A 56,540-nucleotide genomic window follows, 5' to 3' on the forward strand; every position below is an offset into this window, starting at 1 on the left:
TGCAAGGGAAACTGTCCTCGTAAGCTGAGGTCAAAGAAGGGTAAATCCTGAAGTGAATGGACCTGTTCTGGCGATTTTGTAAACAGAGATTGACTATACTTACGCCATTGAGGTAAAAAACAGCGTTTCATTCACCGAATGGATCAGGCACAATGCCCGGCCATCGGGTTTTCTACCTCTTAGCATTTATCGCGGGTAGTTAACGCCGGTGATTCTGGTTAACAAAAGCGGTGCAATATGCAAGTTTTTATCATGCGTCACGGCGACGCGGCACTCGATGCCGCCAGTGACTCAGTACGTCCTTTGACCGTCTGTGGCTGCGACGAATCTCGTCTGATGGCGAACTGGCTTAACGGTCAAAAAGTGGACATCGAACGCGTTCTGGTGAGTCCGTTCCTGCGTGCAGAACAGACGCTGGATGTGGTAGGGGAGTGTATGAACCTGCCGACCAGTGTGGATGTTCTCCCTGAACTCACCCCGTGTGGCGATGTAGGCCTTGTCAGCGCTTATCTTCAGGCGCTGTGCAATGAAGGTGTCGCCTCCGCGCTGGTCATTTCCCACCTGCCACTGGTTGGCTATCTGGTATCTGAGCTGTGCCCGGGCGAAACCCCGCCGATGTTCACGACATCCGCCATTGCCAATGTTTCTCTCGACGAAACGGGCAAAGGTGTCTTCAACTGGCAAATGAGTCCGTGCAACCTGAAGATGGCAAAAGCGATCTGACGTGACGTGCGATATGGCGGGTGCAATGTGCTTCCCGCCATTCTGTCAGGGCAACTCTGGCGGCTGCCACTCTTCCACTTCAATCAACACCAGCAACGCGGCATCTCCGCCGTACTCTTTCGGTGCCTGATGAAAAGCCATTACGTGTGGGTGCTGAGCCAGCCACAGCGGCGTCTGTTGCTTGAGGATATGTTTACCGTGGCCATGCATCACGCAGGCGCAAAAAACATGTTCACGGCGACATGCGGCGATCAACGCCCCCAGCTCCTGTTTCGCCTGCATCTGCGTTAAACCGTGCAGATCGAGAAACAGCTCCGGCGAATAATCTCCGCGGCGTAATTTTTTCAGCTCAAAATGACTGACGTCTTCGCGTACGTACTTCACAGCCCCTTGCGTGTTGAGCAGCGGCTGAAATTCATCTGAAAAATAGTGGCTGTTATCCGCCTGCTCCTGCAGCAGGCGTTTGACCGGTACTTCGCTGATTTTTTTACGCAGCGGGCGATGGACGATGGTGTCCTGCGTGATTTTACGCGTCCCTGTCATCAGCTGACGGAAGAGCGCCTGATCCTCCTCGCTGAGCGATGTTTTCTTTTTCATTCGTCATTCTCATCTCGTATTTCCGACAGTGTACCCGACTAAACGCATTTTTTAACCTCAAGCGCGACGCGTCATTGCTGATTTATCGCCGTCTTCATGGCAAACTAGCCGCCGAAAATTATGCGAGCATGCCCTGGAGGAAAGAGTGGATAAAATATTTGTCGATGAAGCAGTAAACGAGCTGCATACCATACAGGACATGTTGCGCTGGTCGGTTAGCCGCTTCAGCGCCGCCAATATCTGGTACGGTCACGGTACCGATAACCCGTGGGATGAAGCCGTGCAGCTGGTGCTGCCGTCCCTTTACCTGCCGCTGGATATCCCGGAAGACATGCGCACCGCGCGCCTGACCTCCAGCGAAAAACACCGCATCGTTGAGCGCGTGATCCGCCGCGTGAACGAGCGCATTCCGGTCGCCTACCTGACCAACAAAGCCTGGTTCTGCGGCCACGAGTTCTATGTCGATGAACGCGTGCTGGTGCCGCGCTCGCCGATTGGCGAGCTGATCAACAACCACTTTGAAGGCCTGATTGGCCATCAGCCGCAGCACATTCTCGATATGTGTACCGGCAGCGGCTGCATCGCGATTGCCTGCGCGTACGCCTTCCCGGAAGCGGAAGTGGACGCAGTCGATATTTCCACCGACGCGCTGGCCGTGACCGAGCACAACATCGAAGAGCATGGGCTCATCCATCACGTTACGCCAATTCGCTCTGACCTGTTCCGCGATCTGCCGACGCTGCAGTACGATCTGATCGTTACCAACCCGCCGTACGTCGATGCGGAAGACATGTCCGATCTGCCGAACGAATACCGTCACGAGCCGGAGCTCGGTCTGGCGTCGGGCTCTGACGGCCTGAAGCTGACGCGCCGCATTCTGGCCTGCGCGCCGGATTACCTGACCGACGACGGCGTTCTGATTTGTGAAGTGGGCAACAGCATGGTACATCTGATAGAGCAGTACCCGGATGTGCCGTTCACCTGGCTTGAGTTCGACAACGGCGGTGACGGCGTCTTTATGCTGACCAAAGCGCAGCTGCTCGACGCGCGCGAACACTTCAGCATCTATAAAGATTAATCCAGCGGGCTTCGGCCCGTTTCACAACGCTCAAACACAAACAACAACATCGGAGCCGTGATGGCAGGAAACAGTATTGGACAGTTATTCCGCGTGACCACCTTTGGCGAGTCACACGGGCTGGCGCTGGGCTGTATCGTTGATGGCGTACCGCCAGGCATCGAACTGACCGAAGCCGATTTACAGCACGACCTCGACCGTCGTCGCCCGGGCACCTCTCGCTACACCACGCAGCGTCGCGAGCCGGACCAGGTCAAAATTCTCTCCGGCGTCTTTGAAGGCCGCACCACCGGGACCAGCATCGGTCTGCTGATCGAAAACACCGATCAGCGCTCCCAGGACTACGGCGCCATCAAAGACGTCTTCCGTCCGGGCCACGCCGACTACACCTACGAGCAAAAGTATGGCTTCCGCGACTATCGCGGCGGCGGACGTTCTTCCGCGCGTGAAACCGCGATGCGCGTGGCGGCAGGGGCGATTGCTAAAAAATACCTGCAGCAGAAATTTGGCATCGTTATCCGCGGCTGTCTGACCCAGATGGGCGACATTCCGCTGGCGATCAAGGACTGGGACCAGGTCGAGCAAAACCCGTTCTTCTGCGCCGATGCCGACAAGCTTGAGGCGCTGGATGAACTGATGCGTGGCCTGAAAAAAGAGGGCGACTCCATTGGCGCGAAAGTGACCGTGGTGGCAGACGGCGTCCCGGCTGGCTGGGGCGAGCCGGTATTTGACCGTCTCGACGCCGACATTGCCCACGCGCTGATGAGCATCAACGCGGTGAAGGGCGTAGAGATTGGCGACGGCTTTGACGTGGTTCAGCTTCGCGGCAGTCAGAACCGCGACGAAATCACGAAGGCAGGCTTCCAGAGCAACCATGCGGGCGGCATCCTGGGCGGTATCAGCAGCGGGCAGCAGATTGTTGCCAACATCGCGCTGAAGCCAACTTCCAGCATTACCGTGCCGGGCCACACGATTAACCGCGATGGCGAAGAAGTTGAGATGATCACCAAAGGACGTCACGATCCGTGCGTGGGGATCCGCGCGGTGCCGATCGCAGAAGCGATGCTTGCGATCGTGCTGATGGATCACTTCCTGCGCCAGCGCGCGCAGAATGCGGATGTGACGACCACCATTCCACGCTGGTAAACATGAAAAAAACCGCAATTGCTCTGCTGGCGCTGCTTGCCAGTGGAGCCAGTCTGGCCGCGACGCCATGGCAAAAAATCACCCACCCGGTGGCGGGGAGCGCGCAGTCTATTGGTGCCTTTTCCAACGGCTGTATCGTCGGTGCCCAGGAGCTTCCTCTCCAGTCTGATACCTATCAGGTGATGCGCACCGATCAGCGACGTTATTTCGGCCACCCGGATCTGGTGCTGTTCATCCAGCGTCTGGGCAATCAGGTGCATAACCTGGGGCTGGGCACGATGCTGATTGGCGATATGGGAATGCCTGCCGGCGGCCGTTTTAACGGTGGACACGCCAGCCACCAGACCGGACTGGATGTCGATATCTTCCTGCAGCTGCCGAAAGCCCGCTGGACCTCCGCCCAACTGCTGAAACCGCAGGCGCTGGATCTGGTGGCGAGCGACGGTAAGCGCGTTGTGCCATCACTCTGGACGCGGGACGTATCCAGCATGATCAAGCTGGCGGCAGAAGATAATGACGTCACGCGGATTTTCGTTAACCCGGCCATCAAGCAGCAGCTCTGCCTGGATGCCGGAACCGATCGCGACTGGCTGCGCAAAGTGCGCCCGTGGTTCCAGCATCGTGCGCACATGCACGTTCGTCTGCGCTGCCCGGCGAATAGCCTGGAATGTGAAGAGCAGCCGCTACCTCCGCCAGGCGATGGCTGCGGTGCGGAACTGCAAAGCTGGTTTGAGCCGGCAAAACCTGGAACCTCTAAGCCTGAGAAGAAGACACCGCCTCCGTTGCCGCCTTCCTGCCAGGCGCTACTGGATGAGCATGTACTTTAATGGATAATTTCGTCGATCTGTTTATGGTGTCACCGCTGCTGCTGGTGGTGCTGTTCTTTGTGGCCATGCTGGCCGGTTTTATCGACGCGCTCGCGGGCGGCGGCGGGTTGTTAACCGTGCCAGCTCTGCTGGCGGCGGGCATGAGCCCGGCGCAGGCGCTTGCCACCAATAAGCTTCAGGCCTGCGGCGGCTCGCTCTCGGCGTCGCTCTATTTTATCCGCCGTAAGGTGGTGAGTCTGGCCGATCAGAAGCTCAATATCCTGATGACCTTTATCGGCTCCACGTCGGGCGCGCTGCTGGTTCAGCACGTGCAGTCCGATATTTTGCGCCAGATCCTGCCGATTCTGGTCATCTGTATCGGGCTTTACTTCCTGCTGATGCCAAAGCTCGGTGAAGAAGACCGCCAGCGTCGCCTGTACGGCCTGCCGTTTGCCCTGGTTGCCGGGGGCAGTGTGGGTTTTTACGACGGTTTCTTCGGGCCGGGGGCGGGTTCATTTTATGCGCTGGCGTTCGTGACGCTGGCCGGGTTTAACCTCGCCAAATCCACCGCCCATGCCAAAGTGCTCAACGCGACCTCAAACGTCGGCGGCCTGCTGCTGTTTATCATTGGCGGCAAGGTTATCTGGGCAACCGGATTTGTGATGATGGCAGGGCAGTTCCTGGGCGCGCGCGCGGGCTCGCGTCTGGTGTTAAGCAAAGGACAAAAACTTATTCGCCCGATGATCGTCATCGTCTCGGCCGTAATGAGCGCCAAACTTCTTTATGACAGCCATGGACAGGAGATCCTCACCTGGTTGGGGATGCACTAATGAACAGTACGCATAAATACGAACAGCTGATTGAGATTTTCGACGGCTGTTTTGCTGACGATTTTAATACCCGTCTGATTAAAGGCGACGACGAACCGATCTATCTTCCTGCTGATGCGGAGGTTCCGTATAACCGCATCGTCTTTGCCCACGGCTTTTATGCCAGCGGCTTGCACGAGATTTCGCACTGGTGCATTGCGGGTAAAGCGCGGCGCGAGCTGGTGGACTTCGGTTACTGGTACTGCCCGGACGGACGTGATGCCGCCACTCAGGGCCAGTTTGAAGATGTGGAAGTGAAGCCGCAGGCGCTGGAATGGCTATTCTGCGTCGCGGCGGGTTTCCCGTTCAACGTCAGCTGTGACAACCTCGAAGGCGACTTCGAGCCCGACCGTATCGTCTTCCAGCGCCGCGTTCACGCGCAGGTGATGGAATATCTTGAGAAAGGCATCCCCGAACGTCCGGCACGCCTGATCGAGGCCTTACAGAATTATTACCACACGCCGGTTATCACGGCGGAATGCTTCCCTTGGCCGGAAGATCTTTAACAGAGGAAAGAAGATGATCGCAGAATTTGAATCACGCATTCTGGCGTTAATTGATGACATGGTGGAACACGCCAGTGATGATGAGCTGTTCGCCAGCGGTTATCTGCGTGGTCACCTGACGCTCGCGGTAGCCGAGCTGGAAGCGGGGGACGATCACTCTGCCGACGCCGTTCACGCCGAAGTGGCCCGCAGTCTGGAGAAAGCCATTCAGGCCGGAGAGCTCTCGCCGCGCGATCAGTCTCTGGTGTTAGGCATGTGGGACACTTTGTTCCAGCAGGCGAAAGCGAAGTAAGTGTTTCACCTCCCTCTCCCTGTGGGAGAGGGACGGGATGAGGGCACCAGACCGCACCCTACTTAACCTTCTTCCCCTTCAGCAGTTTCCGTACCCATAATCGATTCGGATTCAGCCCCGCAAGCGTAACCCTGTCCAGCGGAATCGGCTCGCCGCTCATTTGCGCAGCTAACACTTCTGCCAGCAGCGGTGCGGAACACAGCCCGCGAGATCCTAATCCACCCAGCATAAACAGCTCCGGATACACCGGCGAGGCCGCCGCCGTTTCCTTGCGTTCAGCAAGATCCTGATAGGCCTCAAGCGTCGCATCATAGACCGGCACATTTCCCGCCATCGGCAGATGATCGCGGGTGGCGCAGCGCACGCCGCAGCGCGCGTCACCCTCGCTGACGTCAACCTCTTTCGCCCACGCCGCATCCGGGAAACAGTCAATCAGACGCTGGCGGTTCTGGGCCTGATCCGCTTCGCTGTAGCGCATATCCGTTTCGCCACGATGATAGCTGGCCCCGATGCAGTGGTGGCCGTTAGACGGATTTTGCGGCGTCAGATAGCCGTCATAGCACAGCACCTGACGCAGTTTGCTCAGTTCAGGCGCGGAAGGAATATGGCTTACCTGGCCGCCGACCGGATAAACCGGCAATGACTCTGTCTGGATAAACTGGCTGATGTTATGCCCGTTTGCCAGCACAACGCTGGCATGACTCGCCTCTTTGCCATCGGCAAAACGCAGATTCCAGCGTTCTGTCCGGCTCAACGATTCAACCTTGTGAGCATAATGCACCGTCAGCCCGCGCGACTGCGCCAGGGCAATGGCTGCCGCGGTCAGTTCAGCCGGGCACAGCCAGCCGCCGAGCGGATACTGAATGCCCCCACACCCGGTTTCCACGCCAGCGGTCTCTGCCACCTCTTGCGCACCTACCGCACGGGCAATCTCGTCAGGCAGACCCAGCGACAGCATCTGCGTGATTTTTTGCTGGCTCTTTTCATCCCAGCCGAGCTGCGTCACGCCGCACCATTCATGGTCAAACGCCACCGGCAGGGCATCGTACAGGCGACGGGCGAAGGTAAACGCCGCCGGGAAAAACCGGAACAGGGCCGGGTCGTGCGCGCTTAAAAGCGGATAGAGCGCACCCTGACGGTTGCCAGACGCGCCGCTTGCTGGCGCATCGTCAGCACAGTAGAGCGTGACCTGCCAGCCGCGGTGAAGAAGCGCGAGAGACAGCAGGGCGCTGGCGATCCCCCCGCCGACTATCGCCACCTCACGGGATGCGCTGGCGCGGCGCGCAAACCAGGGTGCCTGTGCGGGAATATCCAGCGTCTGCTCCATTCTGCCGACCAGCATGTCGCGCTTGCGGCCAAAACCTTTGGTTTTCTGCATGGTAAAGCCCGCCTCCTGCAGTCCGCGGCGGACAAAGCCAGCCGAGGTGAAGGTGGCAAGCGTTGCGCCCGGGCGCGCCAGCCGCGCCATCGCGCTAAACAGATGCTGGCTCCACATGTCCGGGTTTTTGGCGGGAGCAAAACCGTCCAGGAACCAGGCGTCCACCGTCTGGTTCATCGAATCATCGAGCGTATCGGTCAGGTCATTGATGTCGCCAAGCCATAAATCCAGCGTCACGCGTCCGCCGTCCAGAATCAGACGGTGGCAGCCGCCGATGTGGGGCGGCCACTGCGCCTGAAGCTGCTCCGCCCAGGCTGCAAGCTCTGGCCAGCGCTGATGAGCGAGCCGCAGATCGTGCGCGGTGAGCGGGAATTTTTCGAAACTGATGAAATGTAATCTTTGTAGCGTAGCCTCAGGGTGGGCAGCGTGAAACTGGTCAAACGCCTGCCAGAGGGTCAGAAAATTGAGCCCGGTGCCGAATCCGCTTTCCGCTACAACGAACAGGCTCCGCGGATGCTCCGGGAAGCGGGTGCTGAGCTGGTTTCCATCGAGGAAAACATAGCGAGTTTCTTCGAGTCCGTTATCATTAGAAAAATAGACGTCATCAAAATCTCGGGAAACAGGTGTACCCTCAGCGTTGAATTCGAGGTTGGCGGGTTGTATAGCGTTTTGTTTCACGTAAGTTACTCGTCTGACAGGCAGTGGCACGATCTTAACGATGTGAGTCCATCGGTGCAAATTTCCGCAGAAAATGTCTGATCGGACTTGTTCGGCGTACAAGTGTACGCTATTGTGCGACTCGAAACTTACTATAGTGCGACTTACAGAGGTATTGAATGAAACGTGCAGTGATTACTGGCCTGGGCATTGTTTCCAGCATCGGTAATAACCAGCAGGAAGTCCTGGCATCTCTGCGTGAAGGACGCTCCGGGATCACTTTCTCTGAAGAGTTTAAAGATTCAGGTATGCGTAGCCACGTATGGGGTAACGTCAAACTGGACACCACCGGTTTGATTGACCGCAAAGTGGTTCGTTTCATGAACGATGCCTCTATTTATGCTTATCTCTCCATGCAGGAAGCGATCAAAGATTCCGGCCTGAGCGAAGAGGTTTATCAGAACAACCCGCGCGTGGGTCTGATCGCCGGTTCCGGCGGCTCATCAAAAGCGCAGGTATTCGGCGCTGACGCAATGCGTAGCCCGCGTGGTCTGAAAGCAGTAGGTCCGTACGTGGTAACAAAAGCCATGGGTTCTGCGGTTTCCGCGTGCCTGGCGACCCCATTCAAAATCCACGGCGTGAACTACTCCATCAGCTCCGCGTGTGCGACTTCCGCGCACTGCATCGGTAATGCTGTTGAGCAGATCCAACTGGGTAAACAGGACATCGTATTTGCTGGCGGCGGCGAAGAGCTGGGCTGGGAAATGGCCTGTGAATTCGACGCGATGGGCGCACTGTCCACCAAGTACAATGAAACCCCGGATAAAGCCTCCCGTACCTATGATGCGCACCGTGACGGTTTCGTTATCGCTGGCGGCGGCGGTATGGTTGTGGTTGAAGAACTGGAGCATGCTCTGGCACGTGGCGCGCACATCTACGCTGAAATCGTGGGCTACGGTGCAACGTCTGATGGCGCCGACATGGTTGCGCCATCCGGCGAAGGCGCGGTGCGTTGTATGAAGATGGCGATGCACGGCGTTGACACCCCAATCGACTACCTGAACTCCCACGGTACCTCTACTCCGGTAGGCGACGTGAAAGAGCTGGGTGCGATCCGTGAAGTCTTCGGCGACAACAGCCCGGCGATCTCCGCGACTAAAGCCATGACCGGTCACTCTCTGGGTGCGGCTGGCGTGCAGGAAGCGATCTACTCTCTGCTGATGCTGGAAAACGGCTTTATCGCGCCAAGCATCAACATCGATGAGATGGACGAGCAGGCTGCTGGCCTGAACATCGTGACCAAACCAACGGAAGCGACGCTGACCACCGTCATGTCAAACAGCTTCGGCTTCGGTGGCACCAACGCCACGCTGGTTATGCGTAAGCTGAAAGCATAAGTTTTACGTTTGATTCCGGAAGGGAGCCATAAGGCTCCCTTTTTTATGCATTGACAAGCGGCTGATCTCACAGGCAAACTTCACCCCTCAACATTATCCTCACGATAATGCGTAAGCGTTTAACGTCAACCAACGCACCTTAATCCTGATAATCAGGTAGAGGGGGCGTGGCATTTCCCCGCCTTACTCTTCATTTCGGAGTAAAGCATGACTGCAGTAACTCAAACAGAAACAACCCCTTCAGCGAACGTCTCGTTGTTCCGTATCGCTTTTGCGGTATTTCTGACCTATATGACCGTTGGCCTGCCGCTGCCGGTGATCCCGCTGTTCGTTCATCAGGAACTGGGCTATGGCAACACCATGGTCGGCATTGCCGTGGGCATTCAGTTTTTAGCCACGGTATTGACCCGCGGCTACGCCGGACGGCTGGCGGATCAACACGGTGCAAAACGCTCGGCGTTACAGGGAATGTTTGCCTGTGGGCTGGCGGGCGGCGCATGGCTGCTGGCTGCTCTCCTGCCGGTAGACGCCGCCTATAAGTTTGCGCTGCTGGTGCTGGGCCGTTTAATCCTTGGCTTCGGTGAAAGCCAGCTGCTGACCGGCACCCTGACCTGGGGAATGGGGCTGGTGGGGCCCGCACGCTCCGGCAAGGTGATGTCCTGGAACGGTATGGCCATCTATGGCGCGCTGGCCGCAGGCGCACCGCTTGGGCTGCTGATTAATAGCCAGTTTGGGTTTGCGGCGCTGGCCGCCACCACCATGGCTTTACCCCTGCTGGCGTGGGCGTTTAACGGCTCGGTGCGTAAAGTGCCCGCGCACAAAGGCGAGCGTCCTTCCCTGTGGAGCGTGGTCGGTCAAATCTGGCAGCCGGGTCTTGGCCTGGCGCTGCAGGGCGTGGGTTTTGCGGTGATCGGTACCTTCGTCTCGCTCTATTTTATGAGCCGCGGCTGGGCGATGGCCGGTTTTACGCTTACCGCGTTTGGCGGCGCGTTTGTGCTGATGCGCGTGCTTTTTGGCTGGATGCCGGATCGCTTTGGCGGCGTGAAGGTTGCGGTAGCGTCGTTGATGATAGAGACAGTGGGCCTGCTGCTGCTGTGGAATGCTCCCGTGGCATCCGTTGCGCTGCTTGGCGCGGCGCTAACCGGCTGCGGCTGTTCACTGATCTTCCCTGCGCTCGGCGTTGAGGTGGTGAAGCGCGTGGCTCCGCAGGTGCGCGGTACGGCGCTGGGCGGCTATGCGGCGTTTCAGGATATCTCATACGGAGTAACCGGGCCGCTGGCCGGGGTGTTAGCCACCTCGTTTGGTTATCCGTCCGTCTTTCTGGCCGGCGCGGTTTCTGCGGTGGTTGGGATCGTGGTGACGCTGGTGGCGTTTCGCAGATCGTAGATTTATGCCCGGTGGCGCTTCGCTTACCGGGCCTACAACCGAACGAACCGTAGGCCGGGTAATGCGAAGCCGCCACCCGGCAGTGTTAAGCAACCAGCCAGAAAATCGCCAGCGCAATCAGTAGCGCAATAAACATCAACCCCGGACGTGCAGAGAGCGTTCTGAACGTCTCGACGACCGGCGCAAACAGCGGGCTGTAGAGCGGCTGAATGTTTCTCACCTCCGGCACGCCGCCCTCACGCTCGGCGCGGCGAACGAAGATTTGATTGAGCAGATCCTGCACCTGCGCGGTGGTCAGAACCGTTTGCGGCGTGGCCTGCCAGTTTTGCTGGGCGTAATCCCGGATGACTTCAAACTCGTGCGGCTCAAGCGGCTGCTTCAGTGCCGCCTGGACGGTATGCAGGGTAGGGGCATTCTGGGTGCTGAGCGTCTGGCGCGCCTGGAGCCAGGTCACCAGATGAGTAAACTGTTTGGCCGGGATTAACTCACCCGCCTTCACGCCGGACAGCTCCAGCATGGATTGCCAGATAAGCTTCGTCGGTTCGCCGGTGGCCGCAGCCAGCTTCGTCACCATCTGCTTGAGCGTGTTGTGCTCGGCTGGCAGCAGCGGACGCTCGGTTGCCGGGCGCACCTGAGGCTGCGGGATAGACAGCTCGTTGTTCTGCAGCAGGGTCAGCACGGTTTTGAGCTGATCGGGCGTCAGCTGGCCCAGTGCGGTCTGACCATACTGCTGGCGAATAAAATCGCTCACCGCCTGCCGGTTATTGCCCTGGCCCAGCAGCTCGGTCAGCTGAGCGACAATCTGGCGCGTGGTGTGGTTCTGCTGCGCGGTATTAATACGCTGGTTCAGGTTTTGCTCGGCCGCAGGGAAATGGCGCGACTGCAGCGGTGCGTCGTTCCTCACGCCTAAATCATGCTTTACCCCGGCCCAGACTTCCGCGTTTTGCTGTGAAGTCAGCGCAATCAGGCGCGTGATCAGTCGCTCCAGCACGGTGCGCTGTTGCGTGGATAGCGGTTGTTCACCGGCAACGTTTGGCGTGACGGGGCCTTCACCCGGAGGGCGTGGCGGCGTACCTGAAATGGGCTGCATCGTCAAAAATCCTTAAAGTCAAAACTCAGCGTAAACCAGGCATACATATATGCCTGGCGGCCAGATTATGGCACACTTGACAGGTTTTCTTCCTCTCAAACAGGTACTCAGACGTGAAAATCCTCGTTGATGAAAATATGCCTTACGCCCGTGAGCTGTTTAGCCGCCTGGGTAACGTTAAGGCTGTCCCTGGTCGCCCGATCCCGGTCAACGAACTGGATGACGCAGACGCGCTGATGGTGCGCTCGGTGACTAAAGTAAATGAGGCGTTGCTCGCCGGTAAAGCGATTAAGTTTGTCGGAACCGCAACGGCAGGGACCGATCATGTGGATGATAAATGGCTGAAGCAGGCCGGAATCGGTTTTTCCGCCGCGCCGGGCTGTAACGCCATCGCCGTTGTGGAATACGTCTTCTCCTCCCTGCTGATGCTGGCCGAGCGCGACGGGTTTGCGCTTAAGGACCGCACCGTGGGGATTGTCGGCGTGGGTAACGTCGGCGGGCGCCTGCAAAAGCGCCTGGAAGCGTTAGGGATCCGCACGCTGCTGTGCGATCCGCCGCGTAAAGACAACGGCGATGACGGGGATTTCCGCTCGCTGGATGAGCTGGTTGAACAGTGTGACGTACTGACTTTCCACACGCCGCTGTTTAAAGAGGGGCCGTATAAGTCGCTGCATCTTGCTGATGAGGCGCTGATCCGTCGTCTGAAGGCTGGCACTATTCTGATAAATGCCTGCCGTGGTCCGGTAGTCGATAACGCTGCGCTGCTGACATGTCTGAATGAAGGACAAGACCTCAGCGTGGTGCTGGACGTCTGGGAGCCGGAGCCGGATCTCAACGTTGAGCTGCTTAACAAGGTGGACGTAGGCACGGCGCATATCGCCGGTTATACCCTGGAGGGCAAAGCCCGCGGCACCACGCAGGTCTTCGAAGCCTACAGCACTTTTATCGGCAATCCGCAGCAGGTGGCGCTGGATACCTTGCTCCCCGCGCCTGAATTTGGCCGCATTACCCTGCACGGCCCGCTCGATCAGGCAACGCTGAAAAGGCTGGTGCATTTGGTGTATGATGTGCGCCGCGATGATGCGCTGCTGCGTAAAGTGGCGGGGATCCCGGGTGAGTTTGATAAGCTGCGCAAGAACTATGTTGAGCGCCGCGAGTGGTCTTCCCTGTATGTGATGTGCGACGACGCGTCGGCGGCGACGCTGCTGCATAAGCTGGGGTTTAACGCCGTTCATCACCCGGCACGTTAATGTCTTCTTAATGCTCCCTGTCGGATACTCCGACAGGGACGCTTTTTTATTTCTGGAGTAAACCACCATGTCTGAAGGCTGGAACATTGCCATTTTAGGTGCCACGGGTGCCGTGGGTGAAGCCCTGCTCGAAACCCTTGCTGAGCGTCAGTTCCCGGTGGGCGACATCTCTGCGCTGGCGCGTACTGACAGCGCAGGTGAGCATCTGCGTTTTAACGGTAAATCCGTCATGGTCCAGGATGCGGCAGCGTTCGACTGGACGCAGGCGCAGCTGGCGTTTTTCGCCGCGGGCGCTGAAGCGACTGCTGCGTACGTTGAAGAGGCGACAAACGCAGGCTGCCTGGTGATCGACCTGAGCGGTCTGTTCTCGATGGAGCCGGATGTGCCGCTGGTAGTGCCGGACGTAAACCCGTTTGTGCTGGCTGACTACCGTAACCGTAACGTTATTGCGGTACCGAACAGCCTGACCAGCCAGCTGCTGACCGCCCTGAAACCGCTGATCGACGACGGTGGCCTGTCGCGCATTACCGTCACCAGCCTGCTGTCCGCGTCCGCGAACGGCAAAAAGGCCGTTGACGCGCTGGCCGGGCAGAGCGCGAAGTTGCTGAACGGTATCCCGATTGACGAAGATGATTACTTTGGCCGCCAGCTGGCATTCAACATGCTGCCGCTGCTGCCGGATCGCGAAGGTTCTGTACGCGAAGAGCGTCGTATCGTCGATGAAGTGCGTAAAATTCTGCAGGATGATGGCCTGATGATCTCCGCGAACGTCGTACAGTCCCCGGTCTTCTACGGCCACGCGCAGATGGTTGGCTTTGAAGCCCTCCGCCCGCTGGCGGCAGAAGAAGCGCGCGATGCGTTTGGCCGCGGTGAAGACATCGTGCTCTCTGAAGAGAGCGAGTTCCCGACGCAGGTTGGCGATGCCACCGGTAACGCGCATCTTTCCGTTGGCTGCGTGCGTAACGATTACGGCATGCCGGAACAGGTTCAGTTCTGGTCCGTTGCCGACAACGTTCGCTTTGGCGGCGCGCTGATGGCGGTCAAAATCGCTGAGAAACTGGTGCAGGAGTACCTGTACTGATGTCAGACGTGGAACAAAAGCCGGTCCATAGAATTGCCCTCGGAATAGAGTACGATGGCAGTAAATATTATGGCTGGCAGCGTCAGAACGAGGTGCGCAGCGTCCAGGAGAAGCTGGAGAAAGCGCTCTCTCAGGTGGCAAACGAGCCGATTAACGTCCTGTGCGCAGGACGTACGGACGCGGGTGTTCACGGTACGGGGCAGGTGGTTCACTTTGAAACCACCGCCGTGCGTAAGGATGCCGCCTGGACGCTGGGTGTAAATGCGAATTTGCCTGGTGACATTGCGGTGCGTTGGGTAAAAGCTGTGCCGGATGATTTTCACGCGCGCTTCAGCGCCACGGCGCGTCGCTACCGTTATGTCATCTACAACCAGCGCCTGCGTCCGGCGGTGTTAAGCCAGGGCGTGACGCATTTTTATGAACCGCTTGATGCGGAACGTATGCATCGCGCGGCGCAGTGTCTGATTGGTGAAAATGACTTTACGTCGTTTCGTGCGGTGCAGTGTCAGTCCCGCACGCCGTGGCGCAACGTCATGCACATAAACGTCAACCGTTTTGGCGCGTATGTGGTGGTGGATATCAAAGCCAATGCCTTTGTACATCATATGGTTAGGAATATTGTGGGCAGCCTGATGGAAGTGGGTGCCGGACACCAGCCGGAGAGCTGGATTGCAGACCTGCTGGCAGCGAAGGACAGAACGCTTGCGGCAGCCACGGCGAAAGCGGAAGGATTGTATCTGGTCTCAGTAGACTATCCGGATCGATTTGACCTGCCGAAACCGCCAATGGGCCCGCTGTTTTTAGCGGACTAAACAAAGGTGCAATTAGGGCTTAGACAATATGGACGTAATTCGTTTTCTGATTGATTTCATTCTGCATATTGATGTTCACCTGGCGGAGCTGGTCGCGCAGTATGGCGTCTGGGTCTACGCCATTCTGTTCCTCATTCTGTTTTGTGAAACCGGACTGGTCGTTACCCCATTCCTGCCAGGGGATTCACTGCTGTTCGTTGCCGGGGCGCTCTCGGCGTTGCCCACTAACGATCTGAACGTGCATCTTATGGTTGTGCTGATGGTGATTGCCGCCATTGTCGGTGATGCGGTCAACTATACGATTGGACGGGTATTCGGTGAGCGGCTGTTCAGCAATCCTGATTCGAAAATTTTCCGTCGCAGCTATTTAGATAAAACCCATGCGTTCTATGAACGCCATGGTGGAAAAACCATTATCCTTGCGCGTTTTGTGCCTATTGTGCGCACATTTGCACCGTTTGTGGCGGGAATGGGGCATATGTCCTATCGTCATTTTGCGATGTATAACGTCGTGGGCGCGCTGCTGTGGGTGCTGTTGTTTACCTATGCAGGCTACCTGTTTGGCGACTTGCCGGTGGTTCAGGAAAACCTTAAGTTACTGATTGTAGCAATTATTGTGCTTTCCGTACTGCCTGGCGTTATCGAGATTATTCGTCACAAACGCGCGGCGGCAAAGCAAGCGAAGTAAATGTACGCTGGCGGTTCGACCACTTTTTTATCCAAAGTTTCGGGCTGTTATGTTTTAATGTGCAACATTCATGGTCTGTTGGAGGCAAAAATGGCATTATTCGCCTCTTATAGCAAAACTGGCATACGACCAGGTTCAGGCAGAAAGGTTATCAATGAGCTGGATTGAACGAATTAAAAGCAACATTACCCCAACGCGCAAAGCGAGCATTCCTGAAGGGGTATGGACGAAGTGTGATAGCTGCGGTCAGGTTCTGTATCGCGCAGAGCTGGAACGCAACCTTGAGGTGTGTCCGAAGTGTGACCACCATATGCGTATGTCGGCGCGCAACCGTCTGCATAGCCTGCTGGACGAAGGCTCTCTGGTAGAGCTGGGTAGCGAACTCGAGCCAAAAGACGTGCTGAAGTTCCGCGATTCCAAAAAATACAAAGATCGTCTGGCCTCTGCGCAGAAAGAGACCGGCGAGAAAGACGCGCTGATCGTCATGAAGGGCACCCTGCATGAGATGCCGGTTGTTGCCGCTGCGTTTGAGTTCTCCTTTATGGGCGGCTCAATGGGCTCCGTGGTCGGTGCGCGCTTCGTGCGTGCCGTTGAGCAGGCGCTGGAAGACAACTGTCCGCTGATCTGCTTCTCTGCCTCCGGCGGCGCGCGTATGCAGGAAGCGCTGATGTCGCTGATGCAGATGGCGAAAACCTCTGCTGCGCTGGCGAAAATGCAGGAGCGCGGTCTGCCGTACATCTCCGTGCTGACCGACCCAACCATGGGCGGCGTCTCCGCGAGCTTCGCGATGCTGGGTGACCTGAACATCGCTGAGCCAAAAGCGCTGATCGGCTTTGCGGGTCCCCGCGTTATCGAGCAAACCGTTCGTGAAAAACTGCCGCCGGGCTTCCAGCGCAGTGAGTTCCTCATTGAGAAAGGCGCTATCGATATGATCGTCCGCCGTCCGGAAATGCGCCTGAAGCTGGCGAGCATCCTGGCGAAGCTGATGAATCTTCCAGCGCCGAACCCGGATGAGCCGCGCGAAGGCGTGGTGGTACCGGATCAGGAACCCGAGGCCTGATAACTGAAAAGGGCAGGGCCGGTTGGCGCTGCCCTTTTGCTTTCTAATCTGTTAATGACAACCGGGCATTATGGAAAATAAAAGCATTCCCCAAGCCACGTCGCCCCTGGCCGCGTGGCTTTCTTATCTGGAAAACCTGCACAGTAAAACCATCGATATGGGGCTTGAGCGCGTAAGCCAGGTCGCCGCGCGTCTTGATGTGCTCAAACCGGCACCTTTCGTGTTCACCGTCGCGGGTACCAACGGTAAAGGCACGACCTGCCGCACGCTGGAATCTGTCCTGATGGCTGCGGGTTACAGGGTAGGCGTGTACAGCTCTCCACACCTGGTCCGCTACACCGAGCGCGTTCGCGTGCAGAACAGCGAGCTGCCGGAATCGGCGCATACGGCGTCGTTCGCGGAAATTGAAGCCGCACGCGGTGAGATCTCATTAACCTATTTTGAATACGGCACCCTGTCGGCGTTGTGGCTGTTCAAACAGGCGCAGCTGGATGTGGTGATCCTTGAGGTCGGCCTCGGCGGACGTCTTGATGCGACCAATATGGTGGATGCGGACGTGGCGGTGGTCACCAGCATTGCGCTGGACCATATCGACTGGCTGGGACCGGATCGTGAAAGCATTGGCCGCGAGAAGGCAGGAATTTTTCGGGCGAATAAACCCGCCGTGGTCGGCGAGCCGGACATGCCGCACACCATTGCTGACGTGGCAAACGAGAAGGGCGCGCGTCTCCTGCGCCGCGGCGTTGACTGGCAGTATGAGGTTCAGGATAACGGCTGGCGCTTCAGCGATGCCCAGGGCGCGCTGGACAATCTGCCGCTGCCGCAGGTGCCGCAGCCGAACGCAGCCACCGCGCTGGCGGCACTGCGCGCCAGCGGCCTTGTGGTCAGCGAGCAGGCGATCCGCGACGGTATTCAGAGCGCAATTCTGCCCGGGCGTTTCCAGATTGTCAGCGAGTCACCGCGCCTGATTCTGGACGTGGCGCATAACCCGCATGCGGCGGCGTATCTCGCGGGACGTCTCAAATCGTTACCAAAAACCGGGCGCGTGCTGGCGGTTATCGGTATGCTTCATGATAAAGATATCGGCGGGACGCTGGCCTGCATGGAGAGTGTAGTCGATAGCTGGTATTGTGCTCCACTGGAGGGGCCGCGCGGCGCGACGGCTGAGCAGCTGATGGAACATCTCGGCAAAGGCGCAATCTATAGTAGCGTGGCTCAGGCCTGGCATGCCGCGATGGCGGATGCTAAACCAGAAGATACCGTGCTGGTGTGTGGTTCATTCCACACGGTGGCACATGTCATGGAAGTGATGGACGCGGGGAGAACCGGTGGCGAGTAAGTTTCAGAACCGTTTAACAGGAACCATTGTGCTGGTCGCGCTCGGGGTGATTATTCTCCCGGGTCTGCTCGACGGGCAGAAAAAGCATTATCAGGATGAGTTTGCCGCTATTCCGCTAGTCCCTAAACCGGGTGACCGCGATGAGCCGGATATGCTGCCCGCGGCGACGCAGGCGCTGCCTGCTCAGCCGCCGGAAGGGGCGGCGGAAGAGGTGCGTGCAGGCGATGCCGCCGCACCGTCGCTCGATCCGTCACGCCTGGCGGCAGCGAGCAGCAGCGATATCGATCCGGTGCCGGTAGAGCAGCCTAAACCTGTTGAAAAACCGAAGCCGGTTGAGAAGCCGCAGCCGCAGCCGAAACCGCAGCGGGATAAAGCCGCAGAGCAGCTGGCTGCCGCGTCAGAAACCCCGCCGCCGGCAAAACAAGACGCGGCACCGACCGGAAAAGCGTACGTTGTGCAGCTCGGCGCGCTGAAAAATGCCGATAAGGTCAACGAGGTCGTGAGCAAACTGCGCAGTGCGGGATATCGTGTTTACACTTCACCTTCCACGCCGGTGCAGGGTAAAATTACCCGTATCCTCGTGGGGCCAGAAGCGTCCAAAGATAAGCTTAAAGGTTCACTCGGTGAGCTGAAGCAGATCTCCGGCCTGAGCGGTGTGGTGATGGGCTACAGCGCGAACTGAAAAGATCTTACCCCTCCCCGGAGTGGTTTGCTCCCTCTCCCTTGAGGGAGAGGGCTGGGGTGAGGGGGGAGCAGACGTCCACAGAGACGTCAAATGGACCGTGGCGTTGAACATTTTTTCAGCGCCTTTTTTATTTACGCGCGGGAAGGAAATCCCTACGCAAACGTTTTCTTTTTCTGTTAGAATTCGCCCCGAACTGGATGACAGGGCGTTAAATCGTGGGACACATATGGTCTGGATTGATTACGCCATCATTGCGGTGATTGGTTTTTCCTGTCTGGTTAGCCTGATCCGTGGCTTTGTTCGTGAAGCGTTATCGCTGGTAACCTGGGGTTGTGCTTTCTTTGTTGCCAGTCATTACTACACTTACCTGTCTGTCTGGTTCACGGGCTTTGAAGATGAACTGGTCCGAAACGGAATTGCCATCGCGGTGCTGTTTATCGCAACGCTGATTGTCGGCGCTATCGTGAATTACGTGATAGGTCAGCTGGTCGAGAAAACCGGTCTGTCAGGAACGGACAGGGTGCTCGGGATCTGTTTCGGAGCGTTACGAGGCGTGCTGATTGTGGCCGCGATCCTGTTCTTCCTGGATACCTTCACCGGGTTCTCCAAAAGCGAAGACTGGCAGAAATCGCAGCTCATTCCAGAGTTCAGCTTCATCATCAGATGGTTCTTTGACTATCTGCAAAGCTCGTCGAGTTTTTTGCCCAGGGCATAAACCCTGAGATGTGGCTTAACGAGGAAAAGACGAATGTGCGGTATTGTCGGTATCGCCGGTTTCATGCCGGTAAACCAGTCGATTTATGACGCGTTAACGGTGCTTCAGCACCGTGGGCAGGATGCTGCGGGTATCATCACCATTGATGCAAACAACTGCTTCCGTTTACGCAAGGCGAATGGCCTGGTAAACGATGTGTTTGAAGCCCGCCATATGCAGCGTCTGCAAGGTAATATGGGGATCGGTCACGTTCGTTATCCTACTGCTGGCAGTTCCAGCGCCTCTGAGGCACAGCCTTTCTACGTCAACTCACCGTATGGCATCACCCTTGCTCACAACGGCAACCTGACCAACGCGCATGAGCTGCGTAAAAAGCTGTTCGAAGAGAAACGTCGCCACATTAACACCACCTCTGATTCTGAAATCCTGCTCAATGTGTTCGCCAGCGAGCTGGATAACTTCCGTCACTATCCGCTGGAAGCAGACAACATCTTTGCTGCGATTGCCGCGACGAACCGCCAGATCCGCGGCGCGTACGCCTGCGTAGCGATGATTATCGGTCACGGAATGGTTGCCTTCCGCGATCCAAACGGCATTCGTCCACTGGTGCTCGGCAAACGCGATCTCGGCGATGGCCGTACCGAATACATGGTTGCCTCTGAGAGCGTGGCGCTGGATACCCTGGGCTTCGAGTTCCTGCGTGACGTTGCGCCGGGCGAAGCGGTCTATATCACCGAGAAGGGCCAGCTGTTTACCCGCCAGTGTGCCGATAACCCGGTCAGTAACCCGTGCCTGTTTGAATACGTTTACTTCGCCCGCCCGGATTCCTTCATCGACAAGATTTCCGTCTACAGCGCGCGCGTCAACATGGGCACGAAGCTGGGCGAGAAAATTGCCCGCGAATGGGACGATCTCGACATCGACGTGGTTATTCCTATCCCGGAAACCTCCTGCGATATCGCGCTGGAGATCGCCCGCATTCTGGACAAGCCATACCGTCAGGGCTTCGTGAAGAACCGCTACGTTGGCCGCACCTTTATCATGCCGGGCCAGCACCTGCGCCGTAAGTCCGTGCGCCGCAAGCTGAACGCCAACCGCGCGGAATTCCGCGACAAGAACGTTCTGCTGGTGGATGACTCCATCGTTCGCGGCACCACCTCTGAGCAGATTATCGAGATGGCGCGCGAAGCGGGTGCGAAGAAAGTTTACCTGGCCTCTGCCGCGCCAGAGATTCGCTTCCCGAACGTGTACGGCATCGATATGCCAACCGCCAACGAGCTGATCGCTCACGGTCGTGAAGTGGATGAAATTCGCCAGATCATCGGTGCCGACGGCCTGATTTTCCAGGATCTGAACGATCTCATCGACGCGGTGCGTGCCGAGAACCCGGAAATTCAGCAGTTTGAATGCTCCGTGTTCAACGGTATTTACGTGACCAAAGACGTTGACCAGCAGTACCTCGACTATCTTGATTCTCTGCGCAACGACGATGCGAAAGCCGTTCAGATGCAGAACGATCTTGAAAGCTTAGAGATGCACAACGAAGGTTGATGCTCCGGCAGGTGAGGGCGAATGCCCTCACTTGCAACTCCCCGCAAAATCCTGCACAGTCTGCCCTGAAATCAGTAAGGGCGAAAATCATGAAACGACTCATTGTTGGGCTCAGCGGCGCCAGCGGCGCGATTTACGGCGTACGTCTGTTACAGGTTCTGCGTAACGTGGCGGAAGTCGAGACCCATCTGGTGATGAGCCAGGCGGCACGGCAGACCCTCTCTCTGGAAACCGATCTCTCCCTGCGCGATGTTCAGGCACTGGCGGACGTGGTTCACGATGCCCGTGATATCGCCGCCAGCATCTCCTCAGGCTCGTTTAAAACGGCCGGCATGGTTATCCTGCCCTGTTCAATTAAAACGCTCTCCGGCATTGTGAACAGCTATACCGACACTCTGGTGACGCGCGCGGCGGATGTGGTGCTGAAGGAGCGTCGTCCTCTTGTGCTCTGCGTGCGGGAAACGCCGCTGCATCTCGGCCATCTGCGTTTAATGACCCAGGCCTCCGAACTTGGGGCCATCATCATGCCGCCGGTTCCGGCGTTTTATCATCGCCCGACCTCGCTGGATGACGTGATTAATCAGACCGTTAACCGCGTGCTGGATCAGTTTGACATCGACCTGCCCGAAGATCTCTTCACCCGCTGGCAAGGGGCCTGATTCTGTGCACAAACAGAGTGCATGAAAAGAGACGTTGCCCTGTTTCAGGGCAATTATGCAACGGCGATCATATCCTCGACATTTAATTCGTTTTTTCCCTTTTTCTCTTTCCGGTTCGTTCGGCAGACCTGCTATCTTTCACCATTAAGGCAATATCGCAACGTTTTATTAACATATTTAACGTCGAAGTTTTGACCAGACGGCAATGTGGCATAAGACCTGCAAGATGAAGCCTGCAACACAACACACAACACAATACATAATAAAATCACGGTACTTGAGGGTAAATGTATGAAGAAGACGGTTCTGGCTCTGTCTTTGCTCGTGGGGTTAAGTGCGGCAGCAGGTAGCTACGCAGCGCTTCCACAGACGGTTCGTATCGGTACAGACGCAACCTACGCGCCATTCTCTTCCAAGGATGCGAAAGGCGATTTCGTGGGGTTTGATATCGATCTGGGAAATGAAATGTGCAAACGCATTGCGGTGAAATGCACATGGGTGGGCAGCGACTTTGACGCGTTAATCCCGTCGCTGAAAGCCAAGAAAATCGACGCCATTATCTCTTCTCTCTCCATCACCGAAAAACGCCAGCAGGAGATTGCCTTCTCTGACAAGCTCTACGCCGCGGATTCTCGCCTGATTGCGCCGAAAGGCTCCCCGATTAAGCCAACCATTGACTCGCTGAAAGGCAAGCATGTTGGCGTGCTTCAGGGATCGACTCAGGAAGGTTATGCCAATGCCACCTGGCGTGAAAAGGGTGTAGACGTGGTGGCTTACCAGAACCAGGATCTGATTTACTCTGACCTGGCCGCAGGCCGTCTGGATGCGGCATTCCAGGACGAAGTCGCCGCGAGCGAAGGCTTCCTGAAACAGCCTGCGGGTAAAGATTATGCGTTTGCGGGCCCGTCGGTAAAAGACAAAAAATACTTTGGTGACGGCACAGGTATTGGCCTGCGCAAGGATGATACCGAGCTGAAAGCCGCCTTCGACAAAGCCTTTGCAGAGCTGCGTAAAGACGGGACTTACGACAAACTGGCGAAGAAATACTTCGACTTCAACGTATACGGTGAATAATACCTGGCGCTAACGCACCGCAAAGGTGCGTTGCGGGAGCGGTTGACCCAATGCGGTGCATTTGTTGCACCGTATTGGATCGCTTTGTGCATACTTACGCATTTATAATGCAAAAATTCCCGCCTGAAGGGCATTAGTCTTTGCCTGACAGAGGGGATTGATGGCACATTAGCACCACCCCGTCGTCGTAAAAATCCCGTATGAAGACAGTTTGTTGAGGACAAATATGAAAAAACTCGTGTTGTCACTATCTCTGGTGCTGGCCTTTTCCAGCGCCACCGCGGCATTCGCAGCCATTCCGCAGAAAATTCGGATTGGTACCGATCCAACCTATGCGCCATTCGAATCGAAGAATTCAAAGGGTGAACTGGTCGGTTTTGACATCGATCTGGCCAATGAGCTGTGCAAACGAATCAAAGCACAGTGTACCTACGTTGAGAACCCGCTGGATGCGCTGATCCCGTCCCTGAAAGCGAAAAAAATCGACGTAATCATGTCCTCGCTCTCCATCACCGAAAAACGCCAGCAGGAGATTGCCTTCACCGACAAACTCTACGCGGCCGATTCTCGTCTGGTGGTGGCTAAAGCTTCTGACATTCAGCCAACGCTGGAGTCGCTGAAAGGCAAACGCGTCGGCGTGCTGCAGGGCACCACGCAGGAAACCTACGGCAACGAACACTGGGCGCCGAAGGGGATTGAAATCGTCTCCTATCAGGGCCAGGAAAATATCTACGCTGACCTGACGGCAGGCCGAATTGATGCGGCATTCCAGGATGAAGTCGCGGCAAGCGAAGGCTTCCTGAAAACGCCGGTGGGTAAAGATTACAAGTTTGGCGGCCCGTCTATTAAGGACGTGAAGTTGTTTGGTGTGGGCACCGGTATGGGCCTGCGCAAAGAAGACAACGAGCTGCGTGAGGCGCTGAACAAAGCGTTTGCTGAAATGCGCGCTGACGGCACCTACGACAAGCTGGCGAAAAAGTACTTTGATTTTAATGTTTACGGCGGCTAATCGCCCCGTCAAATAACGTGCGGCCCCTCCCACGTTGGGAGGGGAAAAGACACGGTTCCACCACTCACGATACGACAGGGCTCGCGGTATGCTGTACGGATTTTCTGGCGTTATTTTACAGGGCGCGCTTGTCACCCTTGAGCTGGCTATCAGCTCCGTGGTGCTGGCGGTGCTGATAGGTCTGGCGGGCGCAGGGGCGAAGCTTTCGGCTAACAAACCGCTGGCGCTCATATTTGAAGGCTACACCACGCTTATTCGCGGCGTTCCCGATCTGGTGCTGATGCTGCTTATCTTTTACGGTCTGCAGATTGCGCTTAACAGCGTAACGGACGCGATGGGCATGGGACAAATTGATATCGACCCGATGGTGGCCGGTATTATTACCCTCGGTTTTATCTACGGTGCCTACTTCACCGAAACCTTCCGCGGTGCCTACATGGCCGTGCCGAAAGGCCACATTGAGGCGGCAACCGCATTTGGTTTTACCTCTTCACAAACGTTTCGTCGGATTATGTTCCCGGCCATGATGCGTTATGCGCTCCCGGGCATCGGCAACAACTGGCAGGTTATCCTCAAAGCGACAGCGCTGGTCTCGCTGCTCGGTCTGGAAGACGTCGTGAAAGCGACTCAGCTGGCGGGCAAGAGCACCTGGGAGCCGTTCTACTTTGCGGTGGTCTGCGGCGTGATTTATCTGGTCTTTACGACCGTCTCCAATGGTGTGCTGCTTCTGCTCGAGCGTCGCTACTCCGTGGGTGTGAAGAGGGCTGACCTGTGATTGAGATTATTCAGGAATACTGGAAATCCCTGCTGTGGACAGATGGCTACCGCTTTACCGGCGTGGCGATTACGCTCTGGCTGCTGATCTCCTCCGTGGTAATGGGCGGTATTCTGGCGGTGTTTCTCGCCATTGGCCGCGTCTCGAACAATAAATTTATCCAGTTCCCGATCTGGCTGTTCACCTACGTCTTTCGCGGTACGCCGCTGTACGTGCAGCTGCTGGTGTTCTACTCGGGAATGTATACGCTTGAGATCGTAAAAGGCACTGAGATGCTGAATGCGTTCTTCCGCAGCGGTCTGAACTGTACGGTGCTGGCGTTGACGCTTAACACCTGCGCCTACACCACGGAGATTTTCGCGGGGGCGATTCGTTCTGTTCCTTACGGTGAAATTGAAGCTGCCCGGGCCTACGGCTTCTCGTCGGTGAAACTCTACCGCTGCATCATTCTGCCATCGGCCCTGCGTATCGCGTTACCGGCCTACAGTAACGAAGTGATTTTGATGCTGCACTCGACTGCGCTCGCCTTTACCGCGACGGTGCCGGACCTGCTCAAAATCGCGCGCGATATTAACTCCGCAACCTATCAGCCGTTTACCGCGTTTGGCATTGCGGCGGTGCTCTATTTAATTATCTCTTATGTTCTGATTAGCCTGTTCCGTAAGGCTGAAAAACGCTGGTTGCAGCATATAAAACCTTCTTCGACGCACTGAGAAAGATGATGGCTGAGAACAAATTAAACGTAATTGATTTGCACAAACGCTACGGCGAACATGAAGTGCTGAAAGGGGTGTCGCTGCAGGCGAATGCGGGCGACGTGATCAGTATCATCGGCTCATCCGGCTCGGGTAAAAGTACCTTCCTGCGCTGCATTAACTTCCTCGAAAAGCCGAGCGAAGGCTCGATTGTGGTGAGCGGGCAGAATATTAACCTGGTCCGTGACAAAGACGGCCAGCTGAAGGTCGCGGATAAAAACCAGCTGCGACTGCTGCGTACGCGCCTGACGATGGTGTTCCAGCACTTCAACCTCTGGAGCCACATGACGGTGCTGGAGAACGTGATGGAAGCGCCGATCCAGGTGCTGGGTCTGAGCAAGCAGGAAGCCCGCGAGCGTGCGGTGAAATACCTGGCGAAAGTGGGTATCGACGAGCGCCAGCAGATGAAATACCCGGTGCATCTCTCCGGCGGTCAGCAGCAGCGTGTCTCTATCGCGCGCGCGCTGGCGATGGAGCCCGAAGTGCTGCTGTTTGACGAACCAACTTCCGCGCTGGACCCTGAACTCGTTGGCGAAGTGCTGCGCATCATGCAGAAGCTGGCCGAAGAGGGCAAAACGATGGTGGTGGTGACGCACGAGATGGGCTTTGCCCGTAACGTCTCGAACCACGTTATCTTCCTGCATCAGGGGAAAATTGAAGAGCAGGGCCACCCGGACGAGGTGCTGGCGAACCCGCAAAGCCCGCGCCTGCAGCAGTTTCTGAAAGGGTCGTTGAAGTAGGTTTTGCCTTTCCCCCTCTCCCTGTGGGAGAGGGCATCATGCCGCACCGCACTCCAGCCGATACACCCAGTCGTCATAGCGCACGCCGTCAATTTCATACGCCTTTTCCAGCACCTGCGTACGCACAAACCCTGCTTTCTCCAGCACGCGCACCGAACCGCCGTTGTCCGCCAGCACGTACGCGTTAATCGCTTTTACGCTGGTCTTGTTAAACGCGTAATCGCACACCGCGCGCAGCGCCTCGCTGGCAATCCCTTTTCCCTGCGCGGCAGGCACAACCGTATAGCCGATATCGGCCTCTTCACGATTCTCAGGGCTGATTTGCAGGCCAATATCGCCCAGCGGCGTATCGTCCTCCAGAGAGCGGATCACGAAGACATGCTCCGCCATCAGCCGCGCGGCAAACACGCGGCGGGTCTCTTTTTCCGGCGCGATGGCGGCCATGTAGCGCATGATGCGGCGATCTTCACGCAGCGAGCGGAAGAAGGCCCAGTCAGTGGGTTCGAAAGGAGTGAGGTGAAGCCGGGGAGTGGTGATCGTTGCCATTGTTACACCATATCTTCGGAACATGGCCTGTCACTGTAACATATTCACCGCACCACATCCCCCAGCGCCTCTTCTAATTCATACCAGCGGAACGCAAACCCGGCCGCTTCCAGCCTTTTTGGCAGCGCCCGCTGTCCGCCTAATACCAGCACAGACGCCTCACCCATCATCAGGCGAATGACCGTGGCAGGCACACGCAATATCGCCGGGCGGTGCAGGGCATGCCCCAGCGCGTGGGCAAACTGTTCGTTACGCACCGGATACGGCGCAACCATGTTAAACGGCCCGCGCAGATCGTTATCCAGCAGCCAGAGAATCCCGTTGACCATATCGTCGATATGGATCCACGCCAGGTACTGACGACCATTGCCGATAGGGCCGCCGAGTCCGAGCCGGAAAGGGGGAAGCATCTTCGCCAGGATACCGCCTTTCGGCGCAAGCACGACGCCGGTCCGCAGCAGGCAGACGCGGGTGCGATCGCTCTGCGCCGCACAGGCGATACGCTCCCATTGTGCACAGAGCTTATGGGTAAACTCGTTATGCGGCGGCTCTTCCTCGGTTACCACCACCTCGCCAAGATCGCCGTAATAGCCTACCGCTGAACCTGAAATCAGCACCGAAGGCGGCGTTTGGCTATTGCGGATCAGCTCGACCAGCTTTTCGGTAATATTCCACCGGCTGCTGCATAACAGCTGTTTTTGCTCTTCCGTCCAGCGCTTATCGGCGATGGGTTCACCGGCGAGGTTAATGACGGCGTCGAAGCCGTCCAGATTTTGCTGCTCGGCCAGATTTTTCCAGATATCGATACCCGCCCCCAGCACCTGGCGCGCTTTCTCCGGGCTGCGCGTGACAACGGTAATGTCGTGATGCAAGGCCTGCAGACGCGCAATGAGGTGACGACCAATCAGGCCCGTGCCGCCGGTCAGCAAAATCTTCATACAACCTCCAGGTTTACGCCTGGCGTCGCCAGCTTAGCGTCATGGAGACGGAATCGGCGTAGCGCAGGGCGTGAAGTTTATCGATCTCAACTTCAGCATAAGTGACCCAGTGATGTTCGCGTGCGATATCGAGCACATCCTGAGTTAATTTTTCCAGCAGAGAGAAGCGGTTATTCTCCACGTACTGAATGATGTTTTTGGTTATTGTGCGGTAGTTCAGCGCGTCGTTGATGTCTTCGCTGGCCCGCGCTTTGTCTGCGGGATAGTGAATTACCACGTTAATGACAATATCCTGACGGTTGGCGATCTCTTCCTCTTTGATACCGATGAAGGTACGCAGGCGTAAATTTTTTATGCGAATAATGGCGTCTGGCTGTGACATTGCAGGTCTTCTCCGTGTCAGTATTTCACGCTCATCATACATGAGAGGCTCGCGGGTACCCAGCCTCATAGAGGGTTAAATCTGCTGGATTTTTTGCATCGCCCGCTCGGTGGCCGGGCGGGTCCGAATGCGCTCAAACCAGTTATTCACCGCCGGGTAAGCGGCCAGGTCAATTCGGTGTTTTTCATGCGTATTCACCCACGGCCAGCAGGCGATATCGGCAATACTGTAATGATCGCCCCCGAGCCACGGCGTTTTCTTCAGCCGACGGTTCAGAACGTCATAGAGCCGTTGAGTCTCAACCTGATAGCGTTCTATCGCGTAAGGAATAGGCTGCGGGGCGTAAGCGGTAAAATGATGATTTTGTCCCAGCATGGGCCCCAGCCCGCTTGCCTGCCAGAAGAGCCATTGCAGGGTATGGTGACGCTCGCGCAGTTCGCCGCTCAGCAGTTTGCCGGTTTTCTCCGCCAGGTAGAGCAAAATTTCACCGGATTCAAACAGGCTCAGCGGCCTGCCCCCGTCGGCCGGCTGGTTATCAATAATGGCCGGGATTTTATTATTCGGCGAGATAGCCAGAAAGAGAGGGCTGAACTGTTCGCCTTTGCTGATATCCACGCGAATGATCCTGTAATCCAGTTCGGCTTCTTCAAGAAAGAGGGTGATCTTATGGCCGTTTGGGGTAGGGGCGTAATAAAGGTCGATCATTCTCAACTCCTGTCCATGCGAATAGTGGTGCCATGACAAATGAGTATAGGTGGTTGTTGTAAATCGTGAGTTTTCATCAAGTGACAGCGAGGCAAAGAGATTATATGTTGAGTAAAAACCCGATCAGCCGATGAGGATGTTATGAACCAGCCCGTAATCACGTTGTGGTCCGATGCGAATTTCTTTTCTCCCTATGTAATGAGCGTATACGTTGCGCTGGCCGAAAAAGGACTCACTTTTACGCTGAAGACCGTTGATCTCGACGGCGGTGAACATCTCAAGCCACATTGGCAGGGTTACGACCTGACCCGACGCGTGCCGGTGCTGGAGATTGACGGTTTTGCCCTGAGCGAATCGTCGGCGATTGATGAATATCTGGAAGATAGGTTCGCGCCGCCCGAGTGGGAGCGGATCTATCCGCACGACCTGCAAAAACGCGCGCGGGCGCGGCAGATCCAGGCGTGGCTGCGAAGCGATCTGGTGCCAATTCGCGTGGAACGCTCAACGGACGTCGTGTTCGCCGGGGTGAAAAAGCCAGCGCTCAGCGCAGAAGGCACCGAAAGCGCGCAAAAACTCATTGAAACCGCCACCTCGCTCCTCGCACACGGCAACCCGAACCTGTTCGGCGAGTGGTGCATTGCCGACGCCGATCTGGCGTTGATGCTAAACCGCCTGATCCTCAACGGCGATGAGGTGCCGCAGCTGCTGGTGGATTATGCCGCGTTTCAGTGGCAGCGCGCCTCCGTGCAGCGCTATGTGGCACTATCTGCCAGGCGCGCGGGCTGATAAGCCCGGACGCTTCAGGTATGATGGGGGCAGTCTGTTTTCCCGAGGAGTGACTGATGAAACTGATGTTTGCGTCGGATATCCATGGATCGCTGCCCGCTACCGAGCGTGTCCTTTCCCTGTTTGCACAAAGTGGCGCGCAGTGGCTGATTATTCTGGGGGATGTGCTCAACCACGGCCCGCGCAACGCGCTGCCGGAGGGCTACGCTCCGGCGCAGGTCGCGGAAAAGCTCAACCCGTACGCCTCGCGAATCATCGCCGTTCGCGGCAACTGCGACAGCGAAGTGGACCAGATGCTGCTGCATTTTCCCCTTACCGCGCCATGGCAGCAGGTGCTGCTGGAACAAAGCCGCCTGTTCCTGACGCACGGGCATCTTTTTAGCCCGGATAATCTCCCGGCGCTCGCGGCTGGCGATGTCCTGGTTTACGGTCATACTCATATTCCGGTTGCTGAAAAGCGCGGTGAGATTTATCACTTCAACCCGGGATCGGTCAGCATACCGAAAGGCGGTTATCCAGCGAGCTATGGCATGCTGGATGGAAATACCCTGCGCGTTATCGCACTTAATGATCAGCAAGTTATTGCGCAGATAGCGATTAATCCGTAAGTTACACCTCAACTGCAAACGCGCCGAAAGAGCGCTTAGAAAAGAAGGTTTCCCGATGGTGGAGCAGAGTCATTTGGCAAGTACAGAGTGGGTTGACATTGTCAGCGAAGAGAATGAAGTGATCGCGCAGGCCAGCCGCGAACAAATGCGTGCGGAGCGTCTGCGCCACCGCGCAACGTACATCGTTGTGCATGACGGTATGGGCAAAATTCTGGTCCAGCGCCGTACGGATACCAAAGATTTTCTCCCAGGTATGCTGGATGCCACCGCAGGTGGGGTTGTCCAGGCAGATGAAGTGCTGCTGGATTCCGCGCGTCGTGAAGCGGAAGAAGAGTTAGGTATCGCCGGCGTGCCGTTTGCCGAGCACGGCCAGTTCTATTTCGAAGACGAAAACTGCCGCGTCTGGGGCGGGCTGTTTAGCTGCGTCTCCCACGGGCCGTTCGCTCTGCAGGAAGAAGAGGTGAGTGAAGTCAGCTGGATGACGCCGGAAGAGATTACCGCGCGCTGCGACGAGTTCACGCCGGATTCGTTAAAAGCGCTGGCGCTGTGGATGACCCGCAACGCCAAAAACGAATCGACCAAATCAGAGAAAGAGGAAGAGGCTGAGTAAGCGTCAGCAACTCTCTCTCAGACACAGACTGGACGCGATGGGCTTTTGATCGCGCCAGTCACCGTCATTCAGACGCTCCAGCAACGCTTTTCCGGCTTCAATTCCAATCTTACGATGCGGCACCGCCATCGTCGTCAGCGGCGGCTGACAGACGCGGCTCACGTCGCTATCACCAAAACCTACCACCGCCAGGTCGTCCGGCACCTTGATTCGCCTGCGCTGGCACTCGTACAGCGCCCCGCAGGCCAGCTCGTCTGAGACGCATACCAGCGCATCCAGCTCCGGCCACGCCAGCAGGAATTCAGGCAGCTGTGCCGCGCCTGTCGAGAAGCTTGGCGGCATCGCCGCGTTAATCACACGGGTCGGCGACATATGGTGGCGAAGCATGGCTTTGTACCAGCCCTGCAAATGCTGCTGGAAAATCCACTGCTCCTGGTTGGCGCACAGCAGGCCAATATTTTGGTAGCCGCGCTTAATCACCATTTCCGTGAGTTCATACATTGCCGCTACGTTATCAATCCCGATATTCATATCAATCGGGTCGGCGCGCATGGCGCCCATCTCCATCACCGGAATGGAGGCGTTTTTCAGCCAGTGGCGAACGGTATCGGTATGTTCAACGCTGAGCAGGATAGCGGCGGCAATATTCGATGCCAGCAGCGTCTCCAGCAACTTCTCCTCCTGCTCCAGGCGATGCTGGGATTCTGCCAGCATGATCTGATACCCGGCAGGCTGTAGCACCTGCTGTAGCCCGGCGAACATCTCCGAGCAGCCAGCTTCGGAGAGGTTAGGCACCACCATGGCTATCGTCCACGACGACGCCGAGGCAAGCGCGCTGGCGGCAAGATTAGGCATATAGCCCAGCTCCTGCACGGCAGCTTCAATTTTTTCTCGTAGTTTATCGGAAACCTGTTCGGGCGTGCGGAGTGCACGGGACACGGTCATCGTGCCCACACCGGCAAGCTGTGCGACATCGGCGAGTGTCACTTTACCAGTACTGCGCCGTTTTCGGGTTAGAGACATACACCTTCCTGCTGACCAGACGCGTTCTTCATTTCCTTCGCTTCACGTGACAGGCAGTATACGCCTTAAATCCCTTTTTTTGCTGTGATTTAGCGCCGTGATTGCAATTTGATAGCGCTATCACATTTCTGCATGTTAACCATTGGTAGCGCTATCTTTGTGATCCCGATCGCAGTCATCCAGCGATGTGTTGAATAAAGTTTGCTCATCTTTAGCGTGTAGCGGGAGTGAAAAGTGCTCAAAAAATGGATATATGATACAACCATCACGCTGCAGGATAGCGTGGAAAACTGGCCGCAGGCGCTTGAGCTGTGCGCGAAGCCGCTTCTGGATTTGCAGGTGATTGCGCCTGAATACGTCACGGCCATCATCGAGCAGCACCACGCGTTAGGACCCTATTATGTGCTGGCACCAGGGCTGGCGATGCCGCATGCGCGGCCGGAGGAAGGCGCCAAAGGACTGGGGTTGTCTTTATTAAAACTAAAACAGGGCGTCTCGTTTGGTGCCGGTGAGTTTGACCCTGTCGATGTGATTATTATGCTCGCGGCACCGGATAAACATAGTCATATCGAAATGATATCCGCACTCGCAGAATTATTTTCCAGCGACGAGGATATGGAGAAACTGCATCAGGCGAATACCCTGGAGGAAATTAAAACGATTATTGACCGCTTCTGATTTAATTCTTTAATCCGATTATTCACAACATTACGCGACAGCGTGATGGGGCGTGCTCTACTCAAAATAAGGGGACAACAATGAAAATCATGGCTATTTGCGGCTCCGGCCTGGGCAGCAGCTTTATGGTCGAAATGAATATTAAAAAGGTGCTCAAAAAGCTGGAGATTGAGGCTGAGGTTGAACATTCCGATCTCTCCTCGGCCACGCCGGGCGCGGCCGATCTGTTCGTGATGGCAAAAGACATTGCGGCCAGCGCCAGCGTGCCGGAAAGCCAGCTGGTGGTGATTAACAACATCATCGACATCAACGAACTTGAAGCGCAGCTGCGCGCCTGGTTCGAAAGACAATAACCCTGATAAGGCGAGGTGGATATGTTTATCCTTGAAACGCTGAATTTCGTTGTTGATATTTTAAAAGTCCCTTCGGTGCTGGTCGGTTTAATTGCGCTTATTGGTCTGGTTGCGCAGAAAAAAGCCTTTTCGGATGTGGTGAAAGGGACCATTAAAACCATTCTCGGCTTTATTGTGCTGGGCGGCGGTGCCACGGTGCTGGTGGGGTCATTAAATCCGTTAGGCGGGATGTTTGAGCACGCCTTTACGATTCAGGGTATTATTCCAAACAATGAAGCGATTGTGTCAATTGCGCTGGAGAAATACGGCGCAGCGACCGCGCTGATTATGGCCTTCGGCATGGTGGCGAATATTATCGTCGCACGCTTTACCCGCCTGAAGTACATCTTCCTGACCGGGCACCACACGTTTTACATGGCGTGCATGATTGGCGTGATCCTGACGGTGGCGGGCTTTGAGGGCGTGGGTCTGGTCTTTACCGGCTCGCTGATCCTCGGCCTGATCATGGCCTTCTTCCCGGCGATTGCGCAGCGCTACATGAAGCGCATTACCGGCAACGATGAAATTGCCTTCGGCCACTTCGGCACGCTGGGCTACGTGCTATCCGGCTGGATTGGCAGCAAGGTCGGCAAAGGCTCCCGCTCAACCGAAGAGATGAACCTCCCGAAGAACCTGAGCTTCCTGCGCGACAGCTCGATCTCCATCTCCCTGACCATGATGATTATCTACCTCATCCTGGCGGTGAGCGCCGGGCGTGAGTACGTGGAGGCTACCTTCAGCGGCGGTCAGAATTACCTGGTCTACGCCATCATCATGGCGATCACCTTTGCGGCGGGCGTGTTCATCATCCTGCAGGGTGTGCGCCTGATTCTGGCGGAAATCGTTCCGGCCTTTACCGGCTTCTCGGAAAAACTGGTGCCGAACGCGCGTCCTGCGCTGGACTGCCCGGTGGTGTATCCCTATGCGCCGAACGCGGTGCTGATTGGCTTCCTGTTCAGCTTCCTCGGCGGGATTGTAGGGTTGTTCATCTGCGGTCAGTTTAGCTGGGTGCTGATCCTCCCGGGCGTCGTGCCGCACTTCTTCACCGGCGCAACGGCGGGCGTGTTTGGTAACGCCACCGGCGGACGCCGCGGGGCAATGATTGGCGCCTTTGCTAACGGCCTGCTGATCACCTTCCTGCCGGTCCTGCTGCTGCCGGTGCTGGGCGCCATTGGCTTTGCCAACACCACCTTCTCGGACGCCGACTTCGGCGCGGTCGGGATTGTGCTCGGCAACCTGGCGCGCTTCCTGTCGCCGCTTGCCATCACCGGACTGGTTGTGGCGTTGTTCGCGCTGCTGGTGGCGTACAACGTCTTCGCGAAAAACAAACCTGCGGGCGGTAACGCGCAGGAAAACACCGGAGCCAAATCATGAATGAGAAAGAGATAACCGAACTCGCGCGTCAGATCCGTCTTGAGACGCTGAAATCCCTGACGCAGCTGGGCTTTGGGCACTATGGCGGCAGTATGTCGGTGGTCGAAACCCTGGCCGTGCTGTACGGCGCGGTGATGAAAATCGACCCGGCGGATCCGGACTGGCCGGAACGAGACTATTTTGTTCTGTCGAAAGGCCATGCGGGACCGGCGCTCTACAGCACGCTGGCGATCAAGGGTTACTTCCCGGTGGAAGAACTGAGCACCCTGAACCAGAACGGCACGCGCCTGCCAAGCCACCCGGACCGCCTTAAAACGCGGGGCGTGGACGCCACCACCGGTTCGCTGGGGCAGGGGATCTCCATTGCCGGCGGTATGGCGCTTTCGCACAGGCTGGCGGGGCGACCGAACCGCGTCTTCTGCATCGTCGGTGACGGCGAGCTGAACGAGGGGCAGTGCTGGGAAGCCTTCCAGTTTATTGCCCACCATCGCCTGAACAACCTGACGGTGTTCGTGGACTGGAACAAACAGCAGCTCGACGGCGAGCTGGACGAGATCATCAGCGCGTTCGACCTGGAGGGGAAATTCCGCGCCTTTGGCTTTGACGTGGCGACGGTGAAGGGCGACGACATCCCGGGCCTGCTGGCGGTGACGTCGCGGGTCCCGGCTGCCGACGCGCGTCCGTTAGTCGTCATCCTCGACAGCATCAAAGGGCAGGGGGTGCCGTACCTGGAACAGATCAGCAACTCGCACCACCTGCGGTTGACCGCGGAGAGCAAAGCGGCCCTCAACGAGACGATTCGCCAACTGGAGGCTTCACATGATTAAGGTTGCACCGGCAGGAGAGAAAGACGCCGTTGAGATGCGTAAGGTCTACGCGGGCTTTGTGGCAAAGCAGATTGAGGCGGGAAGCGAGATTATCGCCCTGGAAGCGGATCTGATGAGCTCGATGGCGATGGACGGCGTGGCGCGCGATTATCCGCAGCACGTGATTAACTGCGGCATTATGGAGGCCAACGTCATCGGCACGGCGGCGGGGCTGTCGCTTACCGGGCGTAAACCGTTCGTTCATACCTTCACCGCGTTTGCCAGCCGTCGCTGCTTTGACCAGCTGTTTATGTCCCTGGACTATCAGCGCAACAACGTGAAGGTAATTGCCTCGGATGCGGGCGTGACGGCCTGCCATAACGGCGGAACGCATATGTCGTTTGAGGATATGGGCATCGTACGCGGTCTGGCGTATTCGGTGGTGCTGGAGGTGACCGACGCGGTGATGTTCGAGGACGTGCTGCGCCAGCTTATCGACCTCGAAGGTTTCTACTGGGTACGCACCATCCGCAAGCAGGCGCCGAGCGTGTATGAGCCTGGCTCAACCTTCACCATTGGTAAAGGCAACGTGCTGCGCGAAGGAACCGATATAACCCTGATTGCCAACGGCATCATGGTGGCGGAAGCGCTGGAAGCGGCGCGCCAGCTTGAGCAGGAGGGGGTAAGCGCGGCGGTCATCGACATGTTTACCCTGAAGCCTATCGACCGGATGCTGGTGAAAAACTACGCCGAGAAAACCGGTCGCATCGTCACCTGTGAAAACCACAGTATTCACAACGGCCTCGGGTCTGCGGTGGCGGAGGTGCTGGTGGAAACCAGCCCGGTACCGATGCGGCGGGTGGGCGTCAAGGAGCGTTACGGCCAGGTGGGGACGCAGGATTTCCTGCAGAAGGAGTATGGCCTGACGGCACATGACATTGTATCGGCGGCGCGAGAGCTGCTGTAAATAAAAAAGGCGACCCGTTAAGTGGTCGCCTTTTTGTTGCCCGGTAAGCGCTAGCGCCACCGGGCTTTTTAACATTACTGCTGCTGTGAAGACTGGATCGCGGTCAGAGCGATGGTATAGACGATATCGTCTACCAGCGCGCCACGAGACAGGTCGTTCACAGGTTTGCGCATACCCTGCAGCATTGGCCCGATGGAGATCAGGTCTGCTGAACGCTGCACCGCTTTATAGGTGGTGTTACCGGTGTTCAGATCCGGGAAGATGAACACGGTAGCGCGACCTGCAACCGGCGAGTTCGGCGCTTTGGATTTCGCAACGTCGGCCATCACGGCGGCGTCGTACTGCAGCGGACCGTCGATCATCAGGTCAGGACGTTTTTCCTGCGCCAGACGGGTCGCTTCACGTACTTTCTCAACGTCGCTACCAGCACCAGAGGTACCGGTGGAGTAGGAGAGCATCGCTACGCGCGGTTCGATACCGAAGGCAATCGCGGAATCTGCGGACTGGATAGCGATTTCTGCCAGCTGCTCTGCGGTTGGATCCGGGTTGATCGCGCAGTCGCCGTAAACGTAAACCTGTTCAGGCAGCAGCATGAAGAACACGGAAGAAACCAGAGAGCTGCCCGGTGCAGTTTTGATTAGCTGCAGCGGTGGGCGGATGGTGTTCGCCGTGGTGTGAACCGCACCGGAAACCAGACCGTCAACTTCGTCCTGCTCCAGCATCAGCGTACCCAGCACCACGTTATCTTCCAGCTGTTCGCGCGCAACGGCTTCGGTCATGCCTTTGCTCTTACGCAGCTCAACCAGACGAGCAACGTAGCTTTCGCGAACCACTTCAGGGTCAACGATTTCGATGCCTGCGCCCAGCTCAACGCCCTGAGAAGCCGCAACGCGGGTGATCTCATCCGGGTTACCCAGCAGAACGCAGGTCGCGATGCCGCGCTCTGCACAGATAGCAGCTGCTTTAACAGTACGTGGTTCGTCGCCTTCTGGCAGAACAACGCGTTTGCCCGCTTTACGCGCCAGCTCGGTCAGCTGGTAACGGAATGCTGGAGGAGACAGGCGGCGGCTGCGCTCGGAGGTCGCAGTCAGGGATTCGATCCAGTCTGCGTTGATGTAGCCCGCAACGTATTCCTGTACTTTCTCGATACGCTCGTGGTCATCAACCGGCACTTCAAGGTTGAAGCTCTGCAGGCTCAGGGAGGTCTGCCAGGTGTTAGTGTTCACCATGAAGACCGGCAGGCCGGTCGCAAACGCGCGTTCGCACAGCTTGCTGACGCGTGGGTCCATCTCGTAGGCACCGGTCAGCAGGATCGCACCGATTTCCACGCCGTTCATCGCGGCCAGGCAGGCGGCAACCAGCACGTCAGGACGATCTGCGGAGGTTACCAGCAGGGAACCTGCGCGGAAGTGTTCCAGCATGTGCGGAATGCTGCGTGCACAGAAGGTTACGGACTTCACGCGGCGGGTGTTGATGTCGCCTTCGTTAACGATGGTGGCGTTCAGGTGACGCGCCATATCGATTGCACGGGTTGCAATCAGATCGAAGCTCCATGGCACCGCGCCCAGAACCGGAAGCGGGCTGGATTCCTGCAGCTTAGCCGGGTCAACTTTGATGACTTTCGCTTTGGAAGAGTCGTCGAAGATCTCGGACAGGTCAGGGCGAGTACGGCCCTGCTCATCCACCGGTGCGTTCAGTTTGTTCACGATCACGCCGGTGATGTTGGTGTTTTTCGCGCCGCCGAAGCTGCTGCGCGTCAGTTCGATACGCTCGTTCAGCTGCTCTGGGGTGTCGGTGCCCTGAGACATCACGAAAACGATCTCTGCGTTCAGGGTTTTCGCGATTTCAAAGTTCAGAGACTGGGCAAACTGGTGTTTGCGCGTCGGGACCAGACCTTCAACCAGCACCACTTCCGCGTCTTGCGCGTTAGCATGGTAGTTGGCGATGATCTCTTCCATCAGCACGTCTTTCTGGTTGCTGGACAGCAGAGATTCAACGTGGCTCATCTTCAGCGGTTCAGCCGCTGGCAGATTGGAGTTCTTGCGAACGATGGTGGTGGTCTGGTCTGGCGCATCGCCACCGGCACGTGGCTGGGCGATTGGCTTAAAGACGCTCAGACGAACGCCTTTGCGTTCCATAGCACGGATAACGCCAAGGCTGACGCTGGTCAGGCCGACGCTGGTTCCGGTAGGGATCAGCATAATAGTACGGGACACGGTTTATCCTCTTTCGTTACCGCCGCAATTGGGCGGGTTACAAAACAGCACCGCCAGCATTGCTGGCGGTGTGGAATCAGGCAGTCAGGCGGTGCGCGTCTTGCGCAATGACCAGTTCTTCGTTAGTTGGGATAACGAGAGCAGGGCGGGTGCCTTCTTTGTTGATGAAGCCAGACTTGCCGAAGCGGGCAGCCAGGTTACGCTCGTGATCAACGTCGAAGCCCAGAACGCCCAGTTTGCCCAGGGACAGTTCACGAACCATTGCCGCGTTCTCACCGATACCACCGGTGAAGATAACCGCGTCCAGACGGCCTTCCATCAGCGCAGTGTAAGAGCCGATGTACTTCGCCAGACGGTGGCAGTAAACGTCCATTGCACGTTTAGCGTCTTCTTTCTCTGCGTAGTTGTCTTCAACGTAACGGCAGTCGCTGGTGACTTCGGTCAGACCCAGCAGGCCAGACTCTTTAGTCAGCATTTTGTTGATCTGGTCAACGCTCATGCCCAGGGTGTCGTGCAGGTGGAAGATGATCGCCGGGTCGATGTCACCGGAACGGGTACCCATCACCAGACCTTCCAGCGGGGTCAGCCCCATGGAAGTATCAACACATTTACCGTTGCGGATAGCGGAAACAGAACCACCGTTGCCCAGGTGGCAGGTGATGATGTTCAGTTCTTCAACCGGCTTGTTCAGGACTTTTGCGGCTTCCTGAGTCACATAGAAGTGGCTGGTGCCGTGCGCGCCGTAGCGACGTACGCCGTGTTCTTTGTACAGGCTGTATGGCAGGGCATAGAGGTAAGACTCTTCCGGCATGGTCTGATGGAACGCGGTGTCGAATACGGCCACGTTTTTGTCTTTCAGATTCGGGAAGGATTTCAGCGCTTCAGCGATACCGATCAGGTGAGCCGGGTTGTGCAGCGGTGCGAAGGACGCAGAGTCCTTGATACCCTGGATCACAGATTCGTCGATGACGACGGAGCTGGTGTATTTTTCGCCGCCGTGGACGATACGGTGACCAATCGCAGTCAGCTGAGCAGACAGTTCTGGTTTTTGTGCCAGAATAGTGTTAACGATAAAGTTCAGCGCTTCACTGTGAGCGGCGCCTGCACCTAAAGCCGCTTCTTGTTTGCTGCCGTCCATCTTCCACTTGATACGTGCTTCAGGCAGATGGAAACATTCGGCCAAACCAGAGAGGTATTCATCACCGTTGAGCGCATCGATGATGGCGAATTTCAGTGAGGAGCTACCGCAGTTCAGAACCAGTACTAACTTACTCGACATGGAAGTACCTATTATTGATACGTGGCTAAAAAAACGTCAGTGAGTCTATCAGCGTAACGCATGATGACTCAGACATTTATGATTAACATCATGCCAAACGAACATTGTGGCATGATGGAAGAAATAACTATGATTTTATGCCATTTTGCACAATTTTCAGCCAATGGCATAATATGCAATAATTTGACGAGTTAATGATTCTCGTCTATGGCCCTATCAGGCTGGCACAGGATACCCGATACGGGGTAGTGATGACAAAATATTTTGAACGTTGTCATAGCTTGTTGTGGTTTTGCACGAAAATTTTAATTTTTATATGTGAAGTTGAGGTACAGCCATGTCGACACCAGAGAACCCGTCCGTAAATTTCTTTAGTCTGTTTCGTCGGGGACAGCATTATGCAAAGACGTGGCCGATGGAAAAGCGCCTTGCGCCGATGTTCATTGAGAATCGCACTATCCGCGCCACGCGCTATGCGATTCGCTTTATGCCGCCAGTCGCTGTCTTTACGCTGTGCTGGCAGATTGCGTTGGGCGGCCAGCTTGGCCCAGCCGTCGCGACGGCGCTCTTCGCATTAAGCCTGCCGATGCAGGGCCTGTGGTGGTTAGGTAAACGCTCCATCACGCCACTTCCCCCATCTATTTTACACTGGTTTTATGAAGTGCGCGGAAAACTGGAGGAGGCCGGGCAGGCGCTCGCCCCGGTTGAAGGCAAGCCGGACTACCAGGCGCTGGCGGACACGTTAAAGCGTGCTTTTAAGCAACTGGATAAAACATTCCTCGATGATTTGTGATTGATCATCGAAACGACGACGAAAAGAAGGCACAGTAACAATCAGTTACCGTGTCTTTTTTTTAAGTGCAATGCGCTACAGGAGTCGAAAGATGGAAATGACCCATGCTCAACGTCTGATTTTGTCTAACCAGTACAAGATGATGACTATGCTTGATCCCGATAACGCTGCGCGCTACAGCCGCCTGCAAACCATCGTCGAACGCGGTTTTGGTTTGCAAATGCGCGAACTGGACCGCGAGTTTGGCGAGCTGAAAGAAGAAACCTGTCGCATCGTGATCGACATTATGGAGATGTATCACGCTCTGCACGTGTCCTGGACGAATCTCAAAGATCAGCAGTCCATTGACGAGCGCCGCGTGACTTTCTTAGGCTTTGATGCCGCAACGGAAGCGCGTTATCTGAGCTATGTTCGCTTTATGGTGAATACAGAAGGGCGCTATACCCACTTTGACGCGGGCACCCACGGCTTCAACGCGCAGACCCCAATGTGGGAAAAATATCAGCGTATGCTGAGCGCGTGGCACGCCTGCCCGCGTCAGTACCATTTAAGCAGCAACGAAATTCAACAAATCATTAATGCCTGACGGAGGTGCGTGTGCAGTGTAGAGGTTTTCTGTTTGATCTGGACGGTACGCTGGTGGATTCGCTGCCGGTTGTGGAGCGTTCATGGTGCCATTGGGCTGACCGACATGGCATCGACCATCTGGACGTGCTGAATTTTATCCATGGCAAACAGGCCATCACCTCGCTACGGCACTTCCTGGCCGGACGCTCTGAGGACGAAATTCAGGCGGAGTTCAAATACCTGGAACACATTGAAGCCACGGATACGGACGGCATCACAGCCTTACCGGGCGCGCGCGAATTGCTTGAGCATCTTAACGAAGCGCAGATCCCGTGGGCTATCGTCACCTCAGGCTCCATTCCCGTCGCCCACGCCCGACATAAGGCGGCAGGTTTACCGAAGCCGGAAGTGTTTATCACTGCGGAGCGCGTAAAGCGCGGTAAACCGGAGCCCGACGCGTTTTTACTGGGCGCTGAACTGCTGGGCCTCGCGCCCGCAGAGTGCGTGGTGGTGGAAGATGCGGCCGCTGGCGTACTGGCCGGGCTGAACGCCGGAAGCCACGTTATCGCCGTTAACGTTCCTGCGGGATCTCCCCGCCTGGAGGAGGCAGACTTTGTGCTGGATTCACTGACGGCGCTGGCTGTTTCGAAAGCCTCTGACGGGGTTGTAACCGTCTCGCTAAAAATGTAATCACATGATATAGCCCCACATTGCTGGGGCTTTTTTATGGCAAAATTCCTCATCTCCCACTGACAAGGACATGTTGTGAACGGTGAACTGATTTGGGTCCTGAGCCTGCTTTTAATCGCCATCCTTCTTTTTGCAACGGGCAAGGTACGCATGGACGCCGTCGCCTTGTTTGTCATCGTCGCGTTTGTGCTGAGCGGTACGCTCACGCTGCCGGAAGCCTTCTCCGGGTTTAGCGATCCCAACGTTATCCTGATTGCCGCCCTGTTTATTATCGGTGATGGGCTGGTGCGTACCGGCGTGGCAACCATCATGGGGTCGTGGCTGGTCAAGGTGGCGGGCAGCAGCGAAACCAAAATGCTGATCTACCTTATGGTGACCGTCGCCGGGCTGGGGGCGTTTATGAGCTCAACGGGCGTGGTCGCCATCTTTATCCCGGTGGTGCTGAGCGTCTCCATGCGGATGCAGATCTCGCCGTCGCGTCTGATGATGCCCCTGAGTTTTGCCGGTTTGATCAGCGGCATGATGACGCTGGTGGCAACGCCGCCGAACCTGGTCGTCAACAGCGAGCTGATCCGGGAAGGATTCCAGGGCTTCAGTTTTTTCAGCGTCACCCCGCTCGGGCTGGTCATTCTGGTGTTGGGCGTGGTCTATATGCTGCTGACCCGGTTTGCCCTGAAAGCTGAAAAACAGGACAAAAATAAAGAAGGGTGGAAGCGACGCACCTTCCGCGATCTGATTAAAGAGTACCGTCTCACCGGGCGCGCGCGCCGTCTGGCTATTCGTCCCGGTTCGCCAATGGTGGGACAGCGCCTGGACGACCTGAAGCTGCGTGAGCGCTATGGCGCAAACGTGATCGGCGTAGAGCGCTGGCGTCGTTTTCGTCGGGTGATTGTCAACGTTAACGGGATGTCGGAATTCCGCGCGCGGGACGTCCTGCTGATTGATATGTCCACCGCTGACGTGGATCTGCGCGAGTTTTGCAGCGAACAGCTGCTGGAACCGATGGTGCTGCGCGGGGAGTATTTCTCCGATCAGGCGCTGGATGTCGGCATGGCCGAAGTATCGCTGATCCCGGAATCGGAACTGCTGGGCAAAACCGTGCGGGAAATGGGATTCCGAACCCGCTATGGCCTGAATGTCGTGGGGCTGAAGCGCGATGGCGTGGCGATGGAAGGGGCGGTGGTGGATGAGCCGATCCTGCTGGGCGATATCTTCCTGGTTGTCGGTAACTGGAAGCTGATAAGCCAGCTCGGGCAGAAAGGTCGCGATTTTGTGGTACTCAACATGCCTGTCGAGGAGAGCGACGCCTCCCCGGCGCACAGCCAGGCGCCCCACGCGATTTTTTGTCTGGTGCTGATGGTGGCGCTGATGCTGACCGATGAAATCCCCAATCCGGTCGCGGCTATTATCGCCTGCCTGTTGATGGGCAAATTCCGCTGCATTGACGCCGAAAGCGCGTATAAAGCCATTCACTGGCCGAGCATTATCCTCATTGTCGGGATGATGCCTTTTGCCCTGGCGCTGCAAAAAACCGGCGGGGTGGATCTGATCGTTAGAGGCTTAATGGATGTTGGGGGCGGGTATGGGCCGTACATGATGCTGGTCTGTCTGTTTATCATGTGCGCCACCATCGGTCTGTTTATCTCCAACACCGCGACGGCGGTACTGATGGCGCCGATTGCGCTGGCGATGGCCAAATCCATGGGCGTGTCGCCGTATCCCTTTGCGATGATGGTCGCAATGGCGGCCTCCGCGGCATTTATGACGCCAGTCTCTTCACCGGTGAATACGCTGGTGTTGGGGCCCGGGAATTATAAATTCAGTGATTTCGTGAAGCTGGGCGTGCCGTTCACCGTGCTGGTGATGGTGGTGTGCGTGGTATTGATACCGGTCCTTTTCCCGTTCTGATAATTTTGTCGGGTGGCGGCAGCGCCTTACCCGGCTAACAACCTGTAGGCCCTGCAAGCGCAGCGCTGCGGGGCAAACAGATTACAACGGTGAATCCTGGCTGATCTCATCCAGCGACAGATGGAAGCTCGGCACAAACACCTGCATAAAATAGTCCATCTCTTCGCTGCGGCGGGATTCCAGCGTTTTTTCCAGACGCGTTTTCGCCAGTAAAAATTCGTTATTCCCTGCAGACAGCTCTTCCAGGCACTTCAGGTAGGCGCAGAGCGCGTCGGCCTGTTTGACCAGCGACTTTTCATCTTCCGTGTACCGGTGCTCATCGATGAGCGGCTCAAAGATGTCGCGCAACTCGTCCGGCACCATGTCAATCAGCTTCTGCTGGGCAATCTTTTCGATGGCCTTGTATTCCTGCGCAATTTGCGAGTTGAAATATTTCACCGGCGTGGGCAGGTCGCCGGTCAGCACTTCTGACGCATCGTGGTACATCGCCAGCAGGGCAATGCGCTCTGGATTGACCTGGCCGTTAAATTTGCGGTTTTTAATGGCGGCCAGCGCATGAGCAACCATGGCAACCTGTAGGCTGTGCTCTGACACGTTCTCTGTGCGCACGTTGCGCATCAGCGGCCAGCGGTTGATGAGTTTCAGGCGGGAGAGGTGGGCGAAGAAATGACTCTGACTCATAGGTTACCTTTTGTCTTCACTGCGACAGGCGTTCATTGTGCGGGGAGGGGAGGGAAGATGCAAATCAGGCTACCGAAGTAGCCTGATTTTAAGATTACTGATGATATCCGGAGAGGAAGCGCCCGAAGCGGCTGATGGCCATTTCGAGGTCATCTTCGCGCGGCAGCGTCACGATGCGCACGTGATCCGGCCACGGCCAGTTAAACGCCGTACCCTGAACCAGCAGCACTTTTTCCTGCAGCAGGAAATCGAGCACCATTTTCTGGTCGTCGTGAATATTAAAGCGCTTCGCGTCAATTTTCGGGAACATATAGAGCGCGCCATTCGGCTTCACGCAGGAGACGCCCGGGATATCGTTGATCAGCTCCCACGCGCGGTTGCGCTGTTCGTACAGGCGACCACCGGGAACGATGAACTCGCTAATGCTCTGATAGCCACCCAGCGCCGTCTGGATCGCGTGCTGCGCCGGAACGTTGGCGCATAAACGCATGGAGGCCAGCATCTCCAGCCCTTCAATATATCCTTTGGCGTGCTTTTTCGGACCGTTCAGTACCATCCAGCCCTGGCGGAAACCGGCCACGCGGTAGGTTTTAGACAGGCCGTTAAAGGTGACGGTCAGCAGATCCGGGGCCAGCGCAGCGATTGAGTGGTGCTGCGCCGCGTCGTACAGGATCTTGTCGTAAATTTCGTCGGCAAAGATGATCAGGTTGTGCTGGCGGGCGAGCTCGACGATCTCCATCAGCAGCTCTTTTGAGTACACTGCGCCCGTCGGGTTGTTCGGGTTAATGATCACGATGCCGCGCGTGCGGGGCGTGATTTTTGCGCGAATATCATCGAGGTCCGGGAACCAGTCGGAGGACTCGTCGCACAGATAGTGCACGGCTTTACCGCTCGACAGTGATACGGCAGCCGTCCACAGCGGATAGTCCGGCGCGGGAACCAGCATTTCGTCCCCGCTGTTCAGCAGCGCCTGCATCGCCTGCACGATCAGTTCGGAAACGCCGTTGCCGATATAGATATCTTCAACGGTAACATCACGCATACCGCGTGCCTGGTAGTGCTGCATGATGGCTTTACGTGCGGAGTAAAGTCCTTTTGAATCGCAATAGCCTTGTGCAGTAGGAAGGTTGCGGATCACATCAACCAGAATTTCATCCGGCGCTTCAAAACCAAATGGCGCAGGGTTACCAATGTTGAGTTTCAGAACCTTATTGCCTTCCTCTTCAAGGCGTTTTGCCTCTTTCAGAACCGGGCCGCGGATGTCATAACAGACGTTATCTAGCTTGCTGGATTTTTCGATAGGGGACATGAACCTTTAACCTTTTCGCTATTATTGCCGCTCCCTGCCGTGGAAGTCAGCACGGAATAATGTACTCCCCCCTCGCTTCGTTTTGAAGGGTGTGCAGTAGAAGATTTTGTGCCGGGAGCAAAATTTTGATAAATCTTTCCCGCTGTGCGTTAGCTTTTTTACTGTCTTAAAGTTGTGCGCATGGAGCGATGATAGGTTAAATGTGCTATTCATTTGTCAAAATTCTGTATATTGTGCTGGTGAAAATAAGTGGTGAACCTGACAGCAGAAGCAATCATCCTGAGTGACTTTTCGTAAAACCTGAATGCTTGAGACATGTTCCTGTAAAAGCGTAATGTGGCTAAAAGTTACTCATGTGAAATTAATGTTAAGTGCCATTAATGAATGGTCTTAATCTAAATTAAAATTTATTTATTATTAACCTATAAAATGCAACTTTAGTTAATTTTAATAAAATTAGTTTAGAAGCTTAACATTCTTCTTTAATCCTCAATATTGCAATAAGACTTATAAATAAAGTGGATTTGGGTTAAGATGTCTTTCAGGAAAGCAGAGAACAGATGCAAGAATTTTGTATATCTGGCACTGACTTTTCGAATTAATTGATTGTTATTGTTGGAGTTATCTCTGGCTGGAATGTGTCGCACATCTCCTGCTACGTTGACAGCGCTGCGATAAAGATGGCAGAAAAGGTGTTATACCTTTAATGTAATTTACATAAACCTGCGAACATCTAAATATCCTGAACGTTTAAGAGAATAAAAATAACGTCATGAAACGTGCTTTCTGACTGTTGATATAAAGCAGCACAATAACTATCTGTCAGGCAGTCTGCCGGGCCGGGATGCGAGGGAAAACCTTCAGAGGGAATTGCTTAACTGTTACACACAGCTTCAACCCGGGCAGCTCCGCACGAGCAACCTGAAAGTGAATAGATATGATAAATGCAAATCGTCCGATAATGAATCTCGACCTCGATCTGCTGAGAACGTTTGTTGCGGTCGCCGATCTCAACACTTTTGCAGCTGCTGCTGCCGCCGTTTGCCGAACTCAGTCCGCCGTTAGCCAGCAAATGCAGCGGCTGGAGCAGCTGGTCGGTAAAGAGCTTTTTGCACGTCACGGGCGTAATAAGCTCTTAACGGAACACGGTATTCAGCTACTGGGTTATGCCAGGAAAATTCTTCGCTTTAATGATGAAGCATGTATGTCATTAATGTTTAGCAACCTTCAAGGAGTGCTAACGTTAGGCGCATCTGATGAGTCAGCGGATACTATATTGCCGTTTCTTCTCAATCGTATTAGTTCGGTTTATCCGAAGCTTGCGCTTGACGTTAGCGTAAAGCGTAATGCCTTTATGGTTGAGATGTTAAATGAGCATAAAGTCGACCTGGTGGTGACGACGCATCGTCCCGGGCAGTTTGATTGCCTGACGCTGCGCACATCGCCTACGCACTGGTATTGCGCAGCCGAATACGTGCTGCAAAAAGGGGAGCCGGTTCCGCTGGTATTACTGGATGACCCGAGCCCGTTCCGCGATATGGTGCTCACGGCGCTGAATGAGGCCAACATTCCGTGGCGTCTGGCGTATGTGGCTTCCACGCTGCCAGCGGTTCGTGCCGCCGTGAAGGCCGGTCTGGGCGTAACGGCCCGTCCGGTAGAGATGATGAGCCCCGATCTGCGCGTTCTGGGGAAATCCGATGGTCTTCCTGCGCTGCCGGATACGGAGTATCTGCTCTGCCACAATTCGTCCAGCCATAACGAGTTGGCAAAAGTGGTGTTCGAGGCGATGGAAAACTACCATAACCCCTGGCAGTTCGAGCGCATTACCTCCGAAGGGGGGGATGATTCCCTGATCGTCGAAGGGGATTTTGAGTGATCGATAGCTCAATATTCTGGTAACAAAATGTAAGTGTAAAAAACAGCCACTCGTGTGATTTTCACATGCAGTGGCTTTTTTTACGCAATAATACCCGCTTATGGCGCAAGGGTTTTCAGGATACTCTCTTATTTATCAATAAGCTGAATACTTTTGCTTAAAACTTGTCCGTTTTCCGTTCTAACTTCGCCCATATCCCTCTCATGTTAAAAAAACAGGAAATATGTTGCCGTTTTCCATGTTGAATTAACAAAAGCGTGTCGCAGATCAAGAAAATACTCCTATTTGGGGGGAGGAATCGTTGGCAAATCCTGTCAAAATAGGAGGGTTATTTTTTTTACTTCCGAAACGGACACGATTCAACAACATACATTTGACGGAAAGTCATGCACCCACCAGGGTTAAAGGGCATCAAATGTTAATGAGAATCGCTCGATGTAATTTAATGTGAAGAAACCTTTGTTAAAGTTGACAATAGGTTATAGAAAGGAGTAAAAAACCCCATCATTTTGCTGTCTACGTCTCATTTCTGACAGTTAGTGTAAGGTTATTTGTTCCTCCCCATGAATCGATGTGATGCCCATCTGCCAGCAAGAGCAGTGTCGTTGGTATCACTTTTGATGAGTAAGCAATGAGTATGTCAACATCCACAGAAGTCATCGCTCATCACTGGGCATTCGCAATCTTTCTTATTGTAGCCATTGGCCTGTGCTGCCTGATGTTAGTCGGCGGCTGGTTCCTGGGCGGTCGCGCCCGTGCAAGGCACAAAAACACACCTTTCGAATCAGGTATTGATTCAGTAGGTTCCGCTCGCTTACGCCTGTCTGCCAAGTTCTATCTGGTAGCCATGTTCTTCGTCATCTTCGACGTGGAAGCGCTTTACCTTTTCGCATGGTCAACGTCCATCCGCGAAAGTGGTTGGGTGGGCTTTGTCGAGGCCGCAATTTTCATTTTAGTGCTACTGGCCGGTCTGGTTTATCTGGTGCGTATTGGCGCGCTTGACTGGACGCCTGCGCGTTCACGTCGTGAACACATCAACCCGGAAAACAGTATCTCTAATCGTCAGCAGTAACAGCGAGGCAATAAGATGGATTATACGCTCACCCGCATAGATCCTAACGGTGAGAATGACCGTTACCCCCTGCAAAAACAGGAGATCGTAACCGACCCCCTGGAGCAAGAAGTCAATAAAAGCGTGTACATGGGCAAGCTCGAACATGCCATGCACGATATGGTCAACTGGGGTCGTAAGAACTCCATCTGGCCTTACAACTTTGGCCTTTCTTGCTGCTACGTTGAAATGGTGACGTCATTCACTGCGGTGCATGACGTTGCGCGTTTTGGGGCTGAGGTACTCCGTGCTTCCCCGCGTCAGGCTGACCTGATGGTGGTTGCCGGTACGTGCTTTACCAAGATGGCACCTGTTATTCAGCGTCTTTATGACCAGATGCTGGAGCCAAAATGGGTTATCTCCATGGGCGCATGTGCAAACTCTGGCGGTATGTACGACATTTATTCCGTCGTGCAGGGCGTAGATAAATTTATCCCAGTGGATGTGTACATCCCGGGTTGTCCGCCACGTCCGGAAGCCTACATGCAGGCGCTGATGCTGCTGCAGGAATCTATCGGTAAAGAACGTCGCCCACTGTCGTGGGTTGTTGGCGATCAGGGTGTGTATCGCGCGAACATGCAGTCTGAGCGCGAGCGTAAACGTGGTGAACGTATTGCCGTCACCAACCTGCGTACGCCTGACGAAATTTAATTTGCGCCTGTAGGCCTGGAGAACACCTTCGCATATCACTACTCAAATAGCGCGAAGCCAGGCTCAACAGTCACCACGGACCATTTGCAATGGTGAACAATATGACCGACTTAACCGCGCAAGAAGCCGCCTGGCAGACCCGGGATCATCTGGATGACCCAGTCATTGGCGAACTGCGCAACCGTTTTGGGCCGGATGCCTTTACTGTTCAGGCTACCCGCACCGGGGTACCCGTTGTTTGGGTGAAGCGTGAGCAATTGCTGGAAGTTGTCGATTTCCTCAAGAAATTGCCAAAACCGTACGTCATGCTGTTTGACTTACACGGCATGGATGAACGTCTGCGTACCCACCGCCAGGGTCTCCCTGCTGCGGATTTTTCCGTTTTCTACCACCTGATCTCAATAGACCGTAATACGGATATCATGCTCAAGGTGGCATTGTCTGAAAACGACATGCATCTGCCGACGATCACCAAACTTTTCCCGAACGCGAACTGGTATGAGCGTGAAACCTGGGAAATGTTCGGCATGACCTTCGACGGCCACCCGCATCTGACGCGCATCATGATGCCGCCGACCTGGACCGGCCACCCGCTGCGTAAAGACTACCCTGCACGTGCAACCGAATTCGATCCGTTTGAGCTGACCAAAGCCAAACAGGATCTGGAAATGGAAGCGCTGACCTTCAAACCGGAAGACTGGGGCATGAAGCGCGGTACCGACAACGAGGACTTCATGTTCCTCAACCTCGGTCCAAACCACCCGTCTGCGCACGGTGCATTCCGTATTATTCTTCAGCTTGATGGCGAAGAGATTGTCGACTGCGTTCCGGACATCGGCTACCACCACCGTGGTGCTGAGAAAATGGGCGAGCGTCAGTCCTGGCACAGCTACATTCCGTATACCGACCGTATCGAGTACCTCGGCGGCTGCGTCAACGAAATGCCATACGTGCTGGCCGTTGAGAAACTGGCGGGTATCGTTACGCCGGATCGCGTTAACGTGATTCGCGTTATGCTGTCAGAACTGTTCCGTATCAACAGCCACCTGCTGTACATCTCCACGTTCATTCAGGACGTCGGCGCGATGACCCCGGTCTTCTTCGCCTTTACCGACCGTCAGAAAATCTACGATCTGGTGGAAGCGATTACCGGTTTCCGTATGCACCCGGCCTGGTTCCGTATCGGCGGTGTGGCACACGATCTGCCGCGCGGCTGGGACCGTCTGCTGCGTGAATTCCTCGACTGGATGCCAAAACGTCTGGCGTCATACGAGAAAGCCGCGCTGCGTAACACCATCCTGAAAGGCCGTTCCCAGGGCGTTGCTGCCTACGGCGCGAAAGAAGCGCTGGAGTGGGGTACGACAGGTGCAGGTCTGCGTGCGACCGGTATTGATTTCGACGTGCGTAAAGCGCGTCCTTACTCTGGCTACGAGAACTTCGACTTTGAAGTCCCGGTGGGCGGCGGTGTTTCCGACTGCTACACCCGCGTGATGCTGAAAGTGGAAGAACTGCGCCAGAGTCTGCGCATCCTTGAGCAGTGCCTCAACAACATGCCGGAAGGCCCGTTCAAGGCGGATCACCCGCTGACGACGCCGCCACCGAAAGAGCGCACGCTGCAACATATCGAAACCCTGATCACCCACTTCCTGCAGGTTTCATGGGGTCCGGTCATGCCGGCGCAAGAATCCTTCCAGATGATTGAAGCGACCAAGGGTATTAACAGTTACTACCTGACCAGTGACGGCAGCACCATGAGCTACCGTACCCGCGTGCGTACGCCGAGCTTTGCGCACCTGCAGCAGATCCCGTCCGCCATCCGCGGCAGTCTGGTCTCCGACCTGATTGTGTATCTGGGTAGTATCGATTTTGTTATGTCAGATGTGGACCGCTAATTATGCACGAGAATCAACAACCACAAACCGAGGCTTTTGAGCTGAGTGAAGCAGAACGTGCCGCCATTGAGCACGAGATGCACCACTACGAAGACCCGCGTGCGGCGTCCATTGAAGCGCTGAAAATCGTACAGAAACAGCGTGGTTGGGTGCCGGATGGGGCGATCTATGAGATCGCGAAAGTGCTGGGTATTCCGGCAAGTGACGTAGAAGGCGTCGCCACGTTCTACAGCCAGATCTTCCGTCAGCCGGTAGGCCGCCATGTGATCCGCTACTGTGACAGCGTTGTCTGCCACATCACCGGTTATCAGGGCATTCAGGCTGCGATTGAGAAAAAGCTCAATATCAAGCCGGGCCAGACCACGTTCGATGGACGCTTTACCCTGCTGCCAACCTGCTGCCTGGGTAACTGCGACAAGGGGCCGACCATGATGATTGATGAGGACACTCACAGCCATCTGACGCCGGAAGCGATTCCTGACCTGCTGGAGCAGTACAAATGAAAACTGTAATTCGTACTGCTGAGACGCATCCGCTGACCTGGCGTCTGCGCGATGACAAACAGCCGGTATGGCTCGACGAATACCAGAGCAAAAACGGCTATGCCGGCGCGCGTAAAGCCCTTGGCGGCATGGCGCCGGATGACATCGTTAACGCGGTGAAAGACTCCGGCCTGAAAGGTCGCGGCGGTGCGGGCTTCTCCACCGGTCTGAAGTGGAGCCTGATGCCGAAAGACGAATCCATGAACATCCGTTACCTGCTGTGTAACGCCGATGAAATGGAGCCGGGCACCTATAAAGACCGCCTGCTGATGGAACAGCTACCGCACCTGCTGGTGGAAGGCATGCTGATCTCCGCGTTTGCGCTGAAAGCCTACCGTGGCTACATCTTCCTGCGCGGTGAGTACATCGAAGCGGCGGAAAACCTGCGTCGCGCGATTGCTGAAGCCACCGAAGCGGGGCTGCTGGGTAAAAACATCCTGGGTACCGGCTTTGACTTTGAACTGTTCGTGCACACCGGCGCAGGGCGTTATATCTGCGGTGAAGAAACCGCGCTGATTAACTCCCTGGAAGGCCGCCGCGCGAACCCGCGTTCCAAGCCACCGTTCCCGGCAAGCTCCGGCGTATGGGGTAAACCGACCTGCGTAAACAACGTTGAAACCCTGTGTAACGTTCCGGCTATCCTCGCCAACGGCGTGGAGTGGTATCAGGGCATCTCCTCAAGCAAAGATGCCGGTACCAAGCTGATGGGCTTCTCCGGTCGCGTTAAAAATCCTGGCGTCTGGGAACTGCCGTTCGGTACCACCGCACGTGAAATTCTTGAAGATTATGCCGGCGGCATGCGTGATGGACTGAAATTCAAAGCCTGGCAGCCGGGTGGGGCAGGGACAGACTTCCTGACCGAAGCCCACCTTGACCTGCCAATGGAATTCGAAAGCATTGGTAAAGCAGGCAGCCGTCTGGGTACGGCACTGGCGATGGCCGTCGACCACGAGATCGGCATGGTCTCGCTGGTGCGTAACCTGGAAGAGTTCTTCGCCCGCGAGTCCTGCGGCTGGTGTACACCGTGCCGTGATGGTCTGCCGTGGAGCGTGAAGATCCTGCGTGCAATCGAACGTGGCGAAGGCCAGCCTGGGGATATCGAGACGCTTGAGCAACTGTGTCGATTCTTAGGCCCGGGTAAAACCTTCTGTGCCCACGCACCAGGTGCCGTCGAACCGCTGCAGAGCGCGATCAAATATTTCCGCGACGAGTTCGAAGCAGGCATCAAGCAGCCGTTCAGTAATACCCATGCGATTAATGGGATTCAGCCGAACCTGCTTAAAGCGCGCTGGTAACGACAAGAATTTTGATTAACGCTCGGTTTCGACCGAGCCAACTGGAAGCATGCTAATGGCTACGATTCATGTAGACGGCAAAGAATACGAAGTCAACGGGGCGGACAACCTGCTGGAAGCTTGTCTGTCTCTTGGCCTCGATATTCCGTACTTTTGCTGGCATCCGGCGCTGGGCAGCGTCGGTGCTTGCCGCCAGTGTGCGGTGAAGCAATATCAAAACGCGGAAGACACGCGTGGTCGCCTGGTGATGTCCTGTATGACGCCAGCCACCGAAGGCACTTTTATTTCGATTGATGACGAAGAAGCCAAACAGTTCCGCGAAAGCGTTGTGGAATGGTTGATGACCAACCACCCGCACGACTGTCCGGTCTGTGAAGAGGGCGGTAACTGCCACCTTCAGGATATGACCGTGATGACCGGCCACAGCTTCCGTCGCTATCGCTTTACCAAGCGTACCCATCGTAACCAGGACCTGGGGCCGTTCATCTCTCACGAAATGAACCGCTGCATCGCCTGCTACCGCTGCGTGCGTTACTACAAAGACTACGCAGACGGTCAGGATCTGGGCGTATATGGCGCGCACGATAATGTCTACTTCGGTCGTCCGGAAGACGGTACGCTGGAAAGCGAATTCTCCGGTAACCTGGTAGAAATCTGCCCGACCGGCGTATTCACGGATAAAACTCACTCCGAGCGTTACAACCGCAAATGGGACATGCAGTTTGCGCCAAGCATCTGCCAGCAATGTTCCCTCGGCTGTAACACCAGCCCGGGTGAGCGTTACGGCGAGCTGCGTCGTATTGAAAACCGTTACAACGGCACCGTTAACCACTACTTCCTGTGCGACCGCGGTCGTTTCGGCTATGGCTATGTGAACCTGAAAGACCGTCCGCGTCAGCCGGTTCAGCGCCGTGGCGACGACTTCATTACCCTGAACGCTGAGCAGGCGATGCAGGGCGCAGCAGATATTCTGCGTCAGTCGAAGAAAGTGATCGGTATCGGCTCCCCGCGTGCCAGCATCGAAAGCAACTTCGCGCTGCGCGAGCTGGTTGGATCGGAAAACTTCTATACCGGTATCGCTCAGGGCGAGCAGGAACGTCTGCAGCTGGTACTGAAAGTGCTGCGTGAAGGCGGTATTCATACCCCAGCGCTGCGCGAAATCGAATCTTATGATGCGGTCCTGGTGCTGGGTGAAGACCTGACGCAGACGGGCGCACGTGCGGCTCTGGCGGTTCGTCAGGCGGTGAAGGGTAAAGCACGTGAAATGGCAGCGGCGCAGAAAGTGGCTGACTGGCAGATTGCGGCGATCCTGAACATCGGCCAGCGCGCGAAGCATCCTCTGTTTGTGACCAACGTCGACAACACCCGTCTGGACGATATCGCGGCGTGGACTTACTGCGCACCGGTTGAAGATCAGGCTCGCCTCGGCTTTGCGATTGCCCACGCGCTGGACAACAACTCGCCGGCCGTAGAGCTGGATCGCGACCTGCAAAACAAGGTTGACGTGATTGTTCAGGCCCTGGCAGGTGCGAAGAAACCGCTGATTATTTCCGGTACCAACGCCGGCAGCGCGGAGATCATTCAGGCGGCAGCAAACGTTGCCAAAGCCCTTAAAGGCCGCGGTGCGGACGTCGGTGTGACCATGATTGCCCGTGCGGTAAACAGCATCGGTCTGGGCATGATCGGTGGCGGCTCGCTGGAAGCAGCGTTAAGCGAACTGGAATCCGGTGCCGCTGACGCCGTTGTGGTGCTGGAAAACGACCTTCATCGCCACGCCTCTGCTGCTCGCGTTGACGCCGCGCTCTCCAAAGCGCCGCTGGTGATGGTCATTGACCATCAGCGCACTGCGATCATGGACAAAGCGCACCTGGTGCTCTCTGCGGCAAGCTTCGCGGAAAGCGACGGTACCGTTATCAACAACGAAGGTCGCGCCCAGCGTTTCTTCCAGGTTTATGACCCGGCGTACTACGACAGCAACACCGTGATGCTGGAAAGCTGGCGCTGGCTGCACTCCCTGCACAGCACCGTGCAGAGCCGTGAAGTGGACTGGACGCAGCTCGATCACGTTATCGACGCGGTAGTGGAAAAACTGCCTCAGCTGGCAGGCATTAAAGATGCCGCACCTGAAGCAAGCTTCCGCATTCGCGGCCAGAAACTGGCGCGTGAACCGCACCGCTACAGCGGCCGTACCGCGATGCGCGCCAACATCAGCGTGCACGAACCGCGCCAGCCGCAGGATAAAGACACCATGTTTGCCTTCTCCATGGAAGGGAACAACCAGCCGTCTGCGCCGCGTTCGCAAATCCCATTCGCATGGGCACCGGGCTGGAACTCCCCGCAGGCATGGAACAAGTTCCAGGCTGAAGTGGGTGGCTCCCTGCGCCACGGCGATCCGGGCGTACGTCTGATCGAAGCCTCCGAAACCGGTCTGGACTTCTTCACCACCGTACCGGCGAGCTTCCAGGCGCAGGATGGCAGCTGGCGTATCGCGCCGTACTACCATCTGTTCGGTAGCGACGAGCTGTCCCAGCGTTCACCGGTCTTCCAGACCCGCATGCCGCAGCCGTACATCAAGCTCAACCCGGCGGATGCCGCGAAGCTTGGCGTAAACGCGGGCGCAAACATTGCCTTTAGCTATGACGGCCAGACAATCAGCCTGCCGCTGATTATCTCCGAAGGTCTGACAGCAGGGCAGGTGGGTCTGCCGATGGGTATGCCTGGCATCGCGCCGGTTCTGGCGGGTGCGCGTCTTGATAATCTGCAGGAGGCAAAAGCATGAGTTGGTTAACGCCGGATCTTATCGACATCCTGCTGAGCATTCTGAAAGCGATTGTTATTCTGCTGGTGGTGGTTACCTGCGGCGCGTTCATGAGCTTTGGTGAACGTCGTCTGCTCGGTCTGTTCCAGAACCGTTACGGACCGAACCGCGTGGGCTGGGGTGGTTCACTCCAGCTGGTCGCGGACATGATCAAGATGTTCTTTAAAGAGGACTGGATCCCGCGCTTCTCTGACCGCGTGATCTTTACTCTGGCACCGATGATCGCCTTCACCTCGCTGCTGCTGGCGTTTGCTATCGTTCCGGTCAGCCCGACCTGGGTGGTCGCTGACCTGAACATTGGCATTCTGTTCTTCCTGATGATGGCAGGCCTCGCGGTTTACGCGGTGCTGTTCGCAGGCTGGTCCAGTAACAACAAATACTCGCTGCTGGGTGCGATGCGTGCTTCCGCGCAGACGCTGAGCTACGAAGTGTTCCTGGGTCTCTCCCTGATGGGCGTGGTGGCGCAGGCCGGTTCATTCAACATGACCGACATCGTCAACAACCAGGCTGACATCTGGAACGTTATCCCGCAGTTCTTTGGGTTTATTACCTTTGCCATCGCGGGCGTGGCGGTATGTCACCGTCACCCGTTTGACCAGCCAGAAGCCGAACAGGAACTGGCCGACGGTTACCACATTGAATATTCCGGTATGAAATTCGGTCTGTTCTTCGTGGGCGAGTACATCGGTATCGTCACCATTTCCGCGTTGATGGTAACACTGTTCTTCGGTGGCTGGCATGGCCCGTTCTTACCGCCGTTCATCTGGTTCGCGCTGAAAACCGCGTTCTTCATGATGATGTTCATTTTGATTCGCGCAGCGTTACCGCGTCCGCGTTATGACCAGGTAATGTCCTTCGGCTGGAAAGTGTGCCTGCCGCTGACGCTCGTCAACTTGTTGGTAACGGCCGCTGTCATTCTCTGGCAGCAGCCATAAGGGGCAATAGACCATGACCTTAAAAGAATTACTGGTGGGCTTTG

Annotated in this window: 58 protein-coding genes (2 of these 58 only partly in view); 46 read left to right on the plus strand and 12 right to left on the minus strand. The window is 56.1% G+C overall.

Annotated elements, in window-relative coordinates; all coding sequences use genetic code 11:
- A protein-coding gene (gene fadJ, locus UTM25_RS03985) for a fatty acid oxidation complex subunit alpha FadJ (RefSeq protein ID WP_194400342.1) crosses the window boundary here: on the plus strand, positions 1–28 show its final stretch. The gene continues 2,120 nt to the left of window position 1, outside the view; the window shows 28 of its 2,148 coding nt (coding positions 2,121–2,148); the start codon falls outside the window, past its left edge; its stop codon occupies positions 26–28.
- Positions 29–237: 209 nt separating this feature from the next.
- Positions 238–723 (plus strand): phosphohistidine phosphatase SixA, encoded by a 486-nt coding sequence (sixA, locus tag UTM25_RS03990; RefSeq protein WP_033146106.1) that lies wholly within the window; start codon positions 238–240, stop codon positions 721–723.
- A gap of 45 nt (positions 724–768) precedes the next feature.
- Here sixA and smrB read toward each other — a convergent pair whose 3' ends face one another.
- A complete protein-coding gene (smrB, locus tag UTM25_RS03995) occupies positions 769–1,320 on the minus strand; it encodes an endonuclease SmrB (RefSeq protein ID WP_033146105.1) in 552 nt (183 codons plus the stop codon).
- Between the two features lie 145 nt (positions 1,321–1,465).
- Between smrB and prmB the strand changes: the two genes are divergently transcribed.
- From prmB to UTM25_RS04025, 6 genes are read left to right on the plus strand one after another with little or no spacing between them, the layout of a single operon-like run.
- Complete coding sequence (prmB, locus tag UTM25_RS04000; protein ID WP_008502612.1) at positions 1,466–2,398, plus strand: 50S ribosomal protein L3 N(5)-glutamine methyltransferase; 933 nt, start codon at positions 1,466–1,468, stop codon at positions 2,396–2,398.
- A 60-nt stretch (positions 2,399–2,458) separates the two neighbouring features.
- Entirely contained in the window at positions 2,459–3,544 is a 1,086-nt protein-coding gene (aroC, locus tag UTM25_RS04005) for a chorismate synthase (RefSeq protein WP_029742149.1), read from the plus strand.
- A gap of 2 nt (positions 3,545–3,546) precedes the next feature.
- The gene (gene mepA, locus UTM25_RS04010) at positions 3,547–4,371 is read left to right on the plus strand and encodes a penicillin-insensitive murein endopeptidase (protein WP_194400344.1); all 825 of its coding nucleotides are present in this window, start codon (positions 3,547–3,549) and stop codon (positions 4,369–4,371) included.
- Complete coding sequence (locus UTM25_RS04015) at positions 4,371–5,180, plus strand: sulfite exporter TauE/SafE family protein (RefSeq protein ID WP_045354340.1); 810 nt, start codon at positions 4,371–4,373, stop codon at positions 5,178–5,180. The genes mepA and UTM25_RS04015 overlap by 1 nt, the downstream gene beginning before the upstream one ends.
- Positions 5,180–5,725 (plus strand): elongation factor P hydroxylase, encoded by a 546-nt coding sequence (locus UTM25_RS04020; RefSeq protein WP_033146101.1) that lies wholly within the window; start codon positions 5,180–5,182, stop codon positions 5,723–5,725. The genes UTM25_RS04015 and UTM25_RS04020 overlap by 1 nt, the downstream gene beginning before the upstream one ends.
- A gap of 13 nt (positions 5,726–5,738) precedes the next feature.
- Positions 5,739–6,017, plus strand: coding sequence for a YfcL family protein (locus tag UTM25_RS04025; RefSeq protein ID WP_023312573.1), 279 nt, complete (start codon positions 5,739–5,741; stop codon positions 6,015–6,017).
- A 58-nt stretch (positions 6,018–6,075) separates the two neighbouring features.
- Here the strand turns inward: UTM25_RS04025 and mnmC are convergent, their stop codons facing one another.
- On the minus strand, positions 6,076–8,073 hold the full coding sequence (mnmC, locus tag UTM25_RS04030; RefSeq protein WP_194400346.1) for a bifunctional tRNA (5-methylaminomethyl-2-thiouridine)(34)-methyltransferase MnmD/FAD-dependent 5-carboxymethylaminomethyl-2-thiouridine(34) oxidoreductase MnmC: 1,998 nt from the start codon (positions 8,071–8,073) through the stop codon (positions 6,076–6,078).
- A 158-nt stretch (positions 8,074–8,231) separates the two neighbouring features.
- Here mnmC and fabB point away from each other — a divergent pair, with 158 nt between their 5' ends.
- Positions 8,232–9,449 carry a beta-ketoacyl-ACP synthase I gene (fabB, locus tag UTM25_RS04035; RefSeq protein WP_023336433.1) on the plus strand — a complete coding sequence of 406 codons (1,218 nt, stop codon included), beginning with the start codon at positions 8,232–8,234 and terminating at the stop codon, positions 9,447–9,449.
- 207 nt (positions 9,450–9,656) lie between these two features.
- On the plus strand, positions 9,657–10,835 hold the full coding sequence (locus UTM25_RS04040; RefSeq protein WP_194400348.1) for an MFS transporter: 1,179 nt from the start codon (positions 9,657–9,659) through the stop codon (positions 10,833–10,835).
- 85 nt (positions 10,836–10,920) lie between these two features.
- On the opposite strand, the gene flk is transcribed toward UTM25_RS04040, so the two are convergent.
- Positions 10,921–11,925, minus strand: coding sequence for a flagella biosynthesis regulator Flk (gene flk, locus UTM25_RS04045; protein WP_194400350.1), 1,005 nt, complete (start codon positions 11,923–11,925; stop codon positions 10,921–10,923).
- Between the two features lie 113 nt (positions 11,926–12,038).
- On the opposite strand from flk, the gene pdxB reads away from it, so the two are divergent.
- The 15 genes from pdxB to hisP all read left to right on the plus strand — a co-directional run bounded on the left by pdxB (position 12,039) and on the right by hisP (position 26,118).
- The gene (gene pdxB, locus UTM25_RS04050) at positions 12,039–13,175 is read left to right on the plus strand and encodes a 4-phosphoerythronate dehydrogenase PdxB (protein WP_194400352.1); all 1,137 of its coding nucleotides are present in this window, start codon (positions 12,039–12,041) and stop codon (positions 13,173–13,175) included.
- A 67-nt stretch (positions 13,176–13,242) separates the two neighbouring features.
- The gene (locus tag UTM25_RS04055; RefSeq protein ID WP_194400354.1) at positions 13,243–14,256 is read left to right on the plus strand and encodes an aspartate-semialdehyde dehydrogenase; all 1,014 of its coding nucleotides are present in this window, start codon (positions 13,243–13,245) and stop codon (positions 14,254–14,256) included.
- On the plus strand, positions 14,256–15,068 hold the full coding sequence (gene truA / locus UTM25_RS04060) for a tRNA pseudouridine(38-40) synthase TruA (RefSeq protein WP_194400356.1): 813 nt from the start codon (positions 14,256–14,258) through the stop codon (positions 15,066–15,068). Before UTM25_RS04055 ends, truA begins: the two co-directional genes overlap by 1 nt.
- Positions 15,069–15,096: 28 nt before the next feature.
- Entirely contained in the window at positions 15,097–15,756 is a 660-nt protein-coding gene (locus tag UTM25_RS04065; RefSeq protein WP_008502599.1) for a DedA family protein, read from the plus strand.
- A gap of 154 nt (positions 15,757–15,910) precedes the next feature.
- Complete coding sequence (accD, locus tag UTM25_RS04070) at positions 15,911–16,816, plus strand: acetyl-CoA carboxylase, carboxyltransferase subunit beta (protein WP_003861408.1); 906 nt, start codon at positions 15,911–15,913, stop codon at positions 16,814–16,816.
- A 70-nt stretch (positions 16,817–16,886) separates the two neighbouring features.
- Positions 16,887–18,155 carry a bifunctional tetrahydrofolate synthase/dihydrofolate synthase gene (gene folC, locus UTM25_RS04075; RefSeq protein ID WP_194400358.1) on the plus strand — a complete coding sequence of 423 codons (1,269 nt, stop codon included), beginning with the start codon at positions 16,887–16,889 and terminating at the stop codon, positions 18,153–18,155.
- A complete protein-coding gene (gene dedD, locus UTM25_RS04080) occupies positions 18,145–18,837 on the plus strand; it encodes a cell division protein DedD (RefSeq protein ID WP_023312562.1) in 693 nt (230 codons plus the stop codon). The genes folC and dedD overlap by 11 nt, the downstream gene beginning before the upstream one ends.
- A gap of 229 nt (positions 18,838–19,066) precedes the next feature.
- Positions 19,067–19,555, plus strand: coding sequence for a colicin V production protein (gene cvpA, locus UTM25_RS04085; RefSeq protein ID WP_000262116.1), 489 nt, complete (start codon positions 19,067–19,069; stop codon positions 19,553–19,555).
- A 33-nt stretch (positions 19,556–19,588) separates the two neighbouring features.
- The gene (purF, locus tag UTM25_RS04090) at positions 19,589–21,106 is read left to right on the plus strand and encodes an amidophosphoribosyltransferase (RefSeq protein WP_024908947.1); all 1,518 of its coding nucleotides are present in this window, start codon (positions 19,589–19,591) and stop codon (positions 21,104–21,106) included.
- 89 nt (positions 21,107–21,195) lie between these two features.
- Complete coding sequence (locus UTM25_RS04095; RefSeq protein WP_194400360.1) at positions 21,196–21,765, plus strand: UbiX family flavin prenyltransferase; 570 nt, start codon at positions 21,196–21,198, stop codon at positions 21,763–21,765.
- Positions 21,766–22,056: 291 nt separating this feature from the next.
- Positions 22,057–22,839 carry a lysine/arginine/ornithine ABC transporter substrate-binding protein ArgT gene (gene argT, locus UTM25_RS04100; RefSeq protein ID WP_023312560.1) on the plus strand — a complete coding sequence of 261 codons (783 nt, stop codon included), beginning with the start codon at positions 22,057–22,059 and terminating at the stop codon, positions 22,837–22,839.
- A 226-nt stretch (positions 22,840–23,065) separates the two neighbouring features.
- The gene (hisJ, locus tag UTM25_RS04105) at positions 23,066–23,848 is read left to right on the plus strand and encodes a histidine ABC transporter substrate-binding protein HisJ (RefSeq protein WP_023336423.1); all 783 of its coding nucleotides are present in this window, start codon (positions 23,066–23,068) and stop codon (positions 23,846–23,848) included.
- Between the two features lie 88 nt (positions 23,849–23,936).
- Positions 23,937–24,623, plus strand: coding sequence for a histidine ABC transporter permease HisQ (locus UTM25_RS04110; protein WP_014832782.1), 687 nt, complete (start codon positions 23,937–23,939; stop codon positions 24,621–24,623).
- Positions 24,620–25,336, plus strand: a complete 717-nt coding sequence (locus UTM25_RS04115; protein ID WP_008502590.1) for an ABC transporter permease — start codon at positions 24,620–24,622, stop codon at positions 25,334–25,336. The genes UTM25_RS04110 and UTM25_RS04115 overlap by 4 nt, the downstream gene beginning before the upstream one ends.
- Positions 25,337–25,344: 8 nt before the next feature.
- Complete coding sequence (hisP, locus tag UTM25_RS04120; protein ID WP_045354320.1) at positions 25,345–26,118, plus strand: histidine ABC transporter ATP-binding protein HisP; 774 nt, start codon at positions 25,345–25,347, stop codon at positions 26,116–26,118.
- A gap of 36 nt (positions 26,119–26,154) precedes the next feature.
- Here hisP and UTM25_RS04125 read toward each other — a convergent pair whose 3' ends face one another.
- The 4 genes from UTM25_RS04125 to yfcG form a co-directional block, all read right to left on the minus strand.
- Positions 26,155–26,664 (minus strand): GNAT family N-acetyltransferase, encoded by a 510-nt coding sequence (locus tag UTM25_RS04125; RefSeq protein WP_194400362.1) that lies wholly within the window; start codon positions 26,662–26,664, stop codon positions 26,155–26,157.
- A 44-nt stretch (positions 26,665–26,708) separates the two neighbouring features.
- Entirely contained in the window at positions 26,709–27,602 is an 894-nt protein-coding gene (locus UTM25_RS04130) for a TIGR01777 family oxidoreductase (RefSeq protein ID WP_194400364.1), read from the minus strand.
- A gap of 13 nt (positions 27,603–27,615) precedes the next feature.
- A complete protein-coding gene (folX, locus tag UTM25_RS04135; RefSeq protein WP_023312555.1) occupies positions 27,616–27,984 on the minus strand; it encodes a dihydroneopterin triphosphate 2'-epimerase in 369 nt (122 codons plus the stop codon).
- A gap of 75 nt (positions 27,985–28,059) precedes the next feature.
- The gene (gene yfcG / locus UTM25_RS04140; protein ID WP_023312554.1) at positions 28,060–28,689 is read right to left on the minus strand and encodes a GSH-dependent disulfide bond oxidoreductase; all 630 of its coding nucleotides are present in this window, start codon (positions 28,687–28,689) and stop codon (positions 28,060–28,062) included.
- A 141-nt stretch (positions 28,690–28,830) separates the two neighbouring features.
- Here yfcG and yfcF point away from each other — a divergent pair, with 141 nt between their 5' ends.
- The 3 genes from yfcF to yfcD are packed head-to-tail and all read left to right on the plus strand — an operon-like array spanning position 28,831 to position 30,693.
- A complete protein-coding gene (gene yfcF, locus UTM25_RS04145; protein ID WP_194400366.1) occupies positions 28,831–29,475 on the plus strand; it encodes a glutathione transferase in 645 nt (214 codons plus the stop codon).
- Between the two features lie 56 nt (positions 29,476–29,531).
- A complete protein-coding gene (yfcE, locus tag UTM25_RS04150) occupies positions 29,532–30,083 on the plus strand; it encodes a phosphodiesterase (RefSeq protein ID WP_146198308.1) in 552 nt (183 codons plus the stop codon).
- A 55-nt stretch (positions 30,084–30,138) separates the two neighbouring features.
- On the plus strand, positions 30,139–30,693 hold the full coding sequence (yfcD, locus tag UTM25_RS04155; protein ID WP_023312551.1) for an NUDIX hydrolase YfcD: 555 nt from the start codon (positions 30,139–30,141) through the stop codon (positions 30,691–30,693).
- 3 nt (positions 30,694–30,696) lie between these two features.
- Here yfcD and UTM25_RS04160 read toward each other — a convergent pair whose 3' ends face one another.
- Positions 30,697–31,716, minus strand: a complete 1,020-nt coding sequence (locus UTM25_RS04160; RefSeq protein WP_023312550.1) for a LacI family DNA-binding transcriptional regulator — start codon at positions 31,714–31,716, stop codon at positions 30,697–30,699.
- Between the two features lie 234 nt (positions 31,717–31,950).
- On the opposite strand from UTM25_RS04160, the gene UTM25_RS04165 reads away from it, so the two are divergent.
- The 5 genes from UTM25_RS04165 (at position 31,951) to UTM25_RS04185 (ending at position 35,933) form a co-directional block, all read left to right on the plus strand.
- Positions 31,951–32,394, plus strand: coding sequence for a PTS sugar transporter subunit IIA (locus tag UTM25_RS04165; protein ID WP_194400368.1), 444 nt, complete (start codon positions 31,951–31,953; stop codon positions 32,392–32,394).
- 80 nt (positions 32,395–32,474) lie between these two features.
- Positions 32,475–32,747 (plus strand): PTS sugar transporter subunit IIB, encoded by a 273-nt coding sequence (locus UTM25_RS04170; RefSeq protein ID WP_003861447.1) that lies wholly within the window; start codon positions 32,475–32,477, stop codon positions 32,745–32,747.
- Between the two features lie 21 nt (positions 32,748–32,768).
- Positions 32,769–34,160, plus strand: coding sequence for a PTS ascorbate transporter subunit IIC (locus UTM25_RS04175; protein ID WP_023336412.1), 1,392 nt, complete (start codon positions 32,769–32,771; stop codon positions 34,158–34,160).
- Positions 34,157–34,987 carry a transketolase gene (locus tag UTM25_RS04180; protein ID WP_194400370.1) on the plus strand — a complete coding sequence of 277 codons (831 nt, stop codon included), beginning with the start codon at positions 34,157–34,159 and terminating at the stop codon, positions 34,985–34,987. The genes UTM25_RS04175 and UTM25_RS04180 overlap by 4 nt, the downstream gene beginning before the upstream one ends.
- Positions 34,980–35,933: a transketolase family protein gene (locus UTM25_RS04185; RefSeq protein ID WP_194400372.1), complete on the plus strand. Its 954-nt coding sequence runs from the start codon at positions 34,980–34,982 to the stop codon at positions 35,931–35,933. Before UTM25_RS04180 ends, UTM25_RS04185 begins: the two co-directional genes overlap by 8 nt.
- A gap of 74 nt (positions 35,934–36,007) precedes the next feature.
- Here the strand turns inward: UTM25_RS04185 and pta are convergent, their stop codons facing one another.
- Positions 36,008–38,149: a phosphate acetyltransferase gene (gene pta, locus UTM25_RS04190; protein ID WP_023312545.1), complete on the minus strand. Its 2,142-nt coding sequence runs from the start codon at positions 38,147–38,149 to the stop codon at positions 36,008–36,010.
- A 76-nt stretch (positions 38,150–38,225) separates the two neighbouring features.
- Positions 38,226–39,428, minus strand: coding sequence for an acetate kinase (gene ackA / locus UTM25_RS04195; protein ID WP_023312544.1), 1,203 nt, complete (start codon positions 39,426–39,428; stop codon positions 38,226–38,228).
- Positions 39,429–39,765: 337 nt separating this feature from the next.
- Here ackA and yfbV point away from each other — a divergent pair, with 337 nt between their 5' ends.
- The 4 genes from yfbV to UTM25_RS04215 all read left to right on the plus strand — a co-directional run bounded on the left by yfbV (position 39,766) and on the right by UTM25_RS04215 (position 43,386).
- Complete coding sequence (yfbV, locus tag UTM25_RS04200; protein ID WP_023312543.1) at positions 39,766–40,221, plus strand: terminus macrodomain insulation protein YfbV; 456 nt, start codon at positions 39,766–39,768, stop codon at positions 40,219–40,221.
- Positions 40,222–40,312: 91 nt separating this feature from the next.
- On the plus strand, positions 40,313–40,807 hold the full coding sequence (locus tag UTM25_RS04205; RefSeq protein ID WP_023312542.1) for a YfbU family protein: 495 nt from the start codon (positions 40,313–40,315) through the stop codon (positions 40,805–40,807).
- Positions 40,808–40,818: 11 nt separating this feature from the next.
- A complete protein-coding gene (locus UTM25_RS04210; RefSeq protein WP_194400376.1) occupies positions 40,819–41,478 on the plus strand; it encodes a sugar phosphatase in 660 nt (219 codons plus the stop codon).
- A gap of 75 nt (positions 41,479–41,553) precedes the next feature.
- A complete protein-coding gene (locus UTM25_RS04215) occupies positions 41,554–43,386 on the plus strand; it encodes an SLC13 family permease (protein WP_194400378.1) in 1,833 nt (610 codons plus the stop codon).
- An 81-nt stretch (positions 43,387–43,467) separates the two neighbouring features.
- On the opposite strand, the gene yfbR is transcribed toward UTM25_RS04215, so the two are convergent.
- Positions 43,468–44,067, minus strand: a complete 600-nt coding sequence (gene yfbR, locus UTM25_RS04220; protein WP_194400380.1) for a 5'-deoxynucleotidase — start codon at positions 44,065–44,067, stop codon at positions 43,468–43,470.
- Positions 44,068–44,161: 94 nt separating this feature from the next.
- The gene (alaA, locus tag UTM25_RS04225) at positions 44,162–45,376 is read right to left on the minus strand and encodes an alanine transaminase AlaA (RefSeq protein WP_008500204.1); all 1,215 of its coding nucleotides are present in this window, start codon (positions 45,374–45,376) and stop codon (positions 44,162–44,164) included.
- Between the two features lie 937 nt (positions 45,377–46,313).
- On the opposite strand from alaA, the gene lrhA reads away from it, so the two are divergent.
- From lrhA to nuoI, 9 genes are all read left to right on the plus strand, one after another.
- The gene (lrhA, locus tag UTM25_RS04230) at positions 46,314–47,252 is read left to right on the plus strand and encodes a transcriptional regulator LrhA (protein WP_047174162.1); all 939 of its coding nucleotides are present in this window, start codon (positions 46,314–46,316) and stop codon (positions 47,250–47,252) included.
- A 631-nt stretch (positions 47,253–47,883) separates the two neighbouring features.
- Complete coding sequence (nuoA, locus tag UTM25_RS04235) at positions 47,884–48,324, plus strand: NADH-quinone oxidoreductase subunit NuoA (RefSeq protein WP_014171000.1); 441 nt, start codon at positions 47,884–47,886, stop codon at positions 48,322–48,324.
- Between the two features lie 15 nt (positions 48,325–48,339).
- A complete protein-coding gene (gene nuoB / locus UTM25_RS04240; protein ID WP_003861482.1) occupies positions 48,340–49,014 on the plus strand; it encodes an NADH-quinone oxidoreductase subunit NuoB in 675 nt (224 codons plus the stop codon).
- 89 nt (positions 49,015–49,103) lie between these two features.
- A complete protein-coding gene (gene nuoC / locus UTM25_RS04245) occupies positions 49,104–50,906 on the plus strand; it encodes an NADH-quinone oxidoreductase subunit C/D (RefSeq protein WP_194400382.1) in 1,803 nt (600 codons plus the stop codon).
- 2 nt (positions 50,907–50,908) lie between these two features.
- Positions 50,909–51,409 carry an NADH-quinone oxidoreductase subunit NuoE gene (gene nuoE, locus UTM25_RS04250; protein ID WP_006176513.1) on the plus strand — a complete coding sequence of 167 codons (501 nt, stop codon included), beginning with the start codon at positions 50,909–50,911 and terminating at the stop codon, positions 51,407–51,409.
- Positions 51,406–52,743 (plus strand): NADH-quinone oxidoreductase subunit NuoF, encoded by a 1,338-nt coding sequence (gene nuoF / locus UTM25_RS04255; protein ID WP_023312536.1) that lies wholly within the window; start codon positions 51,406–51,408, stop codon positions 52,741–52,743. Before nuoE ends, nuoF begins: the two co-directional genes overlap by 4 nt.
- 55 nt (positions 52,744–52,798) lie before the next feature.
- On the plus strand, positions 52,799–55,522 hold the full coding sequence (nuoG, locus tag UTM25_RS04260) for an NADH-quinone oxidoreductase subunit NuoG (RefSeq protein ID WP_194400384.1): 2,724 nt from the start codon (positions 52,799–52,801) through the stop codon (positions 55,520–55,522).
- Entirely contained in the window at positions 55,519–56,496 is a 978-nt protein-coding gene (gene nuoH / locus UTM25_RS04265; RefSeq protein WP_008500211.1) for an NADH-quinone oxidoreductase subunit NuoH, read from the plus strand. The genes nuoG and nuoH overlap by 4 nt, the downstream gene beginning before the upstream one ends.
- A 13-nt stretch (positions 56,497–56,509) precedes the next feature.
- Positions 56,510–56,540: the 5' end (the start) of an NADH-quinone oxidoreductase subunit NuoI gene (gene nuoI / locus UTM25_RS04270; RefSeq protein WP_003861491.1), read on the plus strand. The gene runs 512 nt beyond the window's last position; only the first 31 of its 543 coding nucleotides appear in the window; it begins with the start codon at positions 56,510–56,512; its stop codon lies beyond the right edge, outside the window.

The sequence above is a fragment of the Enterobacter sp. 61D5 genome (assembly GCF_034107965.1).
Lineage (GTDB): Bacteria > Pseudomonadota > Gammaproteobacteria > Enterobacterales > Enterobacteriaceae > Enterobacter > Enterobacter cloacae_M.

What these genes read in the sequence shown, in the direction of transcription:
- sixA (WP_033146106.1), top strand. Translation starts at nt 238, where the DNA reads ATGCAAGTTTTTATCATGCGTCACGGCGACGCGGCACTCGATGCCGCC.
- smrB (WP_033146105.1), bottom strand. Translation starts at nt 1,320, where the DNA reads ATGAAAAAGAAAACATCGCTCAGCGAGGAGGATCAGGCGCTCTTCCGT.
- aroC (WP_029742149.1), top strand. Translation starts at nt 2,459, where the DNA reads ATGGCAGGAAACAGTATTGGACAGTTATTCCGCGTGACCACCTTTGGC.
- mepA (WP_194400344.1), top strand. Translation starts at nt 3,547, where the DNA reads ATGAAAAAAACCGCAATTGCTCTGCTGGCGCTGCTTGCCAGTGGAGCC.
- UTM25_RS04015 (WP_045354340.1), top strand. Translation starts at nt 4,371, where the DNA reads ATGGATAATTTCGTCGATCTGTTTATGGTGTCACCGCTGCTGCTGGTG.
- UTM25_RS04020 (WP_033146101.1), top strand. Translation starts at nt 5,180, where the DNA reads ATGAACAGTACGCATAAATACGAACAGCTGATTGAGATTTTCGACGGC.
- UTM25_RS04025 (WP_023312573.1), top strand. Translation starts at nt 5,739, where the DNA reads ATGATCGCAGAATTTGAATCACGCATTCTGGCGTTAATTGATGACATG.
- fabB (WP_023336433.1), top strand. Translation starts at nt 8,232, where the DNA reads ATGAAACGTGCAGTGATTACTGGCCTGGGCATTGTTTCCAGCATCGGT.
- UTM25_RS04040 (WP_194400348.1), top strand. Translation starts at nt 9,657, where the DNA reads ATGACTGCAGTAACTCAAACAGAAACAACCCCTTCAGCGAACGTCTCG.
- flk (WP_194400350.1), bottom strand. Translation starts at nt 11,925, where the DNA reads ATGCAGCCCATTTCAGGTACGCCGCCACGCCCTCCGGGTGAAGGCCCC.
- UTM25_RS04055 (WP_194400354.1), top strand. Translation starts at nt 13,243, where the DNA reads ATGTCTGAAGGCTGGAACATTGCCATTTTAGGTGCCACGGGTGCCGTG.
- truA (WP_194400356.1), top strand. Translation starts at nt 14,256, where the DNA reads ATGTCAGACGTGGAACAAAAGCCGGTCCATAGAATTGCCCTCGGAATA.
- UTM25_RS04065 (WP_008502599.1), top strand. Translation starts at nt 15,097, where the DNA reads ATGGACGTAATTCGTTTTCTGATTGATTTCATTCTGCATATTGATGTT.
- accD (WP_003861408.1), top strand. Translation starts at nt 15,911, where the DNA reads ATGAGCTGGATTGAACGAATTAAAAGCAACATTACCCCAACGCGCAAA.
- folC (WP_194400358.1), top strand. Translation starts at nt 16,887, where the DNA reads ATGGAAAATAAAAGCATTCCCCAAGCCACGTCGCCCCTGGCCGCGTGG.
- cvpA (WP_000262116.1), top strand. Translation starts at nt 19,067, where the DNA reads ATGGTCTGGATTGATTACGCCATCATTGCGGTGATTGGTTTTTCCTGT.
- purF (WP_024908947.1), top strand. Translation starts at nt 19,589, where the DNA reads ATGTGCGGTATTGTCGGTATCGCCGGTTTCATGCCGGTAAACCAGTCG.
- UTM25_RS04095 (WP_194400360.1), top strand. Translation starts at nt 21,196, where the DNA reads ATGAAACGACTCATTGTTGGGCTCAGCGGCGCCAGCGGCGCGATTTAC.
- argT (WP_023312560.1), top strand. Translation starts at nt 22,057, where the DNA reads ATGAAGAAGACGGTTCTGGCTCTGTCTTTGCTCGTGGGGTTAAGTGCG.
- hisJ (WP_023336423.1), top strand. Translation starts at nt 23,066, where the DNA reads ATGAAAAAACTCGTGTTGTCACTATCTCTGGTGCTGGCCTTTTCCAGC.
- UTM25_RS04110 (WP_014832782.1), top strand. Translation starts at nt 23,937, where the DNA reads ATGCTGTACGGATTTTCTGGCGTTATTTTACAGGGCGCGCTTGTCACC.
- hisP (WP_045354320.1), top strand. Translation starts at nt 25,345, where the DNA reads ATGGCTGAGAACAAATTAAACGTAATTGATTTGCACAAACGCTACGGC.
- UTM25_RS04125 (WP_194400362.1), bottom strand. Translation starts at nt 26,664, where the DNA reads ATGGCAACGATCACCACTCCCCGGCTTCACCTCACTCCTTTCGAACCC.
- UTM25_RS04130 (WP_194400364.1), bottom strand. Translation starts at nt 27,602, where the DNA reads ATGAAGATTTTGCTGACCGGCGGCACGGGCCTGATTGGTCGTCACCTC.
- folX (WP_023312555.1), bottom strand. Translation starts at nt 27,984, where the DNA reads ATGTCACAGCCAGACGCCATTATTCGCATAAAAAATTTACGCCTGCGT.
- yfcG (WP_023312554.1), bottom strand. Translation starts at nt 28,689, where the DNA reads ATGATCGACCTTTATTACGCCCCTACCCCAAACGGCCATAAGATCACC.
- yfcF (WP_194400366.1), top strand. Translation starts at nt 28,831, where the DNA reads ATGAACCAGCCCGTAATCACGTTGTGGTCCGATGCGAATTTCTTTTCT.
- yfcE (WP_146198308.1), top strand. Translation starts at nt 29,532, where the DNA reads ATGAAACTGATGTTTGCGTCGGATATCCATGGATCGCTGCCCGCTACC.
- yfcD (WP_023312551.1), top strand. Translation starts at nt 30,139, where the DNA reads ATGGTGGAGCAGAGTCATTTGGCAAGTACAGAGTGGGTTGACATTGTC.
- UTM25_RS04160 (WP_023312550.1), bottom strand. Translation starts at nt 31,716, where the DNA reads ATGTCTCTAACCCGAAAACGGCGCAGTACTGGTAAAGTGACACTCGCC.
- UTM25_RS04170 (WP_003861447.1), top strand. Translation starts at nt 32,475, where the DNA reads ATGAAAATCATGGCTATTTGCGGCTCCGGCCTGGGCAGCAGCTTTATG.
- UTM25_RS04175 (WP_023336412.1), top strand. Translation starts at nt 32,769, where the DNA reads ATGTTTATCCTTGAAACGCTGAATTTCGTTGTTGATATTTTAAAAGTC.
- UTM25_RS04180 (WP_194400370.1), top strand. Translation starts at nt 34,157, where the DNA reads ATGAATGAGAAAGAGATAACCGAACTCGCGCGTCAGATCCGTCTTGAG.
- UTM25_RS04185 (WP_194400372.1), top strand. Translation starts at nt 34,980, where the DNA reads ATGATTAAGGTTGCACCGGCAGGAGAGAAAGACGCCGTTGAGATGCGT.
- ackA (WP_023312544.1), bottom strand. Translation starts at nt 39,428, where the DNA reads ATGTCGAGTAAGTTAGTACTGGTTCTGAACTGCGGTAGCTCCTCACTG.
- yfbV (WP_023312543.1), top strand. Translation starts at nt 39,766, where the DNA reads ATGTCGACACCAGAGAACCCGTCCGTAAATTTCTTTAGTCTGTTTCGT.
- UTM25_RS04205 (WP_023312542.1), top strand. Translation starts at nt 40,313, where the DNA reads ATGGAAATGACCCATGCTCAACGTCTGATTTTGTCTAACCAGTACAAG.
- yfbR (WP_194400380.1), bottom strand. Translation starts at nt 44,067, where the DNA reads ATGAGTCAGAGTCATTTCTTCGCCCACCTCTCCCGCCTGAAACTCATC.
- alaA (WP_008500204.1), bottom strand. Translation starts at nt 45,376, where the DNA reads ATGTCCCCTATCGAAAAATCCAGCAAGCTAGATAACGTCTGTTATGAC.
- lrhA (WP_047174162.1), top strand. Translation starts at nt 46,314, where the DNA reads ATGATAAATGCAAATCGTCCGATAATGAATCTCGACCTCGATCTGCTG.
- nuoA (WP_014171000.1), top strand. Translation starts at nt 47,884, where the DNA reads ATGAGTATGTCAACATCCACAGAAGTCATCGCTCATCACTGGGCATTC.
- nuoB (WP_003861482.1), top strand. Translation starts at nt 48,340, where the DNA reads ATGGATTATACGCTCACCCGCATAGATCCTAACGGTGAGAATGACCGT.
- nuoC (WP_194400382.1), top strand. Translation starts at nt 49,104, where the DNA reads ATGGTGAACAATATGACCGACTTAACCGCGCAAGAAGCCGCCTGGCAG.
- nuoE (WP_006176513.1), top strand. Translation starts at nt 50,909, where the DNA reads ATGCACGAGAATCAACAACCACAAACCGAGGCTTTTGAGCTGAGTGAA.
- nuoF (WP_023312536.1), top strand. Translation starts at nt 51,406, where the DNA reads ATGAAAACTGTAATTCGTACTGCTGAGACGCATCCGCTGACCTGGCGT.
- nuoG (WP_194400384.1), top strand. Translation starts at nt 52,799, where the DNA reads ATGGCTACGATTCATGTAGACGGCAAAGAATACGAAGTCAACGGGGCG.
- nuoH (WP_008500211.1), top strand. Translation starts at nt 55,519, where the DNA reads ATGAGTTGGTTAACGCCGGATCTTATCGACATCCTGCTGAGCATTCTG.